We start from the raw sequence: 54376 nt of genomic DNA on the forward strand, positions 1-54376 counted from the left end.
AGCGCCGGCCAGCCAGCAATCCTGCGCGAGATCGAGACGATGATCGCGCTGCTCGACCGCCGCATTGTCATCATGGATCGCAAGATTGCGGCTCTGATCGGAGACAGCCCCGAACTTACCGAGCATGCGGAGTTGCTTCGCGCCGTGCCTGGGATTGGACCGACGGTGCTGGCAACGCTTCTCGGCGAACTGCCCGAACTCGGCAAGCTCTGTCGGCGTCGGATCGCCTCTCTCGCCGGGCTCGCTCCACATGCCCGCGAGAGCGGCACATGGCGCGGCACACGACGTATATGGGGAGGACGACGCAAAGTCCGCGAGGCTCTCTACATCGCGGCCTTGAGCGCGTCCCGCCGCGTGCCGCTCTTGATTGCCATGCGAGATCGAATGAAGGCTGCCGGCAAAGCCCCCAAAACAGTTCTCATTGCCGTTGCCCGTCAGCTCCTCGTCATCCTCAACGCCATGATCCGAAACAAACAGCCCATTCGCCTCTAAGAAACGACACAGTTGCCCCCAGGGTAGAGAGCCCGTGTGGGAGCAAGGGCCCCTTCCGCGTCGCGATTAACCTGAACAGTTGCTTGGGACGGCTGACTCCGATCCCGCATGACATGGACAGGAGCTTTTACCATGCCACAGACCGTCATCGGCTGCGACCTTGCCCGCGGCTGGATCGATACGCATGCCCTGCCGACCAAGGTGGCCGTGAGGGTCAATAACAATCCGGACAGCATTGCCCGCTGGGCCGCGTCCTTGCCTGCGAACTCTCTGGTCGTCTTCGAGGCCACCAGCGGTTGCGACACTCTTCTGATCAAGGCGCTCTGCGACCGGGGCCTTCGCTTCGCACGGGTCAATCCGCGGCAAGCCCGGGAGTTCGCCCGCGCGACAGGCGTGTTGGCCAAAACGGATCGGGTCGATGCGCGCATACTGGCTGATATGGGTCGTCTCCTGCCTCTCGAGGTTACCGCGCCGCCTCATCCGGACCGGGCCCGCCTTTCCGATTTCCTTCGGCGCCGCAGGCAGTTGGTCGAAATGCGGAAAGCCGAAAAGGTGCGTCGCCACAGCGCCGGCCAGCCAGCAATCCTGCGCGAGATCGAAACAATGATCGCGCTGCTCGACCGCCGCATTGTCACCATGGATTGCAAGATCGCCGCTCTGATCGATGACAGCCCCGAACTTATCGAGCATGCGAAGTTGCTTCGCGCCGTGCCCGGGATCGGACCGACGGTGCTGGCGACGCTTCTCGGCGAACTGCCCGAACTTGGCACGCTCTGCCGGCGTCGGATCGCCTCTCTCGCCGGGCTCGCTCCACATGCCCGCGAGAGCGGCACATGGCGCGGCACGCGACGCATATGGGGAGGACGGCGCAAGGTCCGCGAAGCTCTCTACATCGCGGCCTTGAGCGCTTCCCGCCGCGTGCCGCTCTTGATTGCCATGCGAGATCGAATGAAGGCTGCCGGCAAAGCCCCCAAAACAGTCCTCATTGCCGTTGCCCGTCAGCTCCTCGTCATCCTCAACGCCATGATCCGGAACAAACAGCCCATTCGCCTTTGAGTAACTACACAGTTGCCCGACGGCATCGGTCTGCCAAGGTGGATTTGTAAAAGTCCACATCGGAGGGCGGCCCCATCATCAACGCCGTCCTGCACATGAAAAAAGGACATGAATGAGGGGGGGCTTTTCCTGGGTAATGCCTGTCAGGCCTAAGCCTTCCTATTATGGTCAAGGGAACTCAACCTTGAACACCCGGATATGCCGTCCTAAGAAATTTGTGGGAATCGAAGTTTCACTGGCCTTGGCAAGAAAAGCTGCGCTTCCCGGTTCTGGAGCGGAAGCGCAGCCTTCTTGGAATGACACATCGTGGGCAGTGACCCAAAAAACGCAGCAGCGGCGAGAAAGTTCCGGCGGCCATGACCCATTTCCCGTGGCCGGAGAAAGCCACTCGAACCGGAGCGGATACAATTCGTCTATGCTCGAACGAGGAGGATCTGGCCACCCGACATTCAACGGTCGACCAGCTTACGAGAAAGCCCGAGCCGGTTGCAGCTCCGCGTCAGGTAGCAGTCATTCGGTAACGGCAGGATCGACCGTCTCTACCTCCGCTTCATTCTCGGTTTCCTCGATAAGGGCGGGGTCTGCTGTTTCGAGGCCTGCCTCTTCCGGATCGAACAGCCCGAAGAGCCAGCCCAGCAGTAACAGTCCGAGAAGTGCGGCGAGCGCGATACCGATCCACTTGCCCATGCTGTTGGCCTTATTGCCACCGGCGTTCGTTACCTTGGGATCGCGATAATCAGCCATGTTGATGTTCCTTTCTATGTCATCAACGCTCTCAGAGCGTCAGTCGCGTCGCTCGTTCAGCCGAGCGCTCCGCCTGTAGGAACGGGTGTAAGGGTCTGCATGATCAGGATCGCGTTGCGCGATCCGATCCTCGTCGATCCTGCGGCCCGTTGGATCGCTGTGAGGATAGAGCTCCGCCGTGTGGAACTCTGCTGACCGCTGATCAAGATCATAGGCCTCCGATTCCGGTCGCCGCATGATTTCCTGCACACGTTCGATCTGACCTTGATCGACTTCCGCGGATACCACGTAATCTCCGTTGCGGACGCTCTGCTGGTATGTTCTCAGGTCTTCATCCGGCAAATGCAGGTCGTATAGCTGGTCGAAGTAACGGTGATCTCCACGCGCATCCCCTGTGAGAACCCTATTGTCAGTATCGGGGATGACATGAATGTAGCCAGGCGAAATACCAAGGCTTTTCAGCTCTTGGCGCACGAGATCGGCAGTAGCATAGGTGCGATAGATAGCCGTGACATTCCTGTGCATTTTTCAGCCCTCCATAATGCCACTACAAGGCAGAAGCTCCTTGCGGAGTTCCACTGCCTTGATGCTCGGAGGCCGTCCTCGGTCGCTGAACTGGCCCCCGTTTCGACCGGACCCTCAGACGTAACCATGAAGACTTAGGCATATGCCTGAGCATGTGTTTATTTCTGACTACGAGATCATCACCGGCGCCGGTCGCAGGCGCCGCTGGAGACTTCTCTCCGACGCCGTGAACGCCGAGACCTCTTAGCCTGGCTCGTGCCTTGGCAACATTCGAATGTTGGCGAGCAGAAGTCCAGATGCACGAGCAAGTCCGGTCAGCGAGTATCCGACGCTTGCTGATCACCGACGCAATGGCGGTGGTTCCCAGGTGCAACTTGCAACCACCCGCAGAGAGCTCTCGGCCAAGCCGCATTCTCATTCTGGCCCGCAAGTCGAGAATGCTAGTGGCGATTGCCCCTCTGAGCAAGAAAGCCCGGATGCTCTACGCCATGACGGCAAAAAGCGATGAGCTTTGAGGGTTACTGCTTCTGCCGGAGTGGCGGCGGGTAGGGCGCTCGCTCGAAAACAGCTGGAGAAGCTGCTGTATGAAAACGATCGGACATTGCCCGTCGTCAGATACCCTGCGCTCCCTCGCCGCCGGTTTCTCTCCTGACTTTCTGTTTGTGGCTCCGCTCCGGACCGGTGCGCTCGATCTCCGGCATCTTTGCCTTGGTGCCTTGAACGTTTTGCGGATGCGGGAGGAAGGCAGGTCACTGTTGTCGCCCAGCCGGGCGGTAGGAAGCCTTGGAAGAGGCGATGAGAGAGCGTTTCGGAACCGGACGGGCGACCTTTCCTAGGAAGGGGTCTCGAGTGCGCCGGCGGCTGCGTGACCTCCATGTATTCCTACGGGCAATTGCAAGCGGACGCCCTCTTGCCGTTGGCGGAATTTGCCCTTGGCCTCGGCTTGACAGTGACCAGCCTGGTTCAGGCGAGGGGTGTCGGCATGGGGGCAGGGGTCAGCCTCGCTCCAGGTGTTGACGGCACGTATTGAATTCCGCAAGGGAACTATTAAGGGGCCGGAAACGATGATAGCTGCTCCCGGATGACATGAAGCTCCTTCGGTAGGGAAGCCCATGAAGTGCAGAACCTATAAGAGCAACATCATTCCGATGCCGATGCGGCCCTTTGTTCTCCTCTCGTGGGCCTTGATCGTCGGGGGCACGGCGATGATGGTCCTCGCTGGAGTTCCCGTGATCATCATCGCCACAGCGCTGCTTTTGTTCATCTGGTGGTGGAGGCTGAGTTGAAGCCGTCCCAGCGTATCGGGTCGGGCAAGCCATGCAGCTCCCTCTGCATTCAGGCAAGGATCGACGGACCGCGCCCGCGCCCCGAAGCAGTATAAACCATCAAGGCGTTTGTGCTGGCTCGCCTTGGCGGCGCCCTGCGCCTTTACAGGGGAGCGTAGTAACCATGTGGGACGGGCCAGCACATCCTGCTTCAGGGCGCGCTCCTCACTGCATCAGCTTCTCGGCGTATTTCACTAGTCGCTGCGCTTGGAACGCCACAGACTTCTTGCCTGTCTCGTCCAGCGGACCGGGCGTGCAGGAATAGCCATAGGGGTTGCCGCCGTCCTCGAACTTGATCGGGTCCGAATAACCTGGTGGCACGATCACGGCCCCCCAGTGCATGGCAGTGACGTAAATCGATTGGATCGTCGTCTCCTGTCCGCCATGGGGGTTCTGTGCGGATGTGGTCGCGGTCACGGCCTTGTTTGCCAGTGCGCCCGATTGCCACAATGGCCCCAACGTGTCGACGAATGCCCGGAACTGGCTGGCGGGGACACCGAAGCGCGTTGGTACGGAGATGAAGTAGCCGTCGGCCCATTCCATGTCGTCTAGCGATGCTTCGGGAATGTCTTTCATCCGCTTGAGTTGCTCGCGCCAAGCATCTTGGCCGTTCACCACCTCGGCCGGGGCCGTCTCTCGGCAACGGCGCATGCGCACTTCGGCGCCAGCAGCTTCCGCTGCCCCGGCCGCTTCAAGCGCGACACCGTGGTTGGTGCCGTAGGTGGAATAGAACAAGACGGTAATCTTGGTGGGCATCTCGGTATCTCCGGTTGCAGGATCTCCCGCCGAACGGTTCGCAAGACAAAAGGATCCGGTTCTTGCATAGATCCGTCACCCTAGGAGAAACGGCAAAGAGGGATGTTGTGCGAGCGGCCCAAGAGCTCATGCGACATAAATCGCGCGGTGTGCCCTCTCGCCCGCCTTGCCAACCGCCGTGCGTCGGGTAAGCTTCTTCCTGTTCCATGCCGGAATTGCCCCGGCCTCTCCTCTGATCCGCAAGGGGAGGGGCCGGCCCCCTCCTTGGGCATTCGTGTGCAGGGCCGTCAGCGGGCTATGGGTAGGTCGTCGACCTGTCCCATTCGGAGAACGGCCGTCGTGGAGCGGCTTACCCCTCCAACGATTGATGGCCTGAATACCACCCGCCTTACAGTCTTTGAGGCTGGCCGCCCGACACAGCATTGGCAGGCACCGATGCGCAGAACTTACAAAGTCCCCCGTTAAAACAGATATTACGTGCAGATCATGCCATGCTCTTCGCGGGCGCAGCATGGCATCTCGTCCCACGATGGTTTTCGAAGGCGACGCGGGGTGACACGGGAATACGGTGTCGTGGAGCCAGCAGGTGCCGACTCCGTGACTGCCCCCGCAACTATGAGCGGCGAGCGATACCGAGGATACCACTGGGTGTCATGGCCCCGGAATGGTCGTCATGGCCTAAGCCAATGCGATGATTTTCCTTGGCGATCCGCGCGCTTCGCATACCGCACTGTTCTGGATGCTGGGTGGTCTCGGCTTGGCGCAATGGTCGCACCTGGTGTTCCCCGCCCTCGTGTTCTCCCTCTGCGGACCATGGCTATGGCTCAGGGCACAGGATCTTGACGCAATGACGATCGGTGACGAAACCGCCGCAACGCTCGGTATTCCGGTTGCAAGGTTCAGGCTCTAGGTTTTCAGCGTGGGTGCGTTGCTGACCGGCGTGATGGTCGCTTTTTCCGGGGGTGATCGGCTTTGTCGGGCTGATGGTCCCCCATCTCGCGCGCATGATGGTCGGCGGCGGCAACACCCGGGTGCTGCCGCTGTCGGCGCTGCTCGGCGCGTTGGTACTGATCTGGGGCGATCTTGTTGCCCGCATCCTGAGGGCGCCGCAGGAACTGCCGGTTGGCGTGGTCACCGGCTTCGTGGGCGGGCTGTTTATCGTCTGGCTGCTGGGGCGGCGATAGGCGAGCGATCGTTGTTCACTGACTGTGAGCGCTGTTGAACGGTGATGACGGCCCTGTCCCCAGTGCACGTGCTTGCAGAGCTGGGAAAGCCCGTCGCCCTGCGCTAGTGAAGCGCGAGGACCCACGCTGCGGTTGAGGAGCACGCGAAGATGACCCCCAGCATCGCCCGGCCATCGGGCACCGCGCCGCTCTATGCCGCCCTGTGGATGATGGGCGCGGTGACGGCCTTCACCTCGATGGCGATTGCGGGCCGGGCCGTGTCGATCGAGCTCGACACCTTCGAGATCATGGCGTGGCGGTCGCTGATCGGCATGGCGATCGTTGCCATTGTCCTGAGCCTCGGGCGCCGCTGGCACGAGGTGACGCCGCGCCGCCCCGGCCTGCATCTGGCGCGCAACATTGCCCATTTCGGCGCCCAGAACCTGTGGTTCTATGCGCTGGCCTCGCTGCCCTTGGCGCAGGTCTTCGCCTTCGAGTTCACCGCACCGCTCTGGGTGCTGGTGCTGTCGCCGCTGCTTCTGGGCGAAAAGCTGACGCGGCCGCGCGCCATCGCGGCGATCCTCGGCTTCCTCGGGATCGTGATGGTCGCGCGTCCCGGCGCCGCCCCGCTCAGCCCCGCGCTTCTGGCCGCGGCGGGCTGCGCCCTGGGATTTGCCTTGACCTACATGCTGACCCGGCGCCTTACGACGGAGGCCCCGGTGGCCTGCATCCTGTGGTGGATGACCGTAAGCCAGACGGTGCTCGGCTTTGCCTGCGCCGGGTTCGACGGCGACATCGCCGCCCCCTCGCAGGCGGCCCTGCCCTGGATCGGCGTGATTGCCGCGGCCGGGCTGGGCGCGCATTTCTGCATCGCCAACGCGCTGCGTCTTGCGCCCGCGACCTTGGTGATGCCGTTCGACTTCCTTCGCCTGCCGGTCATCGCGGTGGTCGGGCTGGTGCTCTACGACGAACCCATCGGGCTCCTGATGCTGATCGGCGTCACGCTGATCCTCGGCGGCAACTACCTGAACATCCGGGCCGAGGCGCGGCGGCCCGAGGCGGCCTGAGCTTGTGGCCCCCTCACCCTGCCGTGGAAGACGGCCGTCAAACGACACACACGCCCCTCTTGGGAGGCGAGCCCAACCTGACCTGTTGCAACTCCTGCCCCTTGCGGTCGCCGGTGCCGCGCATATGGTCACCCGGCTTAAAGGGTTCGGATGGAGGCGACGTCATGACAGCTGCGGCTCGTTCTGGAACCTACCTGGCGGTTCTGTCCGTTCTCGGGATCACGCATCTCCTCAACGACCTGATGCAGTCGCTGATCCCGGCCGTCTACCCGATCCTGAAAGCCTCCTACGCGCTGGACTTCGCCCAGATCGGGATGATCACCCTGACCTTTCAGGTCGCCGGCGCCCTGCTACAGCCGGTCGTGGGAATGGTCACGGACCGGCGCCCGGCGCCCTATTCGCCCGTCGCGGGTATGATGTTCACCCTCACGGGACTGATCAGCCTCGCCTTCGCGGCGAGCTACGCGATGATCCTGATGTCGGTGGCACTCATCGGCATCGGGTCCTCCATCTTCCACCCCGAAGCAACCCGAACCGCGCGCTATGCGGCCGGCGGCCGGCAGGGGTTGGCGCAAGGCATCTTTCAGGTCGGCGGGCAGACCGGTGGCGCTCTCGGCCCCGTGCTGGCTGCCTTCATCGTTGTCCCATGGGGGCAACCAAGCCTCGCCTGGTTCGCCCTGGCAGCTCTGACCGCGATGATCCTGCTGACGTGGATCGGCCGTCAACAGGCCCGGATCAGCGCCGCATTCGCCCAGCTTCGTGCCCAGATCAAGAAAGGCTCCGACGCGCCCCAGCATTCGCGTTCGACCGTTGCGGTCGGCCTCGTCGTCCTGACGCTGCTGATGTTCATCAAAAACGCCTATGGGGAGAGCTTCCGGTCCTTCTACACGTTCTATCTCATCGAGCAGTTCGAGGTGTCGATCCGCACCTCCCAGATGATGCTGTTCGTCTTCTTGCTGGCCGCCGCCATTGGCGTCCTGATCGGTGGCATCGTCGGAGACCGCATCGGACGGTATCGCATCATCTGGATTTCGATCCTGGGTCCGCTGCCACTGACCCTGCTCTTGCCCCATGTCGACCTGTTCTGGACCGGTGTGCTGACGGTGATGATCAATCTCATCATGGCCAGCGCCTTTGCCTCGATTCTGATCTACGCGATGGAGCTCCTGCCGAACCGCATCGGGCTCATCGGCGGGCTGTTTTACGGCCTGAACTTCGGCCTGGCCGGTATTGCCGCCGCGATGCTCGGGGTTCTGGCCGACAGCTATGGCGTCGAGACGCTGTACCAGATCTGCGCCTTCCTGCCCTTGGCCGGCCTTCTGGCATGGTTCCTGCCAAGGATCGAGCATTGACGTCGTCGACGAAGGCCGTGCGATAGACTGTGCATGAATACCTGTGTTCGAATGGCCGTCGCCCATGATCCTCGGTAAGGGAACTGGCTTCCCAGTCTGGTACGGCACGCCGTGCGCTAGCTATGGGGTAAACGCAGGGGCCATGGCGCTTGCCGACAGCCTAGAGCCCTGAATACTGGATATCGGTGTGGCCGGTCTTGAGTTCGCCGTTGACAGTTTCGCGTCCCGGAACCGTTTGCGCTTTTCCGAAATACCCCTAAGCATGCAGCACGAACCCGATGACCGGGCCCCTCTGGCGGAAGTGACGGCGCTTCCGTGATGTCGGCATCGAAATCGATCTGCCTTCATCAGGATTCCCGCCATGTCTCATACTCGCACGCCTGCCTCCCACGGAGGGGCAGGCCCATCGCAGCGGGGCGTTCTGCGCCACTTTCGCTGGGCCTTCGCCGTCACCGCGATTGGTCTCGCCTTGGGGGCCGCCCTGGGCTGGCAGTCCTCCGGCACCCTGGGCGGAATGGCGACGGTCTTCATGATCTGCGCGGTGCTCGCGGTTCTCGAGATCAGCCTGTCTTTCGACAATGCGATCGTGAATGCCAACAAGCTGAAGCAGATGACGCCGGAATGGCAGCACCGCTTCCTGACCTGGGGCATCCTCATCGCCGTATTCGGCATGCGGATCGTGTTCCCGCTGCTGATCGTCGTCATCGCAGCGCGGATCGGGCCTTGGGAAGCGGTCGTTCTCGCCGCGTCGGACCCCGATCGATACGCCCGCATCATGCAGGAGGCGCACCTGCCCATCGCCGCCTTCGGCGGCACCTTCCTGATGATGGTCGGCCTGTCCTTCTTCTTCGACAAGGAGAAGGACGTGCACTGGGTGCGGTGGTTCGAGCGCAAGATGGCGCAGTATGCCACCATCCGCGGGGTGGAAGTGGCCATCGTTTTGCTGCTCGTGCTCGCTTTTTCAAGTCAGCTGCAAGAGGCGCAGAGCGAGATCTTCTTTCGCTCGGCCATCTGGGGGCTTCTGACGTTCCTGTGCGTCGAGGTCGTCGGAGGGCTCCTCGACCATTCCCGCGAAGCGGCGACGGCCGGGGCGAAAGGTGGGCTCGGCGCCTTTCTCTACCTTGAGGTTCTGGATGCGTCGTTCTCGTTCGACGGTGTGATCGGGGCCTTCGCCTTGAGCCAGAACCTGTTCGTGATCGCGATCGGGCTGGGCATAGGCGCAATATTTGTCCGCTCGATGACCATCATGCTCGTCGAGAACGGTACCTTGACCCAGTATCGGTATCTCGAACATGGCGCGTTCTACGCGATCATCGCCCTGTCGGTCGTGATGTTCGCCCAGTCCCTGGTTCACATTCCGGAGGTCATCACCGGGCTGGCCGGGGCCGTGCTGATTGGCATCTCGCTTTGGTCCTCGATTGCCTGGAACCGCCAAAACACGGCGTAGAGGAGGAAAGCCTGCGCGCGCGGGGCCACCCATGCGATGAGGAAAGGTCCTTCCATCAGGAACGCTGCGTGCAGCAAGGGCATCGTGCTTGGGTTCAGTTCACTGGCCATTCCGCCGATCAGTGGTCGCAACGCGACGGCAGAGCACACCGGATATCATTCCGCAACATGCCGGTCGCCGGGCAGGCTTTGGGGCAAGGCCGGCCTGCCTTGCAGAAGTTGCCCGTGACTTGCCCTTGGACGAGCCATCTCGCGCCGTGACTTATCGAAGTGGCTTTGGAAACTCGGCGACGGCCCGTGCCGTTGAGTGCCGTAACCGAACCGGATTTTCCGAGGTCCCCATGGCAGACGAACGCAGGCGTGCTCTCAGCGAGGTTCTCGACCAGCTGGAAAGCTCGGTCCAAGGGGACAGCATCGCGATCTCCGACGTGATCGAGAAGCTGGGACACAAGTCGTTCGCCTCCCTGATGCTGGTCTTCTCGCTGATCTCGACGTCGCCGGCGAGCGCCATTCCCGGCATCACGACCGTGGTGGCGGCGATCGTCTTCATCCTCGTCGTGCAGATGATGATCGGGCGCAAATGTCTCTGGCTGCCGGAATTCATCACCCGTCGGCATATGTCGGCCGCCAAGCTCTGCAAAGGGATCGGCTGGCTGCGCAGGCCTGTCCACTTCGTCGAGCGTTACCTGAAGCCCCGCCTGACCTTTCTCTTCCATCGCCCGTGGCTATGGTTGCCGCTGATCCTGATCCTGTGTCTCACCCTCTTCATGCCTGTGATGGAGATCGTGCCGACCTCGGGTTCCATCGCGTCCGCCGTCATTGCCCTGTTCGCAGCCGGGCTTCTGACCCGCGACGGTGCCCTGGCGGTGATGTCCCTGGTCCTGCTCATCGCGGTGCCGGTCGCCGTCTGGCAGTTCGGGTTTGCCGGCTGACGGGGGCCGTCGGCTTCATGTCCACGGGGCATTCTCCGTCGCATCCTTCAAGGCCGATGGCGACGGCGGCCTGAGGCAGCCACAGCATTTTCCATTTGCCTGAATATGCGGCAGAAGCATCGCAGTCCGCTTACCGAGCAGGCGGCTCACAAGAGACAGATCCCCGCGATGCACCCTTTCCACCACCTCTTCCCCGCCATGGGGCGCTTCCCGGTTCCGGAGCAGCTCAGGGCCGCGGGCGGAGCCGCCTTCGGCCTCGCGCTTTGCGGCCTCGTTGCCGCGTTGAGCCCCGACGGCTTTGGGCTGCCACTCGTGATCATCGCCCCGATGGGCGCGAGCGCGGTCCTGCTGTTCTGCGCCCCCAACAGCCCGCTGGCCCAACCCTGGTCGGCCATCCTCGGCAACACGAGTTCGGCCTTGGTCGCGCTTCTTGTCATCGCCCTGGTCCCGCCGCCCTGGACGGCGGCGGTGGCCGTCGGACTGGCGATCCTCGTCATGATGCTGCTGCGCGCTCTGCATCCCCCCGGAGGCGCGGTCGCCTTGCTGAGCGCGCTCGATCCGGAGCCTGTTCTGAATGCCGGGCTCTGGTTCGTCATCGGACCCGTCGGTGTGGTGACGGTGGCACTCGTGCTGACTGCCACCGGATACAATCGCCTCACCGGGCGAGTCTATCCCTTCCGGCAGATGGAGGAGGCGGCAGATCGAGCGGGCCAACGCCTCGGACTGACAAACGAGGACCTGGAGGCGCTCCTCGCGCGGTTCAACCAGTCCGCCAACATGGGGGCCGCGGATCTCGGCCGGGTGCTGGCTGCGGCCGAGGAGGTCGCGGTGCGACAGCGATTCAACGGGATCACCTGCGGCGATGTCATGACCCGACCCCTGATCACCACCTCACCTGACGCCTCGCTGGCCGATGTCGCAGCGCTGTTCCGCGATCACCCGATCAAGAGTGTGCCGGTTTCCGGGCCGGGCGGGAGACTGCTGGGTCTCGTGTTGCAGGCTGACCTTCTGCATCCCCTGATCGCTGTCGACGGGGCAGGGCGGTGCGGCCACTCATCGGAACTCACCGCCGGAGATGTCATGCGACCCCCGGCTGAGATCGCCTCCCATGACCAGCCGATCGGATCTCTCCTGCATCGGTTCGCCCGGCAGGGTGCCGAAGTCGTGCCCGTCATGCAGGAAGGCCGCTTGGCCGGTGTGCTGACCCGATCGGACGTCTTGAGGCTCGTTCTCGAGGTCTCGCGCGAGCCCTCCCGAGCATAGCTGCTCCGCGGAAGTCAGGCCTTCGGGGCGGCGGAGCGTGCGATCCGCCTCTGCTCCTCCGCTGGGGCCGCCGCCGGCATGGTCCTCGTGAAGACGACATTGCCGCTCCGCATCTCGGCGGTCAGATGACCTCCATGCGCCCGGGCGATTTCGGACGCGATGTAGAGCCCCAGGCCGATCCCGGAGCCCTTGCTGTCCTTTCCCCGCGAGAAGGGTTGGAACAGCCCGCGCAGCACCGCGGCCGGGATGGGGCGCTCGCATTCGACACGGTGAGCTGGAAGATCCCGTCCAGAACCCGGGCCTCGACCCGCACGGGGAGATCCGGCGAGCCATGGGTGACGGCATTGCTCAGCAGGTTCGAGAGAAGCTGGCCCATGCGGGCGCGGTCGCAGTCGATCCGGTCGATCGCGAGGTCGACATGGATCTCGCGCGGCGTGACGGCTTCGGTCTCGGCCACGACCTGCGCGAACTCCGATCGCAGATCGGCTTCGGGATCGCGTTCGATGGGCGAGCCCCTGTCGGCGCCTGAGGTCAGACGGTCTGCCTCTTCCAACCCCTCCTCTGAATTCCGAGAGGGATAGTTTTTGGCCAGAGAATTGAAAACTCACACTGCAACCGAAGGGGAGGGAGGCCGCTTCGCCTATGACTGGGCGGCATTCACATGGGCCGAGCGCGTTTCCAGACTGACGCGCGTTGGCTCGGCGCCCCAATAATGATCATGGAGAGCATCTCCGATGCGGCAAGGGACCTATCTGCCTGGCAATCCGTTTGGCCAAAGATCCACCAATTACGGGTAAGCTCATGGCCGCGAAGATCACCGTCCTCTTCTATTCCACATACGGCACCAATCATGGCATCGCCTTGCAGGCCGCAAGTGCTCTCGAGGCTGCTGGGGCTGAGGTGCGGTTGCGGCGATGCCGGGAGACCGCGCCGCTCGACGTGGTCGAAGGACAAGAAGCCTGGCGAGATCAGCTTCAGAAAATGCAGGACATCCCTGAAGCTACGCTCGATGACATGGAATGGGCCGACGGCTATTTCATCTCCGTGCCGACCCGCTTCGGTGTTCCCGCGAGCCAATTCCGCGCTTTTGTCGACACGCTGGGCCCGCTGTGGCAATCGGGAGCCTTGGCCAACAAGGTTGTCACCGCGACCACGTCAGCACAGAACCCGCACGGCGGTCAGGAAACGACGATCCAGTCGATCTATGTAACCGCCATGCATTGGGGCGCGATCATCGTGGCGCCCGGCTACGCGGACCCGGTGAAGTTCGAGGACGGCGGTAACCCTTACGGTTACTCTTGCACGCCAGGTCCCCTCGACGAGAGTGGGAAGCAGTCGGTGGCATTTCAGGCCCGGCGGCTGGTGGAGTATGCCGAGAAACTCGGTCGTTGAAGAGGCTGCGCTTCAGACGAGGGAAGCGCGCTCGATCAGCGGCACTGTTGGCGCTACTTGTGTTTCACGAATGCCCCTGTCGGCAAGCGACTGACCGGCCCTTCTTTTCTGGCGCTGGAATCTTTCCAGGTGGCACTGCGATGAGGGCATCTCCCCTGCGCTACAAGCACAATAGCATTCGGAACGGTGCGGCCGCATGAAACCGGCCGGCCGAAATACGAGGGCTGGCATTGAATGGGGGCGAGCCCTTCGGAGGCTTCTGGTTCTTGGTGCCATTGTGCTATTGCCGGGATGCGGGATCGAGAGCTTCCTCGATCCCCAAGGACCGGTGGCCGCGCAGCAGCGCACGCATTTCTGGTTGGTCGCCGCGTTGATGGTGCTGGTCGTGCTGCCCGTCCTGACGCTGACGCCTTGGCTGATCTGGCGCTACCGCGATCACGGCGGGGCGGACTACGAGCCGCGATGGGCGTTTTCGCGCGGATGGGAGGTCGTCCTGTGGGGCGGTCCAGCACTGGTGGTCACGGTTCTCGCGGCGTTGCTCTGGATCAACACGACGCGGCTCGACCCTTACGCGCCGATTGTCTCGGAGGTCGATCCGCTGCGCGTGCAGGCCGTCGGTTACGACTGGAAGTGGCTGTTCCTCTACCCGGACCTCGGCATCGCCAGCGTCAATCTGCTGGCCTTTCCAGCCGGGCGGCCACTGGAGATCGAACTGACCTCGGCCACCGTGATGCAGTCGTTCTTCGTGCCGGCGCTTGGTAGCCAAGTCTATGCCATGGGCGGCATGTCGACATGGTTGCATCTCGAAGCGGATGCGCCCGGGCGGTTCAAAGGCGAGAACTCCCAATACAACGGTAAAGGTTTTCACATGCAGAAGTTCGAGGCCGTGGCGATGACCGAGGCAGCGTTCAGAGACTGGGCACGAGACGCTGCAACAGCACCGGCCCTCGACGCGGCAGCTCTGGACGCTCTGGGCCGGGAGGGTGTGGCCTCCGATCTGGCCCGCGCGCTGGACCGCCAAGGGGATGAGATCCTGTTCGGCGGCCTGCCGGCCGAGCTTTTTGCGCGGGTGATGTCCGAGACCGCCAAGGCCCCGACGGCCCCGCATCACGTCGCCGCCGGTCGATGACGCTTTCGGACTTCCTCGATGCCGCACTGGGGCGGCTCGACTGGAACGCCCTGCCGTTCTGGGAAATGGTAACGCGTCCGAGCGCATCGAGCATCATCAACGGCCTCATCGCGAGCGGCGCGGCGGGGATCATGGTGCTGGGCACTCTGGTCACTTTCTGGGCGCTGACACGTCACAAGCTCTGGGGAGCACTCTGGCGCGATTGGTTGACCAGCCTCGATCACAAGAAGATCGGCGTCATGTATATCGCGCTTGCCTTCGTCATGCTGGCGCGGGCGCTGGCCGAGGCGTCGGTGATGCGCACCCAGCAGGCGGTAGGTCTGGGGGGCGGTTTTCTCAGCCCCGAGCATTTCGGGCAGCTCTTTTCGACCCATGGCACGATCATGATCTTTTTCATGGCCATGCCGTTCCTGACCGGCGTCATCAATTTCGTGATGCCATTGCAGATCGGCGCGCGCGACGTCGCGTTTCCTCTTCTGAACTCCGTCAGCCTCGCACTCACCGCGGCGGGGGCGGCGCTCGTCATGGCGTCGCTGCTGTTCACTCCGTTCTCGATCGGCGGCTGGAGTGGCTATCCACCCTTCACCGAGATCGCCTACAGCCCGGACGTCGGGCCCGACTACTGGATCTGGGCAGTGACGTTGTCGTCGCTCGGCACAACGCTGGCCGGGATGAACTTCGCGGTGACGATCTACAAGAAACGCGCGCCGGGAATGGCGATGTTCCGGATGCCGTTGTTCTGTTGGACTGCGTTGTGCGTGTCGATCCTGATGATTTTCGCGATGCCACCCCTGACGCTGGCGACCGCGATGCTGGCGCTCGACCGCTACCTGGACTTTCACTTCTTCACCAATACAGGGGGCGGTGACCCGATGCTCTATGCCAACATGTTCTGGCTGTTCGGGCATCCGGAGGTCTACATCCTGATCCTGCCCGCTTTCGGCGTCTACTCCGAAGTGATCTCGACCCTCTCGGGCAAGAAGCTCTACGGCTACACCTCTCTGGCACTGGCCACGATCTGCATCGCGGTGCTCTCATTTACCGTCTGGGTGCATCACTTCTTCACCATGGGGCAGTCGGCCTCACTCAACGCGGTCTTCGGCATCGCGACGATGCTGATCGGCATCCCCACCGGCGTGAAAGTCTATGACTGGATGCTGACGCTCTATCGGGGCCGCGTGCGTCTGGGCGTGCCGATGATCTATGCCGCGGGCTTCCTGATGCTGTTCGTCATCGGCGGTGCCACGGGCATCGTGCTGGCCAATCCGAGCCTCGACTATGTCACCCACAACACGCTTTTCCTCGTCGCGCATTTTCACAACATGCTCATACCCGGCCTGCTCTTTGGCATGCTTGCGGCCTATACCTTCTGGTTTCCCAAGGCCTTCGGCTTCCGGCTCGAGGAAAAATGGGGCCGCCGCGCCGCCCTCTCCTGGCTCGGGGGGTTCATTCTGGCGTTCTTCCCACTCTACGGCCTGGGACTTCTCGGCATGCCACGCCGGACGGTGGCCTTCTTCGAGACCGCCTACCTTCCCTTCACACTCACCGCTCTCGTTGGGGCAGGGTTGGTGCTCTTCGCCTTCGGCTGCCTTGTCGCCCAGTTCGTCGTCTCGATCCGCGAACGCGAGCACCGGCGGGTGCCCGTGGGCGATCCGTGGGATGGACGCAGCCTCGAGTGGTCGATCCCGGCGCCGGCACCGGAGTGGAATTTCGCTGTGCTACCGAAGGTGGAGACCCGCGACCCCTTCACCGAGGCCAAGGAACAGGAGTGCGCCTACCTGTCGATCGAGGATTATGAGGACATCGAGATGCCCAGAAACAGCGCGGTCGGCCCGGTCATCGGCATCGCGGGCTTCGCCTGTGCCTTCGGTCTTGTCTGGCACATATGGTGGCTGGCGATCTCTGGAGCACTGCTTGGCCTCGGCGCGACGCTGGCGCGCGGTTTCGTGCGCGACACGGTTCGGATTGTTCCGGCGGCAGAGGTGCGCGAGGCGCATGAAAGCTGGCTCGCCCAGGTGCATGCCACGCCGCGCGTGACCCGGCACGAGGAGAACACGCCCGCAAATCTCGGATATGCGATCCCGGCCTCGCAGGAGGAGCAGTCATGAACACCGAAACCGGTCGGCACCCCGGCCTGAACCTCGGCAGCGGCCATGCCGACGCGCATGGCGAGGCCGAAGCCTTGGTCTTCGGCTTCTGGGTCTTCATGATGAGCGATCTCGTCACCTTCGGGCTGCTGCTCGCCACTTATGTGACGATGCTGGACAACCTCGCGGGCGGACCGGGTCCGAAGGACTTGTTCGAGCTGAGGCCCGTCTTCATTGAAACCATCGTGCTTTTGACCTCGAGCCTGACCTACGGCATGGCGGTGCTGTCGCTGAAGCACGGCCCGGGGCACCGCGTCGGCCCGGTGCTGGCGTGGCTTGGCCTGACACTGATGCTTGGATTGGCTTTCGTGGCGATGGAGGCCAAGGATTTGCACGCGATCCTTGGCAAAGGCGGTGCGCCGCAGCGTAGCGGCTTTCTCTCCGCCTACTGGGCGCTGGTGCCGTTGCACGCCTTGCACGTCATGGCGGCCGCCCTCTGGCTCATGGCGATCGCGGCACAGATCTGGCGCTTTGGCCTCGATACGCCGGTTAAGACGGCGCTCCTGCGGCTTGGCGTGCTGTGGCACTTCCTCGACGTGGTCTGGATCGCCATCGTCTCGGTCGTCTTCCTCGGAGGACTGGCATGAGCGCGCCCGTCGAGACGGAGGACGAAACCGGCACCCCCGATGGCACGCCCCAGCAGGAGTTGCGCTCCTATCTGTGGGGCTACGGATTGTCGCTGCTGCTGACGCTGCCGGTCTTCGGGGCAGTCGCTTCGGACTGGCTGTCGCAGACAGCCCTGTGGTGGGCCATCGGCGCGGCCGCGCTGGGGCAGATCGCGGTGCAGTTCCGTTTCTTTCTGCATATCCGGCTCAAGGGGCAGGCGAAGGAAGACCTGCAACTCATCCTCTTCACGGCCCTGATCCTCGGCATGATGGGTGGGGGCACGATCTGGATTCTGCACAATCTCGATAGCCGGATGGGCGGGCCGTGACGTTCTTCGCGTCGCCGGGCAGGAACTGGCATCGAAGGCGTGGGGGCTTGGTGCTTCGATCCGCAACGGCCACGCTGCTTCATGCGGCTCCTTCCTCCCAGAACAGCCGGGTCAGCAACACGAAGACGGTCAGCATCTCGAGCCGCCCGGCATACATGCCGAAGCTCAGAAACCATTTGGCCAGGTCCGGCAGGGGCGCGAAGTTGCCTGCCGGGCCGATGATCGGCCCCAGCCCGGGGCCGACATTGGTGACCGCCGTGAGCGCCCCTGTGATGGCCGTCACAGGATCGAGCCCGATGAGCGCGAGTGCGACGGCAAGCCCGAAGACCGTGAGCGCAAAAAAGGTGAAGAAGGCCGCGACGCCGCTGATGACGTCATCCTCGACAGACCGTCCCTCGTAACGGATGGGAAAGATCCCGCTTGGGTGCAACAGTTGCCGCGCACTGCTCCCGATGCTGCGCGACAGGATGATCCAGCGCATGATCTTCACGCCGCCGGCCGTCGAGCCGGTGCAGCCGCCGATGGCCGTCAGGAAAAAGAATGCCACCTGCGCCGCAGGTCCCCAGAGCGTGTAGTCCACTGTGGCGAAGCCGGTGGTGGTCACCACGGAGACCACGTTGAAGGCGACCTCGCGCAGCGCCGGCAGCGGCATCGCGTCGTGATCCACCATCCGCCAGAAGGTGAGCAGCAGGATGACGATGGTCAGCCCGATGGCGAAGGCCCGGACCTGCTCGCTGCGGAAGATGCCGCGGTTTGCTGCGCGGATATACCAGACGAAGGGCAGGGCCCCGCAGAACATGAAGAACGTGCCGGCCCATTGCAGGAAGGCGCTGTCGAAATGGCCGAACGACGCGTCATGCGTGGAATAGCCTCCGGTCGAGAGCGTCGTCATGGCATGGGTGACCGCATCGAAGGGCGACATGCCGCCCACCAGATAGACCAGCAGGCACAGGGTGGTCAGCCCGACATAGATCCACAGGGTCGCGGCGGCGACCGAAGTTGCGCTGTGGAGCTCCTTCTCGCCGCGCTCGGAGCTTTCGGTGCGGAAGAGCTGCATGCCCCCCGTGCGCAGGATCGGTAGCAGCGCCATGCCGGTGACGATGAAGCCGACGCCACCGATCCATTGCAGGATCGCGCGCCACCACAGGATGCCATGCGGTTTCTCGTCGAGCCCTGTCAGCACCGTGGAGCCGGTGGTGGTGATGCCGGACATGGCTTCGAAGAAGGCGTCGGTCGGGGTCATGGCCCAGAGCCAGAGCGGCAGGGCCCCGACGGTGGCCCCGGTGAGCCACATCGTCGCCGTCAGCAGGAAGGTGTGGTTGCGCTTCAGCCGCCCCTTTGCATCCCACGCCACCAATGTGAGGGCGGTCCCGACGAAACAGGCCAGACCGCCCGCGGTGAGAAAGACCCGCCAAGTCGCGGGAAAGAACAGTGCGTCGAGCGTCAGCAGCACGCCCATGAACAGGCAGGCGATGCCGTTGATCAAGAGAACGAAATGCAAGGGATTTCTCCTGTCCGGAGGAGTCGGCCCAGGTTGTGCGACGGAGAGGGCCAGCGCTGCCGGGATCTCAAGCACCATTTGAGGCGAACCGCAAGCCGGCCCGCAGGTTACATCGCCGGGTCGCCGCTTTGCTTGACCTCCCAGTCGCGACCTGTATCTCTGACGCAAACAGTAGGATTTAGGAGCTCGATCATGAGCACGATCACTCGCAAACCTCGCCGTGTCGTCACCGCCCGCCGCGTTCTCGCGCTCGGCGCGTCTGCCGCCATTATCGGCTCCGCCGCCGGGGCCGCTTCCGTCGCCACCGACCTGTCGGACCCAAAGGGCCTCGTCCACCAGATCGAGGCCGAAGGTGAAGGCGCTGTCGAGATCGAAGCCGAGGGCGAAGGTGCCGCGGAACCTGAAGGCGAAGGGGGCGCGATAGAGGTCGAAGGCGAGGGTGAAGGCGTCGCGGAGGCCGAAGGCGAAGGTGAGGGCGCTGTAGAGGCCGAGGGCGAGGCCGAAGGTGAGGGGGAAGGCGCCGTGGAGGCCGAGGGCGAAGGCACCGTAGAAGCGGAGGGCGAAGGTGAAGGTGCCGTGGAGGCCGAGGGCGAGGGTGAAGGCACCGTGGAAGCCGAGGGCGAAGGCGAAGGTGCCGTGGAGGCTGAGGGCGAAGGTGAAGGCGAAGCCGCCGCTGCCGGCGAAGGCGAGTCCGAGGGCGGCAGTTCGGCGCTCGAGCCTGCTCTGGCCCACGCGCGCAGCCTGCTGGTGATCGACGGGCTGCTGCGCGCCGCCGAGGCGCAGCGCCAGAGTGGCGAGGACGCGGCCGAGCTGATCGAGGAGGCCGCCGAGTTGGCGGAGCATGGGCTCGAAGGCGCGCTCGCGGGCGAGCTTTATGAGCGCATCGAAGAACTCGAAGCGGCCGCGGACGACCAAGGCTTTGCCGAACTGCACGAGCGTCTTGCTGCCGCCCGGGCTGAGGCCACGGCCGCGGATCGGCTGGAAGCGATCTCCTTGGGGCTGCGCGCGGCCGGCGAGCACTACGCCGAGGCGGTCTCGGACGGCGCCGTGAGCGATCGGACGGAATACCTTGAAGCCTTCGGGATCTATGAGGCGGTGAAGGCGGAGGCCGATGCACTGGCGGCATCGGATGAGGCCGCGGTTGCCGAGGTCGGCGCAGAGGTGCGCGCCCAGCTCGAGGAGGCCGGTGCCGCGTTCGGGGGATCGGCCGGCGAAGACATCGCCACGCCGGAAGCCAGCCTGCTTCATGCCGCCGCCGCGCGGGTCGAGCTCTCCGCTCTGAAGCTGCGCTGATCCCATGGTCCATGTGATCGGAGGCGTCCTCGATCCCCACGAGGTCGCCGCGCTCCGCGAGGCGATCGAGGCGCTTGAGTTCGAAGACGGTCGGCGCACCGCCGGGCGCTATGCGAAGGGCGTGAAGAGCAACGAGCAGGCGGCGGACACACCGGCCCGCGAGGCGATCTTCGCCAAGGTGCGCAAGGCGCTCAGTTCCAACGAGGTGTTCACCAGCGTGGCCCGTCCGCGAAAGTTCGCGCGGATGCTGGTCTCGCGCTATGGACCCGGCATGGCATACGGCACCCATGTCGACGACCCGATCATGAAGGGCAGCCGGACCGACATGTCCTTCACTCTCTTCCTGAGCGAGACCGACAGCTACGAGGGCGGCGGTCTCGTCATGGAGGACGCGATCGAGGAGCGGGTGATCCGGCTGGAGCCCGGCGACCTCGTGCTTTACCCGACCAGCGCTTTGCACCGGGTGGAGGCGGTGGCGCAGGGCACGCGCGTGGCCGTGGTCGGCTGGGTCACCAGCTGGGTGCGGTCGGCGGAGCGGCGCGAGGTCCTGCACGATCTCGATGTTGCTGCGCGCGCGGTCTTCGACAGCCAGGGCAAGTCGCCGGCCTTCGACCGGCTGCTCAAGGCCAAGAGCAACCTCTACCGGATGTGGGCCGCCGACTGAGGGCGTCTCCGCCGCGTCTCGCTGGGGAGGGCGTGCTCGGTGCCTCGCGTCTGGGGATGGCTATGGTTCCTACCGGAGCCAGGCCATCCCCAGCAGCGTGGCCCCGAGTATCCAGATACCGATCACGGCCGCGGCGGCGATGGCGCTGCGCGGCCGGGATCGCCGCAGGGCCGCCTCCCGGAATTCCTGCATGAGCGGAGAAGGAATCAGCCGCAATGCCAGCATGATCCCGAGCGGCACGATCAGCAGATCGTCCAGCTGCCCCAGTAGCGGAATGACGTCAGGGATCAGGTCGATCGGGCTCAGGGCGTAGGCCGCGACCGCCCCGGCGACCAGCTTCGCGGTGAGCGGCGTGCGTGGGTCGCGCGCCGCGATCCACAGAGCCAAGACATCCCGCTTCAGCGCGCGAGCCCAAGAGCCGATCATTTCTGAAAACGCGGCCATATGTGCGCACCCCCGCCATTTCCTTTGCTTGCGTGCCTGTCGTGGCATGCGCCGGTGCCGAATACCGCCCCTCATGAGGGAAAACTCGCAGAGCAGATTTCCCTTCGATCAACGTCGCGCCAGTGATCCAACTGGTCGCGGCAATCAAGCCGATCCCCCCTCCCGCTCCCAAGGCCCTTCGGCCCCGGCATTCCCGGCGATGCGTCCGTAGATCGACACCCCGATACTGGCTGTTACGCCGTGCAGCACGACCGAGGCGGTCACGGCGGCGCTGGTGATGGTCCATGTCCGCGGGTCATGCAGCATCTCCCGCGCGTGCAGCGCGTAGTAGATGGCCGCCACGCCCACGGGGCCGAACCAGCCGAGGAAGACGGCATCGCGTCGCTTCACCCCCATGAGGGGCGCCAGCATCAGGAGGGTCAGCGGCCGGCGGAGCGCGAGAACGCCAAGCGCGAACAGCCCGAGCGTCCAGCCCTGCGCCGCCCACGCGCTCCAGGGCAGCAGCGCGCCGGTCAGCACGAACACCGGCAGGGTGAAAAGCTTGGACACCGCCTCCTGGACGTTCTCGTCCTCCATTTCGGCCTTGCGGTCCACCAGCGTGTTGAAGGCGATGCCGGCCACGAAAGACGCAAGAATTCCGTCGGAGCCCGACGCATGGGCGGCACTCACCGCCAGCAGCGACAGCGCCACCGTCATTCCGAGGATCGAGCTTTCCGCCACCCAGCCTCGGCGGTCGCCGATGCGGAGAATGAGGGCGGTCGCGCTGCCAAGCGCAGCACCGATGACCACGGCCAAGAGAACCCCCACCAGAATGGTGTGGCTCAGGAAACGGCCGAGCCCCGCCTCGGTGCCTTCCGTCAGAAGCAGCAGCGGCAGGAGCACAAGCAGATAGGCAAGCCCGTCATTGGCTCCGGATTCCGTCGACAGGATGGTTCTCGTATCGCGCGGCAAGGTGCTCTTGGCGACTTTGCCCGTCACGATCGAGGCCGCGACCACGGGATCGGTGGGGGTGATCGCCGCGCCCACCGCGAGAGCCATCAGCGGTGCCAGCCCGAAGGCGAGCCAGGCGAGGCCGCTGGACACGGCCCACATCAGGAGAAGGCCCGGTCCGAGGAGCAGCAGCAGCGGTCGCCGCGATCTCGGCAGGTCCTGCGCCGGAATGCGCAGCGCCACGCCCATGACCGAGATGGCCAGTGTCAGCCGGGCGGCTTCCTTCAGGATCACATGCGGGTCGCCCCAGTCCTCGGGTCGCATCCACCCGAGCCCCACCGGGCCCGCAGCCACCCCGATCGCGAGCGCCAGCAGGGGCCGGGACAGCGGCAGCTTCTGCAAGAGACCGGAGGTCAGGCCGAGCCCCATCACCGTCAGCGCGGCAAGCGCCATGGTCAGGTAGAGCTGCTGCATGGTCTTCCTTTCGCCAGATCCATCGAAGGGCCAAGCGAAAAGCCACATGAGGGTTCCCCGGCTTCACAAGCGGACCCGCCGGGCTTCCTCCGAGACCCTGCAAATCTTGTGCGGTCAGAGGATGTCTAACAAACTGTCTGAGCCGCTATGGCAAACCCGAACTGATATCACTCCATGACAGCATCTCGTTGCGGCACGTCGCTCAAGCACCGGTCGGCAGGCCATTGAGATTTCCATGGCGCTATTCTGGTCCAGCCTCGCATCGCGGTTTCATCGGCGCGGCATTCGAAACCGGATGTCGATCCGTGCCGTTGAGCGCCTGACCTGAACGCGATGCCCCGAGGCCCCATGGCAAAAGAACGCACGCGCGCCCTGAGCGAGGTTCTCGATCAACTGGAGAGCTCGGTGCATGGAGAAAGCATCGCGATCTCGGAGGTCATCGAGAAGCTTGGCCGCAAGTCGTTCGCCTCGCTGATGCTGGTGTTCTCGCTGATCTCGACATCGCCCGCGAGCGCCATCCCGGGCATCACGACCGTGGTGGCGGCGATCGTCTTCATCCTTGTCGTGCAGATGGTGGCCGGACGCGAATGCCTTTGGCTTCCGGAGTTTATCACCCGTCGGCATATGTCGGCCGCCAAGCTATGCAAAGGGATTGGCTGGCTGCGCAAACCGGTGCACTTCGTCGAGCGTTTCTTGCGTCCCCGCCTGACCTTCCTCTTTCACCGCCCGTGGCTTTGGCTACCCCTGATCCTCATCCTGGGATTGACGCTTTTCATGCCGGTCATGGAGATCGTGCCGACCTCGGGCTCCATCGCGTCCGCCGTCATCGCCCTGTTTGCGGCCGGTCTTCTGACCCGCGACGGCGCCCTGGCGGTGCTGTCGCTGATCCTCTTGCTTGCAGCCCCGCTTGCCGTCTGGCAGTTCGGGTTTGCCGGCTGACCGCCCGGCAAAGCGGGCGTCCGGAAATTCCAGACTTCATTCAAATCTCTACCCCAGAGAGGCAGGTTGCCGTTTGCGGGCCCGTCTTTGATCCGCGTCGAGCGGTAGAGGCCGGCCGGCGGGTTTTGGTTCGATTGAAGACAAAGGCGGCGATTTCGGGCTCGCACTGAACTTCTCCCAAAAGATATGGTATGTCCGATGACGCTCGCTCAAGGCGAGCTATGCGCTGGCAGTTCCGGTCTGCCTTGGAGAGATGATGATCGAGGAAGATCCCGATATGGACAGGGTCCTGGACCGGATTTCAGGCTGCGGAACCTATGAGTGGCATGTTCTCGAGAACCGCCTCGTCTGGTCCGAAGGGCTGACAAAGCTCTATGGCCTTCGCCGCCCGCCGACTGCGGAACAGGGTTTTCTGCAACTCGTGCATCCCGAAGATCGGCTACGGGTTGAGGCTGAAACACTGAGCTTTCTGGAAGCCGGAGACAGCTACGAGCACGAATTCCGGATCGTCCGTCCTGACGGACAGGTTCTCTGGGTTCATGACCGTGGAACCATCGCGCGCGACCCGGCCGGGAAGGCTCGGCGTCTGCATGGCCTCAATATCGACGTCACACGGATGCGCGATACTCAGGCGGGTCAACAGGAAGCCATGCTGGGCACAGCACGGGATATCGGCTTCTACGAATATGATGTGGCGCAGGCAAAGCCCTGGTGGTCCGAGGGGATGTATCGGGTTCTCGACCTGCCGCCCACGCGAGATCTCGATCTGGATCGTATCACCGAAGAGCGGGTGCACCCCGAAGACCGCGCTCGCCTGCGCGGTTTGCAGGATATGGCGTATCGCAGGCTGGGTCCCTTCGAAATCGAGTATCGCTTTTTCCAGCGAGATGGGGAGGTTCGGTGGATCAGGGACCGAGGGGAAACTCTGGGACCGCTGGACCCGGTCAGCGGCTTGGCCTGGCGCATTCGGGGCACGGTGACCGACATCACCGAGAGCAAGCGCGCTCACCCCACGACCCCGGCAGGCTCGGAAACCTTTCGCCAAGTGATCGAGGGGGCGCCCTTCGGCATCTGCGTGATCGATGCGGACTTTCGGCTCGTGCAGGTTAGTGCGGGCGCAGTGAAAGCCTTCGGCGGGATCACTCCATTGGTCGGTCGCGATTACCGCGAACTGCTGCGCGCGATCTGGTCCGAGCCTTTCGTGTCGGCCGTCATCGCTCGCATCCAGAACACCCGCGACACGGGCAAGGCGTATTGCGACCTGCTGGCGCAGGAGCATCGACGCGATCGCGATGCCGATGAAACCTACGCATGGGCGTTGAGACAGATCCGGTTGCCGGACGGCCGGCCCGGCGTGGCCTGCTACTTCTACGACTTGTCCGACCGCACCTCCCAGGAAGCGGCAGTGCGCGAGAGCGAGGAGCGGCTGCACCTTTCCCACGAGGCTGCCAACATGGGGGCGTGGGACTTCGACCTTGCCACCGGCGATGTGGTCTGGACCCCGCTGCTTTACCAGCTTCTGGGGCTCGATCCTGCCACGCCGGTCTCGACGGACCTGTTCTTCGAGATGATCCATCCCGATGACAGGGAGATGGTCGAAACAGAGCTGGCGCGCTCCCTTGAAGATGGAAAGAACTTCGATGCCGTGTTCCGGGTCCGGCGGCCTGACGGAGACATTCGCCATATCGCCGGGCGAGGTCGGGTCATCCGGTATGAGGGCGAACGGCCAGTCCGGATGATCGGCGTCGTCTTCGATATCACCGAGCGGCATCGCATGGAACGGAAGGCGCGCGACAGCGCCGAGCGGCTGCGCCTGGTGCTCGACAATGCGGTCGCCTTCATCGGCACGCTCGACCTCGAAGGGCGGATCGTGGAAGCGAACGCGATGGCGCTCGAGGCAGGCGGGGTCGGGCGTGACGAGGTCGTGGGGCAATTGGCTTGGGAGACGTATGGCTGGTCCTACGACCCCGAGGTCGCCGAAAAGCTACGCGCTTCCATCGCCCGGGCGGCCGCCGGTGAGGTCATGCGCTACGATGCCGTGGCACGGACGCCGGGCGACGGACGCGTGACCGTCGACATGCTGCTGTCACCCATCATCAACGATGATGGAAGCGTGCGGGAGATCGTCGTCTCCGGCTTCGACGTGAGCGAACGCGAGAAAGCCAAAGAGCATGCCGAGTTCCTGATGCGGGAAATCAATCATCGCGCCAAGAACACGCTCTCGCTGGTGCAGGCGATCGCCCGGCAGATCTGGCAAGCTGATCCCGACGAGTTTCTGCCCCGGTTCGAGAGCCGGTTGCGGGCACTCGCCCATTCGCACGATTTGCTTGTCAACGACGACTGGAACGGTGTGCGCCTCGGGGATCTGGTGCGCGGCCAGCTGGCACATTTCGACGATCTGATCGGCACGCGCATTCACTTGCGAGGACCGGAGGCCGCGATCACCGCGGAAGCCGCCCAGACGCTCGGCATGGCGTTTCACGAGCTGGCCACGAATGCCGGCAAGTATGGCGCGCTGTCACAGGAAGCCGGTCATGTCGACATCGTCTGGGATGTTTCCGATACGGCGAATGGAGACCGGCGACTGACCGTATGCTGGACTGAGCGGGACGGGCCGCTTGTCGAAGCCCCCACCCGTAAAGGCTTCGGAAGCATCGTGCTCGACCGGCTCGTCCAGGGGGCGTTCTCGGGCGAGGTGGAACTTGCCTATCCGCCCGAAGGCTTCCGCTGGCGCTTTATCTGCTCTGACGATTGCCTCATGGACTGATCGATCACAGATCTTGTCGAATGCGCGCCTTCCACATCCATTGATTGCGCTTTTCTAGGGGGTCGCTGGCGCCAGCCACCGACCTCCTGGAAAAGGTGTTTTCAAACCGTGGGCGCGGAGGTCACAACTTTCGATCGCTTTCCCTGGTGGGAGTGACAGGGTCCGGAGAATGATCGGCCGATTTCCTCGGCTCCCCAGCAGGAGTGGGGGCGGATGACGCCGATGGAGTCATCGAAGCCGGTCGGACCGCCTCGCTCTCGCGCGCGGGTGCGGAGGGGTCGCGCTTCTGCGGGGTGACTGGCACAGCACCGGAGGCGCTGGGGGGCGGGGCGACACCCGTAGACACCGGCGATGACACTGGGCGTGCCGGCTCAACCGCCGGTTCGTCGGGAAGGTCCGAAACCCCGGGTTTGCGATCGGAAGCCTCGGTTTCCCACTCCTCCGCAAGATACGCCTCGCGCTCTGCCTCCCTGCGATCGCGGGCCCTTTCGTCCTCGAGCCGGCGAGAAGAAAAGGAGCGTCGCCTGGCCGTTTCCTTCGGACCGAAGAACAGCCATGCGAGGCCCACGGCCGTCAGCACCACCCCCATCGGACGCTCGCGGAGCACCCGGCCGAAGCTGTGACCGAACTCGGAGCGGTTCTCCTTGAGATACCCTCCGGCTCGGTTCCAGGCGTCCTCGAAGGTGAAACGGCTCAGCGCTTCGTCGATCGTGTCATGCAGCTGCTGCCGCTCGGCCGCGATATCCCGTTCGATCTCCTCGGGGGAACGAGTATTGTTTCCGGTGTGGTCAGCCATTGCGCGCCTCCTTCAACGTCTCCGCGTCCCGCTGAACGTTGCGGACAGTGCGGGTGGGCGCGAGATTGACCAGCTTCAGCTTGTTTTTTCCGCTGATCACCAGGACGACCGCGATGATCGCGAGCACGCCGCCGACAATGAGCGCCGACCAGCCCGGCCCGACGCCGGCCTCGGTCAGCCATGCCACGAAAGCGGCGGCGAAAACATTCAGGGATACGAGCAGCAGGACCGCGCCGGTCGCGATCATGGCGATGGCGGCAATCGCTTTGTTCAGGCTCTGCTGCATCTCGGCGCGGAAGAGGTCGAGCTCACCGCGCATCATGCCCGTCGCATGGTTCATTGCCTCGGACAACAGCTCCGGGGCGCTGGCGCGATCCGTGTGAGCTGCGCCTTGATCGGGTGGGGTATGTGTCATGCTGTCCTCCGAAGATGACTTGCAAATTTTGCAGTTCCCCGGACAAGCGATATGCAAGGAATTTTGTTCCCCGAGCATCCACTCTGGGACAGATGTAATGAAATGGTATATCAAAAAGAGAATGGCGGGCGGTTCAGTTGCGGCGCAATTCACCACCCACCTAATTCTTAATTTGCTAACGACTTCTATCGCATCGGATTGGCCGAGGATACAGCTTCAATATATACCCCCTTGGGCATAAGCCCAAAAGCTTGAGCGGCCCCATGTATTTGGACGACGCGGCTCCTGGGAGGCCACTCTGCGGACGACATACGAACTTCCCAGATTAGCTCCTCGGGCGGGCAGATGTCCGTGGTGAGACCCTGGCGTCATGCAGCGTGTGAAGCCCCCGAGGGAGGCTACGGCCCGTCCGGCCTTTTACTCTTGCTCGCCGCGGTCCCTTCGAACGAAGCGGCAAGAGCCGAGAGCAGGCTTTCGGGCGTGACGGGTTTCTCGATCCGCTCCGCAGACGCGAGCTCGGGCGGCGGTGAAATCGTGCTGCCGTAACCGGAGGCGAAGATGAACGGTATGCGCCGCGCTTGCAAAGCGCGCGCCACAGGCCAGACGAGGTCGCCATCGAGGTTGATGTCCAGGACGGCCGCATCGAGGTCTTCGGAGGCGGCCAGCTGCAACGCCCCGGGCAGAGTTCCGACGGGACCTGCGATGGCACAGCCGGCGGACCTGAGGATGTCCGCGACCTCCTGGGCGACGAGATGCTCGTCCTCGACCACGAGGACCTTCCGGCCCCGCAGGGCCGCCGGATCTCCGGCAGGACCTGCCCGTTTCTCACGGGAGCCAGGGGCACGACCGCCCCCCCGCACCCGCAGCTTGTCCACCGGCAGATCGAAGGTGGCGCGCAGCCCGTCGCGCGCATAGTCCACTGAGACCGCCCCTTCGAGTTCGGCGGCCAGTGCCCGCTCGATCAGAAGAGAACCAAAGCCTTTCCGGCTGGGTCTCGCCTCGATGGGCGGACCGCCTTGCTCCTGCCACGTGATGACAAGACGCGGCGCCTCCCGGCTGTTGGCCAGATGCCACTTCACCGTCACCTGCCCCGCGTCACGAGAGAGCGCGCCATACTTGGCAGCGTTCGTGACCAGCTCGTGAAACGCCAGGTTCAGCGTCTGGGCCGCCTTGGGCGTCACCTTCAGGTCCGGCCCGCTGGCGGCGATGCGCTCGGCGCGATCGCCGCGATAGGGGGCGACGGCGCTCTCCACCAGATCGTCGAAGCGTGCGCCCTCCCATTGGCTTCGGGCCAGGAGGGCATGCGACTGGGCCAGGGCATTGATGCGGCCGACGAGCCGATCCGCCGCCTCGGGTCCGAACGACTGTCCCCGCCCGAGGCTTTGCCGGGCGATCGACTGCACGACCGCCAACACGTTCTTCACGCGGTGGTCGAGTTCCGCCATCAGCATCTTCTGGTGGTCTTCGTCCTGTTTCCGTTGCGAGACGTCCTTGAAGAGCACGGCCATGCGCCGGTCCTGCGGGGCACCCACCGGGAAGGCGTAGACATCGAACCAGCGCCCGAGCAGATCCGACTTCTGTTCGAACCGGATCGGTTCGCGGGTCTCGACGACCCGACCGTAGATTTCGAACCAATGCTCCTCGAGATCCGGTGCGGCCTCGCGCAGCCACTGACCGAGGATGGCCTTCGAAAATCCGGTATGCTTGTAGAAGGCCGGGTTGGCCTCGACGACGCGATAGTCGACACGCCCATCCGGCCCGTCGAAGCGAAACTCGTTCACGCAGAAGCCTTCGTCGATGGCTTCGAACAGATCGCGGTAACGCTTTTCGCTCGCCCGAAGCGCTGCCTCGGCGCGACCCCGCTCGACTGCGGCCCAGCAGCGCTCCGCGGTTTCCCGGGCAAGGGCGATGTCGCGATCGCTCCACTGCCGGGGGCTGTCCTGCACGACGCAAAGGGCGGCCCTGAGTTCGCCGTTCCTCACCAGGGGAACGTCCACCCAGGCCCTCACGCCCACGTCGCAGTAATACTGCCGTTCCGCCTCTTCCACCTCGCGCGCGACCGCGGCGTCCTGAACGACCCATGTGCCGCCTGCGCAAAGCTGCTCGTAGGCCGAGCGGAACTGAGCAGTGGGGTAACGCCCCTCCAAGCTCGGGGCGCCGGGCACGGCATAATCTGGGGCCACCAGACCGTAATCCTCCCCCCGCGGCCATTCGGCGAAATAGGCGCGGGTCGCGCCCAGTTTCTTTCCGAGCAGCCGGGTGGCAACCGCCGTGATGTCGGAAGGCTCCGAGCGCGTGCGGAGGGCGTCGCTGAGTTCGAGCAGGAACGTCTGCCGCGTCTCGGCTTCGCGCAGCCGCTCTTCGGCAGCCCTGCGCTCCGTGACGTCGAGGAGCACGCCGCGGATGCGTGCCGGGCGTCGCTCGCCGCCGAATGTCGCGAACTCGGTGCGGCCGTGCATCTGCACCCAGCGCACCGCGCCATCCGGCCGGATGACGCGGTGTTCGTGAAAGATGGCGCCGTCGCCTCGGGGATCGAGCGTCTCGGACAACATTTCGGCCACTGCTGCCCTGTCCTCGGGATGGACGAAGTCCGGAACAATGCCAGCCTGCGGCGGCGGGCGATCATGCGGATAGCCCAGTATGTCGCGCAACTCCGGCGACCAGAACAGGGTGCCGGCCCGCCGGTCCTCGTCGAAGACGCCGATATGCGCAGCCGCCGAGACCTCCTTCAATCGGCTCGTGCTCTCGCGGACATCGGTGATGTCGCGGATGGCGAGCAGAACCAGCTGCATGTGATCCAGACGCCGTCCGTTCAGCACCATCACCCGCTCGCCAATGTCTTCGAAGGTATGGGTGACTTCGTAATCGTCGAAGCTGTTCTGCCGCGGCAGGATATCTTCCAGCAGTCGGCGCAGTTCGGGAATGTCCCATTGGCCGTTGCCGAGGTCGTAGACGAGACGGCCGACCGTCTGCGACGGATCGACCTTGAACGCCTCGTAGAACGCCTCGCTGGCCGAGCGGACGCGCAAGTCGGGATCGAGGACCAGCAGCCCCTCGCGCACGCTGTCGATGAGCTTGTCGGCGAATTCGAGCCGTCCCGCCAGTTCGGCGCGCAGCCCTTCGCGCTCCGTTTCGTCGGACAGGGCCAGGAGGATCAGGTCAGGGTTGCCGGATCGGATGATCCGTCGGGCGCTGACCGACATGATGCGCCGACCGATGCGCTCGAAGTCGTGGTCGACCCGGTAGCCGGAAATGAAGGTCTGTTGCGGCAGTATCTCGCCCAGGAGGCGGCGTAGTTCCGGGATGTTCCACTGGCCGTTGCCCAAGTCGTAGACCAGGCGGCCGAGAGTTTCCTCGCGAGCGACGCGGAACTGCCCAAGGAAGGCATCGTTGGCCGCTTCCACACGAAGATCCGCATCGAGGGCCAGAACGGGCAGCGGCAGGGTCTGGAGGATCTCGTTCGCGAGATTGGCGTCTCTGTCGTGCTCCATCAGCAGTCCTCGGTCGTGCCGCATCGTCATCAGGAATGGTCACATGGCGCGACGCTACAGCAGGGCAAGAGGGAGCGGAACCGAGATGAGCCCTACCGGAACTCCTGCCCTGTTGGGAGGGGACTTTGGAGGTCAGCTCTCAATGTCGCAGGACACCCTTCCCATAGCCACGTCGTCAAAAACGGCCGTTTGAGGTAGGATGTGGCATGTAGTCCAACAATCCGCTTCTATGGCTGATAAGAGGGGTTACCGGACAGGAACTGGAGCGGACAGAGCCATGCTGTGCGGATCATGCCCAGCATGGCCAAGGTTGAGGTAGTCGAGTCTCGATGCCGCCCTTGCTCGGGGCGGCGCCGCCTCTCCATGCTGCGACGTCCGCTCCCCGAGTGGCATCTTCTTTCCTTACCGCAGTTGATCCGGCATCCGCACCAGTTCGCGCCCGCCCATATGGCTCAGGACGGTATAAGCGAGAGTGCCGGCCGCGTCATAGGTCGAGGTCGACGCGAGCGAACGCGGCAGGTAGACGATCTGATTTTCGCGGCAGGCATGCAGCGCGTCGCCCCAAGAGGGCAGGACGCCGTCCAGGACGGCCTTGGCATCGGCGACCGTTTCGCCGCGGTCGGCGCGATAGGTGACGAAGATCATGTCCGCGTCGAATCGCGGCAGCATCTCGGCCGAGAATGCCTGACGCTCGTTGCCCTCGATGGCGTCGACGATCTCTGGGAATTCGAAGCCCGCGTCGCGCAGCACCTTGCCGAGCGTGCCATAGGTGTTCCAGACCAGCAGCTCGCCGTCATGCCCTTGAATGACCGAGACGCGCAACTCTTCCGGTTCGACCTGGCCACGGACCAGATCGAGCTGCGCCTCATAGCGTGCTTCGAGCGCGGCCAGCCGATCATTGCGCCCGGTGATCTCCGCCAGCTCGGCGTAGACGTCGAAGTCGTCGGTCGTTGCGATGTCGAAGACATAGGTCGGCGCGATCCGGCGCAGCTTGTCCGGATCGGCTGTCTGCCAGTTCGTCGTCACGATCAGATCGGGGTCGACCGCGGCGACGCGCTCCACATCGGCTGGCAAGTCGCCCATGAACGCAATGTCGGAATTGGCGAAATCCATCCCCGTGGCCGTGGCGGAGGAGCGGATATAGGGCGTGCCGTCCGCCCGAGTCCGTCCGTGCGAGCCGACCGGCTCGATCCCCAGTTCCAGCAGCGCGACCGTCAGCGAGGTGTCATGCAGCGAGACGATCCGCTGCGGGTTGGCGGGCAGGGTGAACTCGACCCCGGTGCCGTCGGCGACAGTGCGGACCTCCTGCCCGGCCGCAGGCGCGGCGACCGCGATCAGGGCCATGGTGGCGAGATGCTTCATGAGACCTCTCCTCCTCTCTCGCTCAGTTCGCATCAGCGGTCGTCGCGGGATCGCCGTCGAGAGCGGTCTCGATCAACGGGACGAGGCGCTCCACCGCATAGGGGATCGACAGGAGAGAGGCATGCGAGAACGCGCCGACCAGCTCCTCGTCGAGAAAGAGCTCGCTCCCTTCCTGGGCGACATCGAGGAACTTGCGTGCGGGCAGGTCGAGGATCGGCTGTCTGTTCTCTTCCTCCGGGAGCCAGACGAGAAGATCTGTATCGATCGGCGAGAGGTCCTCGGGGGAGAAGTTGACCGCGAATTCATTGCCGATGATCAGATCGTCGATCGCCTGCGGCGTCTCGAAGCCCATCTCCGTAAGCAGCTGCGGGCGGACATCGTTCGACGTGTAGGCGCCCAGGTCGCCGTTCCACATATAGGCAACGGCGGCAGTCTTGCCGGCCCAGTCCGGATGGGCATCGGCCGCTGCCTGAAGCTCGGTCTCAACCGCGTCGATCCGCTCTTCGGCTTCCGCCTCGCGTCCGACGGCGCGGCCGGTCAGGCGCGCACGTTCGTCCCAGGGCAGGGCGTAGTCACCGACGCCCTCGGGGACCGCCACCACCGGCGCGATCAAGCTCAGGCGTTCGTATTCCTCGGCGGTGATACCAGACCACAGGGCGACGATCACCTGCGGCTCGGCGGCGGCGATCGCCTCGAAGTCGATCTGGCCGCGCAGGATTGTCGGGGTTCCCTCGAGCAGGGGCTCGGCCCAGGGCCAGACCGAGCGGGGGTAATCGCCATACCAGTGACGGATGGCCACGGGCTGCACGCCGAGGGCGAGCAAATCGTCGGCTCCGGCATAGTCGAGCGAGGCAACGCGCTCGGGCGCCTCCTCGATCACCGTCGTTCCAAATTTGTGCTCGAAGGTCACGGGGTAATCCTGTGCGAATGCAGGCCCCGCAAGGCCGATGATGATGGGCGAGATGGCCGTAGTCAGGCGCAGCATGGTCTTCTCCGGTTTTGCGAAATGAGATGTCGCGCCCGCGGCGGCAGGTCCGATGGCAGGCGCGGGCGAGTGAGCGGACTGTGATGGCCGCATGCTCGGTCGGTGAGGGGACTCGTCACGCCTTCTCCAGCCCGTGCTTGCGGCGCAGATGGGCGCGCAGCAGCGCCTTGCGGCTCTTGGGGTCGCGCAGGACGCAGGTCGAACAATATGCACCGCCCTCTGTCGTGTAGTAGCGGCAGCAGCCGCCCCGCGCCCGGAACCATTCGCCGATATCCGGCCGCTCGGGCAGATCGATCCGAACGAAGCCGGTCTGGCGGGAATGGAGTGGGTTCTGCCGATCGCGCAGAGCCGCGTAGGCCATTTCCATGGCCTCCTCCTCCCGGCCCGCATGCTTGCCCTGCATCAGGAGCGCGCCTGACAGGGCATCGCCGACGAGCCTCCACAGCGCGCCCTTTGACAGGCCCGAGCGATCAACGAGAGACCGGACGAGCGGCGCGAACAGCTCGGGCAGCGCGGCGCCCAGCATTGGGGCGGGCGCGCTGCACGGCAAGAGGTCCGTTTCAGAAAGCACGACGTCATAGGCGCGGCCTTCGCCGCTTTGCCCATCGAGGTGCCATAGGGCGCGGCGTGCGGTCAGCGCGACGGTATTTGGGGCGAGGCGCGCGGGTCGCAGCCCCTTCAGCGCCAAGGCCGCGAGCACCTCGCTGACGGCGAAGGCGGTCCGGCCCAGCAGGTAGGCGGCGGCGAGCTTGTCGTCGGCGCCCGGCTGCGCCTGTGCCTCCGCGCCAAGCCATGCTTCGAGCAGCTCGGCCCCTGGCGTATCGAGGCGAAGCACCTCTTCGGGGGCAGGACCCGCGTGCAGCCGCGCCGAGAAGGCGTCGCGCAGCCGAGGCAGTTGCGCGGCGGCCGCCGCGAAATCGGCACCGACGGCATCATTCCGTAACGCGGCGCCGTCGGTCGGGAACGGTGCCCGGCTTTGTCGTATCATCCTCGTCACAGGCTGGCCCTCGCCTGAGTGCGAAGAAGGAGCCATACGAAGAGCGGCACGCCGATAAGTGCCGTCACCAGTCCCGCCGGGATCTGGACCGGTGCGAAGGCAAGGCGGCCGGCCAGATCCGCCGCGCCCACGAGAAGCGCGCCGGTCGCCGCCGAGAGGGCGAGGTGGAGTCCCACACCGCAACGCGCCAGCCGGTGGGCCAGATGCGGCGCGACGAGGCCGACGAAACCGATCGGTCCGACCATCGCCACCGCCGCCGCGGCGAGCGCCACGGACAGGGTGATTAGCGCCATGCGGGTCCGGCCGACCCGCAGCCCGAGCCCCACCGCCATCTCCGGCCCCATGCGCATTGCCGCCATCGGCCGCGAGGCCATAACGAGGGCCGGGGCGAGGCAAAGTAAAGCGCCGCCCAGGACCGCCACCTCGCCCCAGCCCGCCGCATGGACCGAGCCCGCCAACCAGCCAAGCGCCGAGAGCGCGCGGTCGATCTGCCCATAGGTCAGGAAGGCCGAGGTCAGCGCGGAGACGAAGGCCGCGACGCCGATGCCGGTCAGGATGAAGCGCATTGTCGCCCCGCCCGATCTGCGCATCGCGATGCCCTGGATCAGCGCGGCCACTGCGAGGGCGCCCCCGAAGGCAAGCACGGGTCGCATTGCTTGGGGCAGTTCGGGCCAGGCCACCATCGCCGCGACGACGGCAAGGCCCGCGCCTTGGCTCACCCCGACCAGCGACGGGTCGGCCAGCGGGTTGCGCGTGACGTTCTGGAGCGTCGCGCCCGACAGCGCCAGCAGTGCACCGGCGGCAAGCGCGGCGAGGGCGCGCGGGAAGCGGAACTGCCAGACCACCGTCTGCGCCATATCCGACGGTGCCCGCCCGGCGAGGGTCATGACGACCTCGGTGGCCTCGAGCGGGTAGCTGCCGGCCATCAGGCTGGCAACCACGAGGGTGCAGGTCAGGCCCAACAGAACAGCCAGCACGGTCAGGGCATGCACCGGCAGGGTGTATGTGACCGGCCCGTCGAGCCGGATGAGCAGGCCTGCGCTCACAACCGTGCCCTCACCAGCCAGACGAAGATCGGCGCGCCAAGAAGGGCGGTGACGAGGCCGGTCGAGATCTCGACGGGGGCCAGCACCATGCGCGCGGCCACGTCGACGACGAGGAGATAGCCCGCGCCCGCGAGTGCCGACCATGGCATGATCTGCCGGTAATCCTGCCCGGCGAAGAGGCGCACGACATGCGGCACCACGAGGCCGACGAAGCCCATCGGTCCGGCCATGGCCACGGTGGCCGCGGTCAGCGCCACGACGGCGAAGAGCGCGAGCGCCTTCACCCGCCCGACATTCAGTCCCAGCCCCGTGGCTGTCTCCTCGCCCATGGCAAGCGCCGTGACCTGCCGCGCGATGGCGAAGGCGACGACGAGACCAGCGCCGAACCAGGGCAGGGCCCAGAGCATGACGCCGCCCTGCGCACCGGCGAGCGATCCGGTCATCCAGACCCGCAGCTGCTCGAAGCTCTGCTCGTCGAGCAGGTTCGCGATGGTCACGAGCGCGGCGAGAAAGGCCGTGACCGCCGCGCCGGACAAAACGAGCGTGAGCGGCATCGCCCCGCCAGGCGCGGCCGCGGCGATCCCCCAGACGGCCATGGCCGCGATGACCGCGCCGAGGGCCGCGACCAGCGGGATCAGCGCTGGGGCGGCAAGGTCGAACACGCCCACAACAAGCACCACCGCGAAGGAGGCGCCGATCAACAGCCCGAGGATGCCCGGATCGGCCAGCGGGTTGCGCGTCACGCCCTGCATGAGCGCGCCGGATACGGCGAGCGCGGCGCCGACCATCGCCGCAAGAAGCGCGCGTGGCAGGCGCAGGTCGACAATCACCACGTGCTCGAAGACTGACGCGTCGTAGGAGAGCAGCGCCTCGGCCACGACCGGGAGCGGAATGGTCCTGGCCCCGACCGAGACATGCCACGCAAAGGCAAGCGCGAGCGCGGCCAGCGCCAGCAGGGGCGCAAAGCCGGGGCGGCGCGCAGGGCGGGTCGAAGGCGCCGTCATTGCGCGACGATCCGGGACATGACGTCCTCGTCCGGGGTGACGACCGGCACGCAGACCGGCCGGCCGCTTGCGGGGTCGCGCAGCACGTTCGCTTCGAGACCGAAGACCTTCCGCAGGTTCACGGCGGTGAAGACGCGCTCTACGTGGCCCTCGGCGAGAATGCGGCCGTCCTGCATCATGACCAGATGATCGGCGAAGGCGGCCGCGACGTTGAGCTCGTGCAGGACGACGACCAGGCTGCGCCCGTCTTCCTTCGCGATCCGCCGCAACAGACGCATCAGGTCGACCTGAACCTTTAGATCGAGAAAGGTGGTCGGCTCATCGAGGAGCAGGATGTCTGTCTCCTGCGCGAGCACCATGGCGATCCAGCAGCGTTGCCGCTGCCCGCCGGAGAGCTCCGACACCGGTCGGTCGGCGAACCCGATCACATCCGCCGCCTGCATTGCGGCCTCGACGGCCTCGGCGTCCCGCCGCGACCATTGCCGCAACAGCGACTGGTGCGGATAGCGCCCTTGCGCCACCAGCTCGCGCGCGCGCAGCCCCTCCGGGGCGATCGGCCCCTGTGGCAGTAGGGCAAGTCGCTTGGCGACCTCGCGCGTCGGCATAGCCCCGATGGGACGGCCATCGAGCCGGATTTCCCCGCTGCTGACGGGCAGGACGCGGGCCATGGCCTTCATGAGGGTGGATTTTCCGGAGCCGTTGGGACCAACGAGAACCGTCAATGCGCCATCCGGCACATCGAGGGAAACATCACCGACGATTGGCGCGTCGCCATAGCCAACCGCGACACCCGCCACGCGAAGGCGAGATGCAGCGCTCTCTTCCGGAGCATCTGAATTGTTGTATCCGGTCATGCTCTGCCCCTGTTGCGACGCCTAAGCAAATCTGTCGGATTAGACAAGTTGACTGACAGTATTTGTCGGGTATGAGAAAGCCGAATGAAGGAGCGGCGGAGGCCGATGTCTATCCGTCCCCTTTTTCGACGTGATGCCCGATGGACATCGTCGGGAAACAAGATGCTCGACCGACTCTGAACCTGGATAAAACTATGTTCCTCGCCGCCTCCGACCTCCGCGTCGTCTCTGACAGCGACCAGCGAGCTTCATTGGAGCCCAAGGACCGGCGGCTGCTGGCCCAGATGCGCCTGTCCGCCCTACGTTGCCGGTCCCGGAGCCGGATCGAGTTGGCGCAGGCCTGCGCCATGGTTGGCACTCGGCGAGACATTCCGCCGGAAACCGTGCTCGATGCTTTAATCCGGACGCTGGGTGAAGCGCTTGGCCGCTCTCCCCGCTTCTATCGACCGACCGCCCGGGCACTGTCCTTCGACGAAAGCTGGCTGCTGCGCCTGATCGCCGCTCTGCGCGATGACGACCTGATCAGTGCCACGTTCCTGTTGCACAGCCGCGTGCCAGCGCAGGTCCGGCGGTCTCTGGTTCATCTGGTCGCTCGCGTTGCGTCCGATAGTGACACGTTGACACGCTTGGCGGACGGGACAGATGATCCGGCATCCCCGAAGCTGGAAAGGATTGCGTCATGACACAGCCTGCCATCGAGTTAAGCCCCGATGCTCGGAAGGAGATCGCCGAGGCGCTGAACCAGAGCGTGGCGGAGACCGCGGTCACCACCATGCTCGCCCAGAACTTCCACTGGAACGTCACCGGTATGGCTTTCGGCGAATTGCATCGCCTGTTCCAAGAAATCTACGAGGATCACTTTCAGGCGCAGGACGATCTTGCCGAGCGTATCCGTGCCCTGAATGAGCATGCCGAGGGCAAACTTGCCGGCATGCTCGAGCGATCAAAGGTCGAAGAGCACGACGGTCATCAGAGTGATCGCGAGATGGTCGAAATCTTGATGAAAGCGCAGGAGACCATTGCTGCTACGCTGGGGGGCCTTGGCGAACTCGCAGCCAATCACGGTGATACCCTGACCGAGGATCTCGCCATCGAGCGCGGGCGAACCCACGAGAAATTCGCTTGGATGCTGCGCGCGCATCTCGGCTGATAACCGGCGACCAAGACGGTCGAGCGGCGCCCCGAGGGCGCCGTTCTCCGTCTCAGAAGGACCCACAAGACACGCGCTCGGACCATAACCGCCGTCGGCCCGGTGCGGTGGGGCTCAGGCCGGGACGGGCGGCGCCACGCCCTTCTTCGCGCATTTCTTCAGATAGGCCGGGGTCCAGTGCCGGTAGCGGCCCAGATCGTTCTGCTGATGGATCAGCATGGTGACGAAGGCCTGGCGATGCTCGGGCTTCTTCAGCGTCTTGAACATCTTCTTCTGGGCCTTGGTCATCGAGCAGCCGATGCAATGGCCTTCGCGGCGGAACTTGCAGACGTCGATGCAGGGCGAGGGGAGCTTATTTGCCATGTGTCCTCCGGCGACCAGAAAGTAGCAGGGTGACCGTGTTCCGGAAAATAGAAGATATGGCCGCAGGACAAGGCAGGCGGCATGCGGCCGCCTTCCATTGGCCTTCGTCTTGCAGCTTTTGTCGGGCAAGGAGAGCATTTCCAAGATGGAAGGCGGCCGGTTTTTCCACTTCGCCTGAGACCAGGGTGACAGGGAATGCCCCGCAGTTGCATCCGAAGCCCTGGCCGACCCGCTCTATCACTCACTTTCGGTCGTGCGCGATCCTATCTGGAGCACCATGGGTGATGGCGGACCTCATGCTGAGTGATATCGCCCGGATTTACGGTGTGGCAGAATGAGCGTCTCGCCCCGCCATTTTTGCCGCGAGGAAAGTATCGTCGCTGGCGAGCACCTGGCCGGCACCGGCGCGCATCGGGCGAGCATACTGCTGATTCGGTGGCCCAAGGGCCGGTGGACCCGCACGATCGATGCCGCCTCGGACATGACGAACGAGGAGCAGGCACTCACGGCCGCGCTCACCGCAGGTGGCCGGCGGGTGCAACTGGTCGACCGCAAGGGCGAAACCGAGGCGTGCCACAAGCTCTGGCTCTTCCCCGAAAACCTCACATGCAGCGTGGCGCGCGCGGATCTGACAAGGACATTGGCCGCCGTTGCGAGGCGGGATTTCACCGGATGGGAGGTATCCGACCGGCGCCTGCTGCTGGTCTGCGCCCATGGGCAAAAGGATCGGTGCTGCGCGCGGTGGGGCTTTGCCGCCTACAAGGCTCTCGCAGCGCGCGCGCCAGACGATCTTGAGGTTTGGGAGAGCACCCATCTTGGCGGCTGCCGTCTGTCCGCATCGACCTTGGGTTTACCGGCCATGACCAAACACGGACGCGTCGAGGCGCAGGACGCAAACGCGCTCATCGAGGCGGAGAGGCAAGGCCGCTGCTTGCCGCGCCTCTGGCGTGGCCCCTGCCATCTGCCGCCCGAGGCCCAGGCACGAGAGGTTTTCCAGCGGCTTGGACAGACCCAGCCCCCCGAACCGAGGCAGGTTACGCGCCCTGCGACCTGTGCCGAGCTTGATGCCGGAGAGAGGTCCGTCGGGCAGAGTTGGAGATGAACGGTTTCGACTTGGAAGAGCCGACGGCGGTCATGTCCTGAGGCGGAGCCGTTCGAGCCTGAGGCGGTGTCGTGAATCGGTGACGCGATATGCCATAGCGTAAGTGGCGCCCAGTGTGCCCAAGCCAGTCGCACCGGCAATGAGAAACATCAGCAGCATCTGGAGCTTGGCAGCCGCGAAAACCTCCGCGCCAGCGAGCAGTTGACCCGTCATCATCCCCGGAATGGTGACAACCCCGATGGCCGCCATGGCGTTGATGGTGGGCATCATTCCCCGGGCGACAGCTTGCCGGATGATTGGCCGCAGAGCCGCCATGCGTGCGGCGCCAAGAGCAAGCTGCGCCTCGATCGCGCGCGCGTCCTGAAGCACCCCCTGCGCGAACGTGTCGAGGGCCAGTGCCACCCCCGTCATCGACGCTCCTGCCACCATTCCGAAGACCGGCAAGGCCACGCGGGGGCTCCACCAATGGCTTTCGCCGCTCAAGAGCACGAGCGCCGGGAGTGTGACGACCAGACCGGCACTGAGCATGGCCGTTACGCCCACGAGGCCGGTCCAGAGGCGGCCTGGCGGCTGCTCCTGGCGCGCGACAACTTCGGCGCCGGCGAACCCTGCCATCGCGATCATCGCAGTGAGGGTGACGGCAAGGTTGTCGGCTTTGAAGAGCCAACCGAGGATGTAGGCGAGGAAAAATAGCTGGACCACCATCCTGAAAGCCGAGATCAACAGCGGTTTACCCAAGCCTAAGCGAAGAAAAAGCGAAATGGAGGTGATGAGCAAAAGAAGGCTAGCGGCCGACAGAATGTCGAGCAGCTCGGGCGAGTTCATCAGGAGAACCTCAAGCGCCGCGTGCCCAGACGGCTCGCTTGCTCTTCGTCATGCGTCACGAGTGCTATGGCACCTCCGCGACGCAGAAAATCTTTCAAAACCGCCTCTACCTGAAACGTTGCCACTTCATCCAATGAGCCTGTCGGCTCATCGAGCAGCAGCACGAGGGGCTCTCTCGCCAGAGCCCTGAGCAGCGCCCCGCGCTGCCGCTCGCCCGTCGAGAGGTGCAGGATTGGAGCATCCAGCCGATCCGGCCTCAGGCCAACTGCGGCAAGTGTAGCGGTGGCAGGGCGCATGGAGAAGTGGTCGCCGAGCGTCGGCCGCCAGAAGGCGGCTTCCGCGGCAAGATAGCAGACCTGTCGACGCCAATCTGGAGGTGCAAAGCTGTCGCGGTCACGTCTGTTCAGCGAGACTTCCCCCTCCGCCAGATCGAGATCCGCGACTGCGCGCAGCATCAGGGATTTTCCTGCCCCCGAGGGACCGGTCACGGCCAGGCACATTCCGGCCTCCAGATCAAAGTCTGGAACGGCGCCAGCGGCGGTGACCAAGTGACGAACCGAAAGCATGAATGCCCTTACGCAACATGCTGACACTCCTGCCGAAAGAGGCGGCCATGAGCAACAGCTCCGGCTGTAGCCACCGCAGAAGAACTTTACGCGGCGCGTTAATCTGACTATTCCGCTCGGAAATCGCTGGATGCTCATCAAGAGGAATGAAGATGCGGATCATTTTTTGCGCACTGGCCGTCGCCGGTCTTGTGGCGACCGCGAGCTCAGCTCGCGAGGTTACGCACGCGCTTGGCACGACCGAGGTGCCGGACGCGCCGGAGCGTGTAGTGGTGCTTGAATTTTCGTTCGTCGATGCGCTGGCTGCCGTCGACCTCCCCCCGGTCGGCGTCGCCGATGACAACAAGCGCGAGCGCATCCAGCCCGTGCTGCGCGACATCATCGGTGATGAGTGGACCAGTGTCGGCACCCGGAAAACGCCGAGCCTCGAGGTCATCGCTTCGCTTCAACCGGACCTGATCATCGCCGACAAGACACGGCATGAGGCGATCTATGAAACGCTTGGCCAGATTGCGCCGACGGTGGTCTATGACAGCCTGACCGGCGACTATGGCGATGTCCTCGACGAAGCTGCACGCATTGGCGAAGCGGTGGGCAGGGCCGAGGAGATGGCACAGTTCCAGAAGAACCACGAAGAGCGTATGGTTGCCATTCGCGATGAAATAGCGGCCGAAATCGATGGTCGGCAGGCCCAGTTTGGCGTGATAAACGCCAACGGGCTCTGGCTTCATAGCCCCCAGTCTTACGTGGGCAGCCTGCTCGACTATTTCGGGTTCGCTCCGGTCATGGATGCAACCGGCGATGACAACTACGGCGAACTCTATCAGCAGGTCACGCTCGAGCAGGTCTCCGAACTTGATCCTGGCGTGCTGATCCTCGGAAAATCCGAGGGCGAGCCGTCGCTCGATCAGGACTGGGCAGATGAGGCGCTCTGGCAGGAGATCGACGCCGTGCAGAGCGGCAAGGTCTTCGATGTCTCGTCGGACCTCTGGTCCCGCTCGCGCGGCATGCTGACCGCTGAAGTCACGGCGGATGACATCCGCGGGATTTCGCAGAACCTGAAGTGAGAATGCTGTCGCTCCAGGGCCAGCCCGCCCGGAGTGGCGCGATGAGGTGGCGCCGGGCAGCGCTGCCCGCCCTCGCGGCCGCCGCCCTTCTCTGTGGCGGCGCTCTCTCCTTGAGCACCGGGGGGCGAAGCGACGTCGGCCTCGCTGACATCTCGGGATTGTTCGCCGGGGCCGAGGCGACGCTTGCGCAGCAGACGATGCGCGATATCCGTGTGCCACGCACGCTGACCGCAGTTTTCCTTGGGATCAATCTCGGACTGGCGGGCTTGATCCTCCAGGCTATCACACGAAATGCGCTTGCGGCCCCGGGACTGCTCGGGATCAACCAGGGGGCGGCCTTGGGCATCGTTCTGGGACTGTTGGTGCCATCTCTCTCCGGCGTTCCCCAACCGCTTCTGGCCACCCTGTTCGGCCTTGTTGCCATCACGGCCACCTTCGCCATATCGGGCGCTTTCACTGGGCGGATCGACTCGCTGCGCCTTATTCTGGGAGGCATTGCGGTCGGGGCCCTGGGATTTGCAGCGGTCCGGCTGGGCTATACGCTCGAGGACGATCTTGCTCGGCAGGTTGTGCGGTGGACAGTCGGCGATATCGGTGGTGTGCGGCTGCCCGAGGCGGCGCGACTGGGAGCGACAGCTCTTTTGGGGAGCTTGGCGGCCCTCGCAATGGCCCAGCGGTTGAACCTGATGGCGCTTGGACAGGCGGCCAGCCACGGGTTGGGTGCCGACCCGCGGCGGACGTTGCTGATCGGTGCAGGTGTCGCATCTGCACTGACAAGCGTCTGCGTCTCTGTCGCGGGCCCCATTGCGTTCGCTGGCCTTGTCGTTCCGCATCTTGCGAAGGCGCTGACGGGGGCGGATCACCGGAAGCTCGTGCCCGTCACGGCCGCGCTTGGCGCGGGCCTCATGGCATGGGCTGACGCGGGCTCGAAGCTCTGGCCCGGCTTCGCGGAAATTCCGATTGGTGTGGTCGTGTCGATGATCGGTGCGCCTTGGTTTCTGGTCATCGTCCTGATGCGAAAGGGACAGGCACGTGGCTGAGATGGCTGCCAAACAACGAAGCTGGGGGAACAACCGGTCCCGGACCCTTTTAACGCTGGTCTGGCTCGGGCTTTGCCTGCTCGCGATCGTGTTTTTGGGCCTTGCCACCGGAGCGGTCAATGTGCCGGCCTCAACCGTGCTCAACACGCTTCTGGGATGGGATGGCCCACGGCAGGACTTCATCATCCTTAATTCCCGGCTACCCCGGACACTGCTGGCGGCGGTGACTGGGGCAGCGCTGGGTCTATCCGGCGCAATCATCCAATCTCTGCTGCGCAACCCGCTTGCCAGCCCCAAGATCGTCGGGATCAACTCCGGCGCGGCTTTCGCCGTTCTGCTTTGTGCCTTTCTTTTGCCCGATGCCGCAGCGCGATTGACACCGCTCGCGGCTGTGGTCGGAGGGATGGTCGCAGGGGCAGTGGTGTGGCTGATGGCGGGGCGCCTCTCTCTTGACGCGGCCCGCCTGACGCTCGTCGGCATTGCCGTCGGCTTTGTCATGGAGGCAGGCGTCGAATTCCTTCTGGTGACGCAGACCGGCCCGGAATTTTCCGCCCCTCTGGTGTGGCTGACCGGAAGCCTCTGGGGCCGTGGATGGACGCACCTGGCCTCCGTGGCGCCTGCTTTGTGCGTCTTGATGACGCTTGCGATGCTGTTGTCTTTCCGGCTCGATCTTCAGTATCTGGGACCCCAGCGCGCCTCCGCTCTCGGTGTGCGCATTGGTGTCGAGCGGGGCCTTCTGCTCCTGATCGGTGTGCTCCTTGCCGCACTGTCGGTGAGCGCAGTCGGCGTGGTTGGTTTCATTGGCCTGATGGCGCCCCACATCGCTGTTCGGCTCGTGGGGAGCCGGCATCGGTCCCTGCTGCCAGCCGCAGGGCTGATCGGCGCGATCCTCTGCGCCGGCGCGGATGTGGCAGGTCGCTCCATACTGCCGCCAATCGAGATATCGGCCGGCATCTTGACGGCGCTGTTCGGGGCGCCGTTCTTCATCTGGCTCCTTCTGGTCGAGAGCCGCCGCACAGGGAGACAGTGATGATCCACCTCCATGATGTTGAAGCGGGTTACCGCGCCTTCCGGTTGGCGCCCGCCTCCGTTGAATTTCCGTCCGGCTCTCTGACAGCGCTCATCGGCCCCAACGGCTGCGGCAAATCCACATTGCTGAAGGTGATGTCTCGCCAGCTCTGGCCCATGGCCGGGAAGATCACGATAGGAGGTGAGGATGCAGCCCGGCTGACGCCACGCGCTCTGGCGCGCCGGGTGGCGCTTTTGCCGCAAGAAAACCTGGCCCCGCCTGGAAGCAAGGTGGCAGAGCTGGTGGGCTACGGGCGGGCGCCGCATCAGAATTTCTTAGGCATGCAGACCGAGGTGGATCGCGAGCACGTCGCACGTGCGATGGAGCGGCTCGATTTGACGGAGCTCGCTGAGCGCGAAGTAGACACTCTTTCAGGCGGTCAGCGCCAGCGGGTCTTCATCGCCATGGCCTTGGCCCAGGATGCGCCGGCAATGTTGTTTGACGAGCCCACCAACTGGCTGGATATCCAGCACCAGGTAGAGGTTCTTCGGCTCATGAAGGGGCTTGCCCGGGAGGGCAGGAGCTGTGTGGTCGTGCTGCATGATATCGCTCAGGCCGCGCGATACGCCGATCGACTGGTGATCATGCAAGAGGGGCGGATCGTGGCGGCCGGAGCGCCCCAAAAGGTTCTGACCGCCGAGCTCGTCAACCATGTCTACAAGCTATCCGTCGAGATGCATCCAGATCCCGTCACGGGCACGCCGGTTCCAGTGCCGCTGGAGCTTGGGTCTCTCCCGCAGGGCCGTCGGTTCTGTGCCTGACTTGTGAGTTCGGATTGCGAGTTCCTAAAACGACCGCTTCTGGCGCAATCTCGGTTATGCCATCGCCACCCTCGGGTTCGGGCTGACCGTGAGACTTACTAAGGTCGCGGAAGCCGCACCCCCGGCTGCAAGGGCAGCAGGCGTCGAACGGATCGGAGGCATGTTCTTCGGAATGGGGATCTGGGGAGTGCTGATCCTTGCCCTCGTCGTTCTCGCCATCGCCGCGCTCGTCGAATATCTGCGGAAATAGTGGCGTCCATGGCAAATGGTGGCGATGCAGGCGGCCCGGGATGTCCGGGCCGCTCGAGGTCTCAATACGAGACCGCTGGGTAAGCGGTTCGCAAACCCCCGTGTGTATGAGGCAGCAGGGAACCGCAGGCTTCGGCAACCATGTCGTATGCGCCGACGCCAGTTAGCCGTTCTTGCCGCTGTTTCCCCGCGTCTTTGCGGGCTTGCGATCCTCGGACCGCCCGCGCTGCTCGGGCTTGCCGCGCTCGCTCCTCGTTTCGTCGTCATCTTTGGCCGCTTGCTTGAGCCGGCCGCGGCCGCGTTCGCCTTTCGGGTCGTCCGAGGCACGAACCTCGTCGAGGGTGATCGTTCCATCGCGATCCGCGTCGAACTTGGCCAGCGCAGTCTGCGCGCCGGCGCTGAACACGTGCTGGACCTCCTCGCGCTCGAGCTCGCCGTCCTCGTCGAGATCCAATTCGTCGACTGATACGCCGCTGCGCAGCAACCTACTCGCCTGGCGCACCTCGTCCGGGCTGGCCACCCCGTCGCCGTTCTGATCGTAGACCATGAAGTAGGTTTCCGGGGCATCGGGATAAGCGTTCGCAAACTCGGCGGCGTCGAGACTGCCGCTGCCATCCGCGTCGATTTCGGCAAAAGTCAGTGACAGGGCAGGTGTCGCGAGCAGCCCAGTGGCCATGAGGATCGGGGCGGTTCGTTTCATACGTCTTGTCCTTTGATCGGGTCTTGCGGGAAATGATCCGAAGGAACTGGGCAGAACAATGACCGGGCTCGTGCCGGCGCCCGGATCGGCAAAGAGACGCCGTCCGGAGAGTCGGCACATGGAAGCGCCGCGCCGCCGCTGGTCGGCGAGATGTCCGTCGGCAACGGGCTGTGCAACGGTTTTGTCAGCGCAAGAGCAGACTTCTCGGTCCGACCACCGAGCGCCATGCTACTTAGGGCGGGCGTAATTCTCCCGATCGTCCGGCCGCCGGAATTTCTCAGGCCGCTGACCCCGGTGGCCCTGTTCGAAGGCAAAATCGCGGCCTCGAACATGCTGAAGGGCAAGCGAGCCGAGCCTGACTACACCAGCCTGCCGAGCGTGGTGTTTGCCATTCCCGAACTGACGCAGGTCGGCCAGCTTGAAGAAGAGGCGCGCGAGAGGGGGATGTCGATGTGGGTTTCAACGACACCTCGGGTTGGTTCTTGTAGAAGCGCTTAGGCGAAAGCCATGCGGGCGCGAAGGTCATTACCGGCAATGACGGGCAGATCCTCGGCGCGCACATGTTCGGCCCAGACTAAGCCGAGCTGATCATTGTCCTCTCCTTGGCGATCAAATTGGGGCTGACGACGGCGCAGGTGAAGGCCATGTCGGCAGCCTATCCAACAGCGGCATCCCACATCGGATCAATGTTCTAACCGGCGGCCATCTGCCCGTATTGTCTGCACTTCGACCGCGAAACCGAATAAAGTGAGGGACATGGGCCTTACCGACCAATCGATCCTGCTTGCACTCGGCCTCGGCCTGCTCGGTTTGTCGAGCCCTGCACCATCGGGGCACACATGCTATTCCTCTCGGCTCAACAGGGACGCACGCTGCGGCAGCGGCTGGGTTCGGCGCTGGTCTTCCTGCTGGCGCGGCTCTGCGTCATGGGCGGGTTCGGCGGCCTGATCGTCGTCCTCGGCCAGCGCCTGATCGGTGTTCAGGCCGGGATGTGGTTGGTCTTCGGGGCAATCTATCTCGGCCTCGGGATCGCGATCATCGCCAAGGGCGACAAGAAGCTCCGCGGGCGGGTCCGGTTCGCGCCGGACCGCTGGAAGATCGCCGACGCGCCGCTCCTGCAAGGTGCAGCCTTCGGGTTGAACATTCCCGCCTGCGCCGCGCCCATCCTGTTTGGGCTGATCGGCACCGCGACCGTCAGCGGCTCGGCCGCGACCGGCGTGCTGATGATGTCCGTCTTCGCCTTGGCGCTCACTCTTCCGCTCATCCCCTTGTCCGTCGCGCCTGGCCTCGCAGGCGGGCTCGACCAGGTCGCGAACTGGTTGAAGCCCCGCCGCTGGCTGCTGGGGGCAATCTTCATCGGCCTTGGCCTGTGGTCGATCTGGTTCGGGCTGTTCGTCGAGCCTGCGGACTGGAGCGGCAGGTGACCCCCCGCCGCCGGTTCTGGCACGTCGCAGGCCCCGGCACCGCGTTTCAGGCCGGATCGGCTGCGGTGGACAGCGCCACGGGGATGTCGGCACTGGTCTTTCGACTGTCCAGCGGTCCGGTGGCCGTCAGCGTCGTCTCGACGATCCTGCGGCTCGGCTGACTCCTGCCGCAGCTCCTCGTAGGCTACCTTGCCGGGCGCAGCGGCTCCTCGATGCCGTTCTACGTCCCGAGGGCCTTCGGGCGAACGACGGCCATCGCAGCGCTCGCCGGCTTCCTGTGGGCCGGAGCAGGCGCAGGATGCAGTTCGGCGGCGCTCGGCGCGGCCACGCTCGGATTATGGACCGTCTACGCCTGTCTTGGCGGCATGGTCGCTGGGCCCCACGACGATATCGTGGCACTGGCCGTGCCATCCAAAAAGGGAAGCAGGCTGCTCCGGACCCTCGAATTCCCTGTTTCTTACGCGGCGGTTCTGGGCGTCGCCGCCGCGTTGATGCGGGTGTCGTCCATCGTCTTCACCGCGATGGGGAACCTGAGAGAGCTTCCCACCGAAAGCGGCGGCCAGTTTTGCAGCCTATCTGAAGAAGGGTGCCGCGACCTTCCGCAGCGACGCCGTGTTCCGGCGCTTCGTCTTCGCGCAGTGGTGCGGCGGCGCCGTGCTCGCCGCAGCGCCCTTCTTCGTGATCGCAGCAGACAAGTTGGGCATGAGCCTGCAAGACGTGGCGCTTTTGCTGGGAACCCAGACGGTGGGCGCCTTGCTCAGCAACCCGCAATAGGGCTGGTGGGGCGACCGGTTGGGCAAGCTCCGCCTGATGCGCGGGATCACGGCCGGTCGCATCGTGCCGTCGATCGCGCTTCTCCCCCTGCTGATGGTTCCTACGTCGCAGGCTGCGCTCATGCCGGTGCTGCTGGCTGTCTTCCTGCTGCTCAGGGCTCTGGTGAATGGCCTGATCATCGCGGTCATAGGGCTGCTCATGGCAATGTCGCCGAAGGACCGCCGACCCGCCTACAGCGGCTATTTGAACGCGCTCACGGCGCCGGCCTTCGTGTTGCCATTCGTCGGCGGATTTGCCGTCACTGCGCTGGATATCTGGATCGTATTCCCCATCGCGCTTGCGGCCGCTCTCGGGCAAACACTTCTACCCGCCCGCATTGAAGCTGAACAGGAGGGGGGGTGACCTTGAGTTCAAAATTGGACAACCGAATGAATAAGGCTTCTGTTGCAGCCAAACGGCGTCAAACTACCGTGGTGCTCCTCATATATGACCTACTTCCAGAAAACTGGACCGCCGGATCTGGGACGTGCTTTTCCCGACCAGCGCCCAGTATCGGGTGGAGCCGGACGAGCAGGGCACGTGCGTGGCCGTGGTCGGCTGGATCACCAGCTGGGTGCGGTCGGCGGAGCGGCGCGAGGTCCTGCACGATCTCGATGTTGCCGCGCGCGCGGTCTTAGACAGCCAAGGCAAGTTGCCGGCCTTCGACCGTCTGTTCAAGGCCAAGAGCAACCTCTACCGGATGTGGGCTGCCGACTGAGGGTGTCGCCGCCCCGTTCCGCTGCGGAGCGGCGTCGCGTTCAGCGATGGCTATGGTTCCTGCCGGAGCCAGACCATCGCCAGCAGCGCGGCCCCGAGTATCCAGATACCGATCACAGCCGCAGCGGCGACGGAGCTGCGCGGCCGGGATCGCGACAGGGCGGCCTCCCGGAATTCCTGCATGAGCGGAGCCGGGATCAGACGCAGCGCCAGCATGATCCCGAGCGGCACGATCAGCAGATCGTCCAGCTGTCCCAGCAGCGGAATGACGTCGGGGATCAAGTCAATTGGGCTCAGAGCATAGGCCGCGACGGCCCCGGCCACCAGTTTCGCGGCCAAGGGGGTGCGTCGGTCGCGCGACGCGATCCACAGCGCCACGACATCCCGCTTCAGGCTGCGGGCCCAAATCCCTATCCTCATTGAATACACGAAAGCGGCTGCAGTTCCTTACAAGTGGGACCAGACAGCCCGCGTTTCCAGGACGACTCCACGTCACGGTTTCCGCTGTCGCTCGGAGACGACAACGGCCGCACCCAGCTCTCGAAAGGGCAGACGAGACTGTCAGGCCAGGGAAGACGACAGAGGAAACCGGAACCGAAGGTTCCGCAAAGGGTTCTCAGGGATACACCCTTACACGCTTTGTATTTGGACAGCAGGTCCAATCCACAGAACGAAGTGAGCGGCCTCATGATAACGATCCATACGATACTGCGAATAGCCTACACGGTTCTGATCGTAGCGGGCATCGGCATCGTGATGTCCGTTCTCTGGATCGGCCGGGACGATCCGAACGCCGACAGCAGAAATCTCCGATACCAGGAACCTCGCCTCCATGAGACGACGCCATCCTCCACGCCAAGTAACATCCTGCTTTGAAGCAACGCCGTATGGACTGTTTCGAAGGTTGCCGTTTCCAATTTTAAGCATGCACCACACTTTTAAGCATGCACCACACGTAACCGCCAAGAATAGCCCATGCTTTCGCCACATTGATCGGACAAAATAGTCCGCGATAGCGTTTTTGGCTATTTGAAACGGCACAGCAGGGCCCTGAGCTGCCAACGATCGGTAAATCAGTTTCCTTTATGAGCAATCTATGCTGATAAACTACTCCTGCAGGAAGAAGGCCGAAAATCTCATACGGGCATTGCTCCGAGGATCGGGGTGTGGGGGCGCTTCGATCCTCGGGGCTTGCCGGCCATCGTCCGAGGGCACCATCCTTGCGCGGCGGGTGCGGGTCACTGTCTCGGGTATCTAAACCCCTCCCGTTGGCGCTATCGTTTACCTCTGCAGAGGATTAGAAGGGCGCCGTTATTATCAGCATGGCTGCACGAGGCGCCAAGAGCGATACGGTGATCGGTCTTGCAAACCGGCGGTTACCCTTGATGCCGTCGAAGATGTTCTACTTGGCCTCAAGGGGGTTCGGCAGTGACCCTCGGCGCAGGCAATCGCTCTGGCGTAAACGTTTGACCAGAAAAGCGATGGTCGATTGCAGACGGTTCCTGGCATATGAATTTACGGTTTCGGGCCGGACCTTCGGAGCCCCAAGGCTGTCACAGCTGACCCGCCTCCCAGACCATATTTCCATTCAGCAACCTGGCGGAACTTCGTCTCCATCTCCGTGGTAACGGTAGCCGACCCTGTAGATCGTCTCGATCGCCGAGAAATTCGCGTCTGCATCGCGCATCTTCTGCCGCAGCCGCTTGATATGCCCGTCGATGGAGCGGTCGCCTACATAGCTCTCGTCGTTGCAACCCACCACGTCCATGAGCTGGTCACGTGACATCACAACCTCGGGCTGCTGCGCCAGCGCCTGGAGCAGCAGGAACTCCGATACAGTGAGTGAGACGCTCTTGCCCTTCCACTTCACTTCATGGCGCTGCGGGTCCATATCAAGCGATCCCCGTGCGAGGGGAGGAGGCGCAATCTCGAACGCTCCCTCTGCCACCGTCGGCCCTTCCTGCCGGCGCAAGAGTGCGCGGATACGCTCGAGCAGCACACGCTGCGAACAGGATTTGTCGAGGTAGAAGTCCGCACCCTTTCGCAGGCTCAGAATTTCATCGATTTCATCATTCTGGGAGGACAGGACGATCACGGGCAAAGTGCTCTTTCGCCGGAGGTGCTGGAGCAGTTCCATCCCGTCCATCCGAGGCATCTTGAGATCCAGAACCGCAAGATCTGGCATCCGGCACAGGAAAGAACGCAGCGCTGTCTGTCCATCGCTGAAAGTCTCCACCTCGAAGCCTTCCGCTTCCAACACGATGGAAACTGAAACAAGAAACCCTCTGTTATCGTCGACCAGAGCAATCTTCGCCATGCATTCAACCTTGCTGCGTGCGGAAGCTGACCGAAACCAGATGAAGTGCTGTTGCAGAACAGCCTGATTTACAGATCCCGAACCTCGTCCGGACATCTGACCGTCCCCATGATCATTGGCAACCAGTCAGGCGCCGCCTTGCGAAGACTTTCGCCGATCGAGTGAGTTCAGGGGTGCCGGGACCGGGTAGGGGAGGGATCGCCTGAAATGTGTCTGTACTCGCGACAATGCTGAAGGCGCTTGGCGGTATGTGCAGTCATAGGAGAAATTCTGCACCTTCTCCTACCCTGCTGCGTTGAGCCTGCAGCCGGAGATCCCGGGGGGTTCAGAGGCTTTTCAAGGGATGGAAGAGGCAGAGCTGCACACCACATCGCCAAGGCCGCTTAACATTGGCGATGTCAAACGCCTTCTCGAGGACGTCCCGCCGGTTCGAACCGGCGTGACGGAAGGGTCCGATGCCTATCATCATCTTCTTTCCTCGGTCCATGGCCGGCCGCATGGCGAGTTTGAGCTCGTCCCGGGAGCGCCGGAGGCACCTCCCACGGCTTGGGCGTTGGTTCCCAATGCAGCGTTGGTCGAGGACGCGATAGCGACGGGACAAGTCTCAGAACTTATTGCGCTATGGGATGAGCTGTCCCAAACAGCCCCTTGGTCTACACTCGCCGCAGCCTACGGCGCGGCTCACGAATATCGCCCCGGCGGGGCCGTTGAGGCACATCATCGCGCCAAGGCGGCAAGTGGCGGGTTCGACATCGTCGCCGCGAGACGAGCGCACCGCATTCGGACCAGGCTGCTGGCCGCGTTGGAGCCAGATGACTGCGTGGATCTCGAGATCTGACCCAAGGCTCAAGCCCGGGCAGGACCGCCATCGCTGAGAGTCGTGCGGCTTTCATTGCGCGCCTGCGACCCTGTGGACCTGCCATGCAGAGCGACAAGCGCCCAAGTCGAGATGGGCCTGAAACGGGCGGTCCCGGTCATGAGCGCATTCCCGCGTCGAGATGAAGGGAAGTGCTATAACTGCTTAAAGCGGTAGCGATGCGCGCGGCCCCGGGGCCGGTATTCGGCGCTATCAGAAGATGGATGTTCTGCGCGGAGGGCGGCGGGGCGAACGGCGGCCGAACTTGCATTTGTCCGGGACCGTAATACGAGTTCGCCGTCTTGGAGGGTCGGGAAGATGGCGCATGCGAGGGCGAACCGGCGGTCGATCTGATGTCTGCGAGCAACAGTTGATGCCACCGGAATTCGTGACGCGGCGTCTTGAGGATCTTCGCGCCTTTTCAACTTTAAGGGTTCGGCCATCTGATCCGATGCACCCCCATTCAAGCGACCAAGACCATGATAAGTGAGAACATTTGCCATCCCCTTTCATTGGCCCTGATGGCCTCCGGAGCGCTTGTTTGTTTTTGGCTGGCCTTCACGGTGTCTGCCCGAGCCGATGACCTCGAGCGGACTTTCACCACCGTCGAGCGGACCATTGGCGGCGGGACCTACGAAGTTCAGGTGAGGAAGAACGCGCCGATCTTCACGACTGATGGGGGCGGATACGCCTATTGAGATCGGAGCACCTCAAGGGTTAGGAACGCCGTTCCGCTTGTGACGCGATAGTGTCCCACCGACTGGTGTAAGAGCGCCGACCTTCGGAGAGGTCCAAGCTTGATCAGGAGGCCACAGCGGGCAGCCTGATGTCGGGATTGTCGATAAGGCGTGCGAGGGTTTCAAGGCTCATGTAGCGGCGCGCGACAGTCCACTCGTCATTGGTCTCCAGCATCAGCGCCCCCACGAGCCGAACAATGACGGCCTCCACAATCTTGCAAATTTCGAGTGGACGGTGGCGATCGAACGCGAGCGCCTGCGGCCGCGTTACCGAGAGGGCTTCGGGCGGACTCCGCTGAACCTGCGCTGGCAGCCCGACCTGCGGGCCCCTAGAGAGGGAGGTGCCGATGGACCAGTCGAGCAGGCCCGCTCCTTTGACGATCAAGGTGTCGTTCGAGACGACGCGTCGCAGCGCCCAGTACCTGATCGAGGCTTACGACCGCCTCGTGCCCATCCAGCGCCGGCGGCTTCGTCTGCCCCCGGAGCCGGAGCCCGGCGACAGCGAGGTGCTGACCATGCGGAGGAGTGACCATGCCTGAGCTCCGCCTCGCGCTTTACGCCCGGGTGTCGAGCGAGCGACAGGCCCGCGGCAACACCGTGGCCAGCCAGCTTGCGGCGCTGCGTGAGCGGGTCGCCAGCACCGGCCTGTCGATCGAGCCCGGCGACGAGTTCGTCGACGAGGGCTACAGCGGCACCACGCTCCAGCGGCCTGCCTTGGAGCGGCTGCGCGATGCCGTGGCCGCCGGCGTGCTCGATCAGATCCACGTCCTTGCGCCGGACCGTCTGGCCCGGCGCTACGCCTACCAAGTGCTGTTGGTCGAGGAGTTTCGTCGGGCCGGCACCGAGGTCGTCTTCGCCAATCGTCTCATCGGCACCAGCGCCGAGGACGACCTTCTGCTCCAGGTTCAGGGCATGATCGCTGAGTACGAGCGGGC

General features: G+C 64.2%; 56 protein-coding genes, 2 pseudogenes and 1 riboswitch (2 of these 59 cut by a window edge). Of the genes and pseudogenes, 34 read left to right on the top strand and 24 right to left on the bottom strand.

Annotated elements, in window-relative coordinates; translation table 11 throughout:
- Together ACRAQ3_RS15895 and ACRAQ3_RS15900 are read left to right on the top strand one after the other, a co-directional pair.
- Positions 1-492, top strand: partial view of an IS110 family transposase gene (locus ACRAQ3_RS15895; RefSeq protein WP_432256474.1) — the 3' portion only. The gene continues 432 nt to the left of window position 1, outside the view; 492 of the gene's 924 nt are visible here — the last part of the coding sequence; the start codon falls outside the window, past its left edge; it ends in the stop codon at positions 490-492.
- A 132-nt stretch (positions 493-624) separates the two neighbouring features.
- Complete coding sequence (locus tag ACRAQ3_RS15900; RefSeq protein ID WP_432256475.1) at positions 625-1548, top strand: IS110 family transposase; 924 nt, start codon at positions 625-627, stop codon at positions 1546-1548.
- A gap of 510 nt (positions 1549-2058) precedes the next feature.
- Here the strand turns inward: ACRAQ3_RS15900 and ACRAQ3_RS15905 are convergent.
- The 3 genes from ACRAQ3_RS15905 to ACRAQ3_RS15915 all read right to left on the bottom strand — a co-directional run bounded on the left by ACRAQ3_RS15905 (position 2059) and on the right by ACRAQ3_RS15915 (position 4898).
- Positions 2059-2292, bottom strand: coding sequence for a hypothetical protein (locus ACRAQ3_RS15905; protein WP_432256476.1), 234 nt, complete (start codon positions 2290-2292; stop codon positions 2059-2061).
- 39 nt (positions 2293-2331) lie between these two features.
- Positions 2332-2817: a hypothetical protein gene (locus tag ACRAQ3_RS15910; protein ID WP_432256477.1), complete on the bottom strand. Its 486-nt coding sequence runs from the start codon at positions 2815-2817 to the stop codon at positions 2332-2334.
- A gap of 1490 nt (positions 2818-4307) precedes the next feature.
- Positions 4308-4898, bottom strand: coding sequence for an NAD(P)H-dependent oxidoreductase (locus tag ACRAQ3_RS15915; RefSeq protein ID WP_432256478.1), 591 nt, complete (start codon positions 4896-4898; stop codon positions 4308-4310).
- 513 nt (positions 4899-5411) lie between these two features.
- Positions 5412-5629: riboswitch (cobalamin riboswitch) on the top strand.
- Between ACRAQ3_RS15915 and ACRAQ3_RS15920 the strand changes: the two genes are divergently transcribed.
- The 7 genes from ACRAQ3_RS15920 (at position 5590) to ACRAQ3_RS15950 (ending at position 12121) form a co-directional block, all read left to right on the top strand.
- Positions 5590-5808 carry an iron chelate uptake ABC transporter family permease subunit gene (locus tag ACRAQ3_RS15920; protein ID WP_432256479.1) on the top strand — a complete coding sequence of 73 codons (219 nt, stop codon included), beginning with the start codon at positions 5590-5592 and terminating at the stop codon, positions 5806-5808. (Overlaps the previous riboswitch by 40 nt.)
- A 52-nt stretch (positions 5809-5860) precedes the next feature.
- Positions 5861-6082: an iron chelate uptake ABC transporter family permease subunit gene (locus tag ACRAQ3_RS15925; protein WP_432256480.1), complete on the top strand. Its 222-nt coding sequence runs from the start codon at positions 5861-5863 to the stop codon at positions 6080-6082.
- Between the two features lie 149 nt (positions 6083-6231).
- Complete coding sequence (locus ACRAQ3_RS15930; protein ID WP_432256481.1) at positions 6232-7128, top strand: DMT family transporter; 897 nt, start codon at positions 6232-6234, stop codon at positions 7126-7128.
- 164 nt (positions 7129-7292) lie between these two features.
- Positions 7293-8480 (top strand): MFS transporter, encoded by a 1188-nt coding sequence (locus tag ACRAQ3_RS15935; protein WP_432256482.1) that lies wholly within the window; start codon positions 7293-7295, stop codon positions 8478-8480.
- Between the two features lie 361 nt (positions 8481-8841).
- Positions 8842-9927, top strand: a complete 1086-nt coding sequence (locus ACRAQ3_RS15940) for a DUF475 domain-containing protein (protein ID WP_432256483.1) — start codon at positions 8842-8844, stop codon at positions 9925-9927.
- Between the two features lie 340 nt (positions 9928-10267).
- Positions 10268-10858, top strand: a complete 591-nt coding sequence (locus ACRAQ3_RS15945; protein ID WP_021693939.1) for an exopolysaccharide biosynthesis protein — start codon at positions 10268-10270, stop codon at positions 10856-10858.
- A gap of 105 nt (positions 10859-10963) precedes the next feature.
- Entirely contained in the window at positions 10964-12121 is a 1158-nt protein-coding gene (locus ACRAQ3_RS15950; RefSeq protein ID WP_432256484.1) for an HPP family protein, read from the top strand.
- 14 nt (positions 12122-12135) lie between these two features.
- Here ACRAQ3_RS15950 and ACRAQ3_RS15955 read toward each other — a convergent pair whose 3' ends face one another.
- A complete protein-coding gene (locus ACRAQ3_RS15955; protein WP_432256485.1) occupies positions 12136-12729 on the bottom strand; it encodes an ATP-binding protein in 594 nt (197 codons plus the stop codon).
- A gap of 193 nt (positions 12730-12922) precedes the next feature.
- Here ACRAQ3_RS15955 and ACRAQ3_RS15960 point away from each other — a divergent pair, with 193 nt between their 5' ends.
- The 5 genes from ACRAQ3_RS15960 to ACRAQ3_RS15980 all read left to right on the top strand — a co-directional run bounded on the left by ACRAQ3_RS15960 (position 12923) and on the right by ACRAQ3_RS15980 (position 17723).
- A complete protein-coding gene (locus ACRAQ3_RS15960) occupies positions 12923-13513 on the top strand; it encodes an NAD(P)H-dependent oxidoreductase (protein WP_432256486.1) in 591 nt (196 codons plus the stop codon).
- Positions 13514-13841: 328 nt separating this feature from the next.
- Positions 13842-14642: a cytochrome ubiquinol oxidase subunit II gene (locus ACRAQ3_RS15965; RefSeq protein WP_432256487.1), complete on the top strand. Its 801-nt coding sequence runs from the start codon at positions 13842-13844 to the stop codon at positions 14640-14642.
- On the top strand, positions 14639-16750 hold the full coding sequence (locus tag ACRAQ3_RS15970; RefSeq protein ID WP_432256488.1) for a cbb3-type cytochrome c oxidase subunit I: 2112 nt from the start codon (positions 14639-14641) through the stop codon (positions 16748-16750). Before ACRAQ3_RS15965 ends, ACRAQ3_RS15970 begins: the two co-directional genes overlap by 4 nt.
- Positions 16747-17376: a cytochrome c oxidase subunit 3 gene (locus ACRAQ3_RS15975; RefSeq protein ID WP_432256489.1), complete on the top strand. Its 630-nt coding sequence runs from the start codon at positions 16747-16749 to the stop codon at positions 17374-17376. Before ACRAQ3_RS15970 ends, ACRAQ3_RS15975 begins: the two co-directional genes overlap by 4 nt.
- Positions 17373-17723 carry a cytochrome o ubiquinol oxidase subunit IV gene (locus tag ACRAQ3_RS15980; protein ID WP_432256490.1) on the top strand — a complete coding sequence of 117 codons (351 nt, stop codon included), beginning with the start codon at positions 17373-17375 and terminating at the stop codon, positions 17721-17723. Before ACRAQ3_RS15975 ends, ACRAQ3_RS15980 begins: the two co-directional genes overlap by 4 nt.
- Before the next feature lie 79 nt (positions 17724-17802).
- Here ACRAQ3_RS15980 and ACRAQ3_RS15985 read toward each other — a convergent pair whose 3' ends face one another.
- Positions 17803-19224: a TrkH family potassium uptake protein gene (locus ACRAQ3_RS15985; protein ID WP_432256491.1), complete on the bottom strand. Its 1422-nt coding sequence runs from the start codon at positions 19222-19224 to the stop codon at positions 17803-17805.
- Positions 19225-19416: 192 nt separating this feature from the next.
- Between ACRAQ3_RS15985 and ACRAQ3_RS15990 the strand changes: the two genes are divergently transcribed.
- A complete protein-coding gene (locus ACRAQ3_RS15990; RefSeq protein ID WP_432256492.1) occupies positions 19417-20517 on the top strand; it encodes a hypothetical protein in 1101 nt (366 codons plus the stop codon).
- A gap of 4 nt (positions 20518-20521) precedes the next feature.
- Positions 20522-21181, top strand: a complete 660-nt coding sequence (locus ACRAQ3_RS15995; protein ID WP_432256493.1) for a Fe2+-dependent dioxygenase — start codon at positions 20522-20524, stop codon at positions 21179-21181.
- A 69-nt stretch (positions 21182-21250) separates the two neighbouring features.
- Here ACRAQ3_RS15995 and ACRAQ3_RS16000 read toward each other — a convergent pair whose 3' ends face one another.
- Positions 21251-21625 (bottom strand): YkvA family protein, encoded by a 375-nt coding sequence (locus ACRAQ3_RS16000; RefSeq protein WP_432256494.1) that lies wholly within the window; start codon positions 21623-21625, stop codon positions 21251-21253.
- 144 nt (positions 21626-21769) lie between these two features.
- Positions 21770-23029 (bottom strand): cation:proton antiporter, encoded by a 1260-nt coding sequence (locus tag ACRAQ3_RS16005; protein ID WP_432256495.1) that lies wholly within the window; start codon positions 23027-23029, stop codon positions 21770-21772.
- A 348-nt stretch (positions 23030-23377) separates the two neighbouring features.
- Between ACRAQ3_RS16005 and ACRAQ3_RS16010 the strand changes: the two genes are divergently transcribed.
- Positions 23378-23968, top strand: coding sequence for an exopolysaccharide biosynthesis protein (locus ACRAQ3_RS16010; RefSeq protein ID WP_432256496.1), 591 nt, complete (start codon positions 23378-23380; stop codon positions 23966-23968).
- Positions 23969-24224: 256 nt separating this feature from the next.
- Entirely contained in the window at positions 24225-26735 is a 2511-nt protein-coding gene (locus tag ACRAQ3_RS16015; protein WP_432256497.1) for a PAS domain-containing protein, read from the top strand.
- 121 nt (positions 26736-26856) lie between these two features.
- On the opposite strand, the gene ACRAQ3_RS16020 is transcribed toward ACRAQ3_RS16015, so the two are convergent.
- The 9 genes from ACRAQ3_RS16020 to ACRAQ3_RS16060 form a co-directional block, all read right to left on the bottom strand.
- Positions 26857-27531, bottom strand: a complete 675-nt coding sequence (locus ACRAQ3_RS16020) for a DUF3618 domain-containing protein (protein WP_432256498.1) — start codon at positions 27529-27531, stop codon at positions 26857-26859.
- Positions 27524-27946, bottom strand: a complete 423-nt coding sequence (locus tag ACRAQ3_RS16025; RefSeq protein WP_432256499.1) for a phage holin family protein — start codon at positions 27944-27946, stop codon at positions 27524-27526. The genes ACRAQ3_RS16020 and ACRAQ3_RS16025 overlap by 8 nt, the downstream gene beginning before the upstream one ends.
- A gap of 398 nt (positions 27947-28344) precedes the next feature.
- Entirely contained in the window at positions 28345-31437 is a 3093-nt protein-coding gene (locus tag ACRAQ3_RS16030; RefSeq protein ID WP_432256500.1) for a PAS domain-containing protein, read from the bottom strand.
- Positions 31438-31839: 402 nt separating this feature from the next.
- The gene (locus tag ACRAQ3_RS16035) at positions 31840-32799 is read right to left on the bottom strand and encodes an ABC transporter substrate-binding protein (protein ID WP_432256501.1); all 960 of its coding nucleotides are present in this window, start codon (positions 32797-32799) and stop codon (positions 31840-31842) included.
- A gap of 22 nt (positions 32800-32821) precedes the next feature.
- On the bottom strand, positions 32822-33784 hold the full coding sequence (locus ACRAQ3_RS16040) for an ABC transporter substrate-binding protein (protein ID WP_432256502.1): 963 nt from the start codon (positions 33782-33784) through the stop codon (positions 32822-32824).
- 115 nt (positions 33785-33899) lie between these two features.
- Positions 33900-34772 carry a (2Fe-2S)-binding protein gene (locus tag ACRAQ3_RS16045; protein ID WP_432256503.1) on the bottom strand — a complete coding sequence of 291 codons (873 nt, stop codon included), beginning with the start codon at positions 34770-34772 and terminating at the stop codon, positions 33900-33902.
- 5 nt (positions 34773-34777) lie between these two features.
- Positions 34778-35827, bottom strand: a complete 1050-nt coding sequence (locus tag ACRAQ3_RS16050) for a FecCD family ABC transporter permease (RefSeq protein ID WP_432256504.1) — start codon at positions 35825-35827, stop codon at positions 34778-34780.
- On the bottom strand, positions 35824-36831 hold the full coding sequence (locus ACRAQ3_RS16055; protein ID WP_432256505.1) for a FecCD family ABC transporter permease: 1008 nt from the start codon (positions 36829-36831) through the stop codon (positions 35824-35826). Before ACRAQ3_RS16055 ends, ACRAQ3_RS16050 begins: the two co-directional genes overlap by 4 nt.
- Entirely contained in the window at positions 36828-37685 is an 858-nt protein-coding gene (locus ACRAQ3_RS16060) for an ABC transporter ATP-binding protein (protein WP_432256506.1), read from the bottom strand. Before ACRAQ3_RS16060 ends, ACRAQ3_RS16055 begins: the two co-directional genes overlap by 4 nt.
- A 140-nt stretch (positions 37686-37825) precedes the next feature.
- On the opposite strand from ACRAQ3_RS16060, the gene ACRAQ3_RS16065 reads away from it, so the two are divergent.
- Positions 37826-38368 carry a hypothetical protein gene (locus ACRAQ3_RS16065; protein ID WP_432256507.1) on the top strand — a complete coding sequence of 181 codons (543 nt, stop codon included), beginning with the start codon at positions 37826-37828 and terminating at the stop codon, positions 38366-38368.
- Positions 38365-38835 (top strand): Dps family protein, encoded by a 471-nt coding sequence (locus ACRAQ3_RS16070; RefSeq protein WP_370162766.1) that lies wholly within the window; start codon positions 38365-38367, stop codon positions 38833-38835. Before ACRAQ3_RS16065 ends, ACRAQ3_RS16070 begins: the two co-directional genes overlap by 4 nt.
- Before the next feature lie 114 nt (positions 38836-38949).
- On the opposite strand, the gene ACRAQ3_RS16075 is transcribed toward ACRAQ3_RS16070, so the two are convergent.
- Positions 38950-39198, bottom strand: a complete 249-nt coding sequence (locus ACRAQ3_RS16075; RefSeq protein WP_432256508.1) for a DUF1289 domain-containing protein — start codon at positions 39196-39198, stop codon at positions 38950-38952.
- A gap of 334 nt (positions 39199-39532) precedes the next feature.
- Between ACRAQ3_RS16075 and ACRAQ3_RS16080 the strand changes: the two genes are divergently transcribed.
- Positions 39533-40300, top strand: coding sequence for a sucrase ferredoxin (locus ACRAQ3_RS16080; RefSeq protein ID WP_432256509.1), 768 nt, complete (start codon positions 39533-39535; stop codon positions 40298-40300).
- Positions 40301-40330: 30 nt separating this feature from the next.
- Here ACRAQ3_RS16080 and ACRAQ3_RS16085 read toward each other — a convergent pair whose 3' ends face one another.
- The 3 genes from ACRAQ3_RS16085 to ACRAQ3_RS16095 are packed head-to-tail and all read right to left on the bottom strand — an operon-like array spanning position 40331 to position 41854.
- Positions 40331-41125 carry an ABC transporter permease gene (locus ACRAQ3_RS16085; RefSeq protein WP_432256510.1) on the bottom strand — a complete coding sequence of 265 codons (795 nt, stop codon included), beginning with the start codon at positions 41123-41125 and terminating at the stop codon, positions 40331-40333.
- On the bottom strand, positions 41125-41691 hold the full coding sequence (locus tag ACRAQ3_RS16090; protein ID WP_432256511.1) for an ABC transporter ATP-binding protein: 567 nt from the start codon (positions 41689-41691) through the stop codon (positions 41125-41127). Before ACRAQ3_RS16090 ends, ACRAQ3_RS16085 begins: the two co-directional genes overlap by 1 nt.
- The gene (locus ACRAQ3_RS16095; RefSeq protein ID WP_432256578.1) at positions 41639-41854 is read right to left on the bottom strand and encodes a hypothetical protein; all 216 of its coding nucleotides are present in this window, start codon (positions 41852-41854) and stop codon (positions 41639-41641) included. The genes ACRAQ3_RS16090 and ACRAQ3_RS16095 overlap by 53 nt, the downstream gene beginning before the upstream one ends.
- Here ACRAQ3_RS16095 and ACRAQ3_RS16100 point away from each other — a divergent pair.
- Genes ACRAQ3_RS16100 through ACRAQ3_RS16115 form a run of 4 tightly spaced genes read left to right on the top strand, consistent with a single transcriptional unit; the run spans position 41844 to position 45628 of the window.
- Entirely contained in the window at positions 41844-42758 is a 915-nt protein-coding gene (locus ACRAQ3_RS16100) for an ABC transporter substrate-binding protein (protein WP_432256512.1), read from the top strand. The two genes, ACRAQ3_RS16095 and ACRAQ3_RS16100, sit on opposite strands and share 11 nt — an antisense overlap.
- A 2-nt stretch (positions 42759-42760) precedes the next feature.
- Positions 42761-43798 carry a FecCD family ABC transporter permease gene (locus tag ACRAQ3_RS16105; RefSeq protein WP_432256513.1) on the top strand — a complete coding sequence of 346 codons (1038 nt, stop codon included), beginning with the start codon at positions 42761-42763 and terminating at the stop codon, positions 43796-43798.
- Between the two features lies 1 nt (position 43799).
- Positions 43800-44828 carry a FecCD family ABC transporter permease gene (locus ACRAQ3_RS16110; protein WP_432256567.1) on the top strand — a complete coding sequence of 343 codons (1029 nt, stop codon included), beginning with the start codon at positions 43800-43802 and terminating at the stop codon, positions 44826-44828.
- Entirely contained in the window at positions 44828-45628 is an 801-nt protein-coding gene (locus ACRAQ3_RS16115) for an ABC transporter ATP-binding protein (RefSeq protein ID WP_432256514.1), read from the top strand. The genes ACRAQ3_RS16110 and ACRAQ3_RS16115 overlap by 1 nt, the downstream gene beginning before the upstream one ends.
- 412 nt (positions 45629-46040) lie before the next feature.
- On the opposite strand, the gene ACRAQ3_RS16120 is transcribed toward ACRAQ3_RS16115, so the two are convergent.
- On the bottom strand, positions 46041-46577 hold the full coding sequence (locus ACRAQ3_RS16120; protein WP_432256515.1) for an EF-hand domain-containing protein: 537 nt from the start codon (positions 46575-46577) through the stop codon (positions 46041-46043).
- A gap of 150 nt (positions 46578-46727) precedes the next feature.
- Between ACRAQ3_RS16120 and ACRAQ3_RS16125 the strand changes: the two genes are divergently transcribed.
- From ACRAQ3_RS16125 to ACRAQ3_RS16150, 6 genes are all read left to right on the top strand, one after another.
- On the top strand, positions 46728-47075 hold the full coding sequence (locus ACRAQ3_RS16125) for a hypothetical protein (protein ID WP_432256516.1): 348 nt from the start codon (positions 46728-46730) through the stop codon (positions 47073-47075).
- 341 nt (positions 47076-47416) lie between these two features.
- The gene (locus ACRAQ3_RS16130; RefSeq protein ID WP_432256517.1) at positions 47417-48001 is read left to right on the top strand and encodes a cytochrome c biogenesis protein CcdA; all 585 of its coding nucleotides are present in this window, start codon (positions 47417-47419) and stop codon (positions 47999-48001) included.
- A complete protein-coding gene (locus tag ACRAQ3_RS16135; RefSeq protein ID WP_432256518.1) occupies positions 47998-48162 on the top strand; it encodes a hypothetical protein in 165 nt (54 codons plus the stop codon). Before ACRAQ3_RS16130 ends, ACRAQ3_RS16135 begins: the two co-directional genes overlap by 4 nt.
- 451 nt (positions 48163-48613) lie before the next feature.
- Positions 48614-48775, top strand: a complete 162-nt coding sequence (locus tag ACRAQ3_RS16140; RefSeq protein WP_432256519.1) for a hypothetical protein — start codon at positions 48614-48616, stop codon at positions 48773-48775.
- A gap of 36 nt (positions 48776-48811) precedes the next feature.
- Positions 48812-49177, top strand: coding sequence for a hypothetical protein (locus tag ACRAQ3_RS16145; protein WP_432256520.1), 366 nt, complete (start codon positions 48812-48814; stop codon positions 49175-49177).
- 124 nt (positions 49178-49301) lie between these two features.
- Entirely contained in the window at positions 49302-49532 is a 231-nt protein-coding gene (locus tag ACRAQ3_RS16150; protein ID WP_432256521.1) for a hypothetical protein, read from the top strand.
- Between the two features lie 50 nt (positions 49533-49582).
- On the opposite strand, the gene ACRAQ3_RS16155 is transcribed toward ACRAQ3_RS16150, so the two are convergent.
- Positions 49583-49951: a YkvA family protein gene (locus ACRAQ3_RS16155; protein WP_432256522.1), complete on the bottom strand. Its 369-nt coding sequence runs from the start codon at positions 49949-49951 to the stop codon at positions 49583-49585.
- 1168 nt (positions 49952-51119) lie between these two features.
- The gene (locus ACRAQ3_RS16160; RefSeq protein ID WP_432256523.1) at positions 51120-51848 is read right to left on the bottom strand and encodes a response regulator transcription factor; all 729 of its coding nucleotides are present in this window, start codon (positions 51846-51848) and stop codon (positions 51120-51122) included.
- Between the two features lie 343 nt (positions 51849-52191).
- Here ACRAQ3_RS16160 and ACRAQ3_RS16165 point away from each other — a divergent pair, with 343 nt between their 5' ends.
- The gene (locus ACRAQ3_RS16165) at positions 52192-52686 is read left to right on the top strand and encodes a hypothetical protein (RefSeq protein WP_432256524.1); all 495 of its coding nucleotides are present in this window, start codon (positions 52192-52194) and stop codon (positions 52684-52686) included.
- Positions 52687-53505: 819 nt separating this feature from the next.
- Here the strand turns inward: ACRAQ3_RS16165 and ACRAQ3_RS16170 are convergent.
- Positions 53506-53649: pseudogene (locus ACRAQ3_RS16170) on the bottom strand (IS256 family transposase); the annotation flags it as partial.
- Positions 53650-53815: 166 nt separating this feature from the next.
- On the opposite strand from ACRAQ3_RS16170, the gene ACRAQ3_RS16175 reads away from it, so the two are divergent.
- Both ACRAQ3_RS16175 and ACRAQ3_RS16180 read left to right on the top strand, forming a co-directional pair.
- Positions 53816-53980: a hypothetical protein gene (locus ACRAQ3_RS16175; protein ID WP_432256525.1), complete on the top strand. Its 165-nt coding sequence runs from the start codon at positions 53816-53818 to the stop codon at positions 53978-53980.
- A pseudogene (locus tag ACRAQ3_RS16180) lies at positions 53973-54376 on the top strand (recombinase family protein); its annotated part runs 742 nt beyond the window's last position; the annotation flags it as partial. The gene ACRAQ3_RS16175 and the pseudogene ACRAQ3_RS16180, both read left to right, overlap by 8 nt.

It is taken from the genome of Limimaricola sp. AA108-03 (genome assembly GCF_050847355.1).
Taxonomy (GTDB): domain Bacteria; phylum Pseudomonadota; class Alphaproteobacteria; order Rhodobacterales; family Rhodobacteraceae; genus Limimaricola.

Excerpts from the sequence above, each read along its gene's own strand:
- ACRAQ3_RS15900 (WP_432256475.1), top strand. The coding sequence starts at position 625 with ATGCCACAGACCGTCATCGGCTGCGACCTTGCCCGCGGCTGGATCGAT.
- ACRAQ3_RS15905 (WP_432256476.1), bottom strand. The coding sequence starts at position 2,292 with ATGGCTGATTATCGCGATCCCAAGGTAACGAACGCCGGTGGCAATAAG.
- ACRAQ3_RS15910 (WP_432256477.1), bottom strand. The coding sequence starts at position 2,817 with ATGCACAGGAATGTCACGGCTATCTATCGCACCTATGCTACTGCCGAT.
- ACRAQ3_RS15915 (WP_432256478.1), bottom strand. The coding sequence starts at position 4,898 with ATGCCCACCAAGATTACCGTCTTGTTCTATTCCACCTACGGCACCAAC.
- ACRAQ3_RS15920 (WP_432256479.1), top strand. The coding sequence starts at position 5,590 with ATGATTTTCCTTGGCGATCCGCGCGCTTCGCATACCGCACTGTTCTGG.
- ACRAQ3_RS15930 (WP_432256481.1), top strand. The coding sequence starts at position 6,232 with ATGACCCCCAGCATCGCCCGGCCATCGGGCACCGCGCCGCTCTATGCC.
- ACRAQ3_RS15935 (WP_432256482.1), top strand. The coding sequence starts at position 7,293 with ATGACAGCTGCGGCTCGTTCTGGAACCTACCTGGCGGTTCTGTCCGTT.
- ACRAQ3_RS15940 (WP_432256483.1), top strand. The coding sequence starts at position 8,842 with ATGTCTCATACTCGCACGCCTGCCTCCCACGGAGGGGCAGGCCCATCG.
- ACRAQ3_RS15945 (WP_021693939.1), top strand. The coding sequence starts at position 10,268 with ATGGCAGACGAACGCAGGCGTGCTCTCAGCGAGGTTCTCGACCAGCTG.
- ACRAQ3_RS15950 (WP_432256484.1), top strand. The coding sequence starts at position 10,964 with ATGCGGCAGAAGCATCGCAGTCCGCTTACCGAGCAGGCGGCTCACAAG.
- ACRAQ3_RS15960 (WP_432256486.1), top strand. The coding sequence starts at position 12,923 with ATGGCCGCGAAGATCACCGTCCTCTTCTATTCCACATACGGCACCAAT.
- ACRAQ3_RS15970 (WP_432256488.1), top strand. The coding sequence starts at position 14,639 with ATGACGCTTTCGGACTTCCTCGATGCCGCACTGGGGCGGCTCGACTGG.
- ACRAQ3_RS15975 (WP_432256489.1), top strand. The coding sequence starts at position 16,747 with ATGAACACCGAAACCGGTCGGCACCCCGGCCTGAACCTCGGCAGCGGC.
- ACRAQ3_RS15980 (WP_432256490.1), top strand. The coding sequence starts at position 17,373 with ATGAGCGCGCCCGTCGAGACGGAGGACGAAACCGGCACCCCCGATGGC.
- ACRAQ3_RS15990 (WP_432256492.1), top strand. The coding sequence starts at position 19,417 with ATGAGCACGATCACTCGCAAACCTCGCCGTGTCGTCACCGCCCGCCGC.
- ACRAQ3_RS15995 (WP_432256493.1), top strand. The coding sequence starts at position 20,522 with ATGGTCCATGTGATCGGAGGCGTCCTCGATCCCCACGAGGTCGCCGCG.
- ACRAQ3_RS16000 (WP_432256494.1), bottom strand. The coding sequence starts at position 21,625 with ATGGCCGCGTTTTCAGAAATGATCGGCTCTTGGGCTCGCGCGCTGAAG.
- ACRAQ3_RS16005 (WP_432256495.1), bottom strand. The coding sequence starts at position 23,029 with ATGCAGCAGCTCTACCTGACCATGGCGCTTGCCGCGCTGACGGTGATG.
- ACRAQ3_RS16010 (WP_432256496.1), top strand. The coding sequence starts at position 23,378 with ATGGCAAAAGAACGCACGCGCGCCCTGAGCGAGGTTCTCGATCAACTG.
- ACRAQ3_RS16015 (WP_432256497.1), top strand. The coding sequence starts at position 24,225 with ATGATCGAGGAAGATCCCGATATGGACAGGGTCCTGGACCGGATTTCA.
- ACRAQ3_RS16020 (WP_432256498.1), bottom strand. The coding sequence starts at position 27,531 with ATGGCTGACCACACCGGAAACAATACTCGTTCCCCCGAGGAGATCGAA.
- ACRAQ3_RS16025 (WP_432256499.1), bottom strand. The coding sequence starts at position 27,946 with ATGACACATACCCCACCCGATCAAGGCGCAGCTCACACGGATCGCGCC.
- ACRAQ3_RS16030 (WP_432256500.1), bottom strand. The coding sequence starts at position 31,437 with ATGGAGCACGACAGAGACGCCAATCTCGCGAACGAGATCCTCCAGACC.
- ACRAQ3_RS16035 (WP_432256501.1), bottom strand. The coding sequence starts at position 32,799 with ATGAAGCATCTCGCCACCATGGCCCTGATCGCGGTCGCCGCGCCTGCG.
- ACRAQ3_RS16040 (WP_432256502.1), bottom strand. The coding sequence starts at position 33,784 with ATGCTGCGCCTGACTACGGCCATCTCGCCCATCATCATCGGCCTTGCG.
- ACRAQ3_RS16045 (WP_432256503.1), bottom strand. The coding sequence starts at position 34,772 with ATGATACGACAAAGCCGGGCACCGTTCCCGACCGACGGCGCCGCGTTA.
- ACRAQ3_RS16055 (WP_432256505.1), bottom strand. The coding sequence starts at position 36,831 with ATGACGGCGCCTTCGACCCGCCCTGCGCGCCGCCCCGGCTTTGCGCCC.
- ACRAQ3_RS16060 (WP_432256506.1), bottom strand. The coding sequence starts at position 37,685 with ATGACCGGATACAACAATTCAGATGCTCCGGAAGAGAGCGCTGCATCT.
- ACRAQ3_RS16065 (WP_432256507.1), top strand. The coding sequence starts at position 37,826 with ATGGACATCGTCGGGAAACAAGATGCTCGACCGACTCTGAACCTGGAT.
- ACRAQ3_RS16070 (WP_370162766.1), top strand. The coding sequence starts at position 38,365 with ATGACACAGCCTGCCATCGAGTTAAGCCCCGATGCTCGGAAGGAGATC.
- ACRAQ3_RS16075 (WP_432256508.1), bottom strand. The coding sequence starts at position 39,198 with ATGGCAAATAAGCTCCCCTCGCCCTGCATCGACGTCTGCAAGTTCCGC.
- ACRAQ3_RS16080 (WP_432256509.1), top strand. The coding sequence starts at position 39,533 with ATGAGCGTCTCGCCCCGCCATTTTTGCCGCGAGGAAAGTATCGTCGCT.
- ACRAQ3_RS16085 (WP_432256510.1), bottom strand. The coding sequence starts at position 41,125 with ATGAACTCGCCCGAGCTGCTCGACATTCTGTCGGCCGCTAGCCTTCTT.
- ACRAQ3_RS16090 (WP_432256511.1), bottom strand. The coding sequence starts at position 41,691 with ATGCTTTCGGTTCGTCACTTGGTCACCGCCGCTGGCGCCGTTCCAGAC.
- ACRAQ3_RS16100 (WP_432256512.1), top strand. The coding sequence starts at position 41,844 with ATGCGGATCATTTTTTGCGCACTGGCCGTCGCCGGTCTTGTGGCGACC.
- ACRAQ3_RS16095 (WP_432256578.1), bottom strand. The coding sequence starts at position 41,854 with ATGATCCGCATCTTCATTCCTCTTGATGAGCATCCAGCGATTTCCGAG.
- ACRAQ3_RS16105 (WP_432256513.1), top strand. The coding sequence starts at position 42,761 with ATGCTGTCGCTCCAGGGCCAGCCCGCCCGGAGTGGCGCGATGAGGTGG.
- ACRAQ3_RS16110 (WP_432256567.1), top strand. The coding sequence starts at position 43,800 with ATGGCTGCCAAACAACGAAGCTGGGGGAACAACCGGTCCCGGACCCTT.
- ACRAQ3_RS16115 (WP_432256514.1), top strand. The coding sequence starts at position 44,828 with ATGATCCACCTCCATGATGTTGAAGCGGGTTACCGCGCCTTCCGGTTG.
- ACRAQ3_RS16120 (WP_432256515.1), bottom strand. The coding sequence starts at position 46,577 with ATGAAACGAACCGCCCCGATCCTCATGGCCACTGGGCTGCTCGCGACA.
- ACRAQ3_RS16125 (WP_432256516.1), top strand. The coding sequence starts at position 46,728 with ATGTCCGTCGGCAACGGGCTGTGCAACGGTTTTGTCAGCGCAAGAGCA.
- ACRAQ3_RS16130 (WP_432256517.1), top strand. The coding sequence starts at position 47,417 with ATGCTATTCCTCTCGGCTCAACAGGGACGCACGCTGCGGCAGCGGCTG.
- ACRAQ3_RS16145 (WP_432256520.1), top strand. The coding sequence starts at position 48,812 with ATGCGCGGGATCACGGCCGGTCGCATCGTGCCGTCGATCGCGCTTCTC.
- ACRAQ3_RS16155 (WP_432256522.1), bottom strand. The coding sequence starts at position 49,951 with ATGAGGATAGGGATTTGGGCCCGCAGCCTGAAGCGGGATGTCGTGGCG.
- ACRAQ3_RS16160 (WP_432256523.1), bottom strand. The coding sequence starts at position 51,848 with ATGGCGAAGATTGCTCTGGTCGACGATAACAGAGGGTTTCTTGTTTCA.
- ACRAQ3_RS16165 (WP_432256524.1), top strand. The coding sequence starts at position 52,192 with ATGGAAGAGGCAGAGCTGCACACCACATCGCCAAGGCCGCTTAACATT.